Source organism: Streptomyces wedmorensis, assembly GCF_000716445.1.
Lineage (GTDB): Bacteria > Actinomycetota > Actinomycetes > Streptomycetales > Streptomycetaceae > Streptomyces > Streptomyces wedmorensis.
On sequence record NZ_JNWK01000015.1, the window covers coordinates 1 to 56,878 of the forward strand.

At 72.0% G+C, this 56,878-nt stretch carries 55 protein-coding genes and 1 riboswitch (1 of these 56 cut by a window edge); of the genes, 9 read left to right on the forward strand and 46 right to left on the reverse strand.

What is annotated here, in order from left to right; all coding sequences use genetic code 11:
* Nucleotides 1-94: 94 nt before the first annotated feature.
* From OO54_RS14160 to ribD, 10 genes are all read right to left on the reverse strand, one after another.
* On the reverse strand, nt 95-1,177 hold the full coding sequence (locus tag OO54_RS14160) for a hemolysin family protein (protein WP_033203238.1): 1,083 nt from the start codon (nt 1,175-1,177) through the stop codon (nt 95-97).
* The gene (locus OO54_RS14165; protein ID WP_033203239.1) at nt 1,174-2,550 is read right to left on the reverse strand and encodes a hemolysin family protein; all 1,377 of its coding nucleotides are present in this window, start codon (nt 2,548-2,550) and stop codon (nt 1,174-1,176) included. The genes OO54_RS14160 and OO54_RS14165 overlap by 4 nt, the downstream gene beginning before the upstream one ends.
* A gap of 274 nt (nt 2,551-2,824) precedes the next feature.
* Entirely contained in the window at nt 2,825-3,277 is a 453-nt protein-coding gene (locus OO54_RS14170) for a PH domain-containing protein (protein ID WP_033203240.1), read from the reverse strand.
* Nucleotides 3,278-3,319: 42 nt separating this feature from the next.
* On the reverse strand, nt 3,320-4,168 hold the full coding sequence (gene hisG / locus OO54_RS14175) for an ATP phosphoribosyltransferase (RefSeq protein ID WP_017242191.1): 849 nt from the start codon (nt 4,166-4,168) through the stop codon (nt 3,320-3,322).
* Between the two features lie 51 nt (nt 4,169-4,219).
* On the reverse strand, nt 4,220-4,492 hold the full coding sequence (locus OO54_RS14180) for a phosphoribosyl-ATP diphosphatase (RefSeq protein ID WP_017242192.1): 273 nt from the start codon (nt 4,490-4,492) through the stop codon (nt 4,220-4,222).
* Nucleotides 4,493-4,527: 35 nt separating this feature from the next.
* A complete protein-coding gene (gene ribH / locus OO54_RS14185; protein WP_033203241.1) occupies nt 4,528-5,013 on the reverse strand; it encodes a 6,7-dimethyl-8-ribityllumazine synthase in 486 nt (161 codons plus the stop codon).
* Nucleotides 5,014-5,042: 29 nt separating this feature from the next.
* Nucleotides 5,043-6,320, reverse strand: coding sequence for a bifunctional 3,4-dihydroxy-2-butanone-4-phosphate synthase/GTP cyclohydrolase II (locus OO54_RS14190; RefSeq protein WP_033203242.1), 1,278 nt, complete (start codon nt 6,318-6,320; stop codon nt 5,043-5,045).
* Nucleotides 6,317-6,955, reverse strand: a complete 639-nt coding sequence (locus OO54_RS14195) for a nicotinamide mononucleotide transporter family protein (protein WP_033203243.1) — start codon at nt 6,953-6,955, stop codon at nt 6,317-6,319. Before OO54_RS14195 ends, OO54_RS14190 begins: the two co-directional genes overlap by 4 nt.
* Complete coding sequence (locus tag OO54_RS14200) at nt 6,952-7,560, reverse strand: riboflavin synthase (RefSeq protein WP_033203244.1); 609 nt, start codon at nt 7,558-7,560, stop codon at nt 6,952-6,954. Before OO54_RS14200 ends, OO54_RS14195 begins: the two co-directional genes overlap by 4 nt.
* Nucleotides 7,561-7,562: 2 nt before the next feature.
* A complete protein-coding gene (gene ribD, locus OO54_RS14205; protein ID WP_033203245.1) occupies nt 7,563-8,636 on the reverse strand; it encodes a bifunctional diaminohydroxyphosphoribosylaminopyrimidine deaminase/5-amino-6-(5-phosphoribosylamino)uracil reductase RibD in 1,074 nt (357 codons plus the stop codon).
* 175 nt (nt 8,637-8,811) lie between these two features.
* Nucleotides 8,812-8,941, reverse strand: a riboswitch (FMN riboswitch).
* Nucleotides 8,942-9,184: 243 nt separating this feature from the next.
* On the opposite strand from ribD, the gene OO54_RS14210 reads away from it, so the two are divergent.
* Nucleotides 9,185-11,551: a chitinase C-terminal domain-containing protein gene (locus OO54_RS14210; RefSeq protein WP_033203246.1), complete on the forward strand. Its 2,367-nt coding sequence runs from the start codon at nt 9,185-9,187 to the stop codon at nt 11,549-11,551.
* Nucleotides 11,552-11,683: 132 nt separating this feature from the next.
* Complete coding sequence (locus OO54_RS14215) at nt 11,684-12,424, forward strand: SDR family oxidoreductase (RefSeq protein WP_033203247.1); 741 nt, start codon at nt 11,684-11,686, stop codon at nt 12,422-12,424.
* 16 nt (nt 12,425-12,440) lie between these two features.
* Here OO54_RS14215 and OO54_RS14220 read toward each other — a convergent pair whose 3' ends face one another.
* Entirely contained in the window at nt 12,441-13,562 is a 1,122-nt protein-coding gene (locus OO54_RS14220) for an ROK family transcriptional regulator (RefSeq protein WP_033203248.1), read from the reverse strand.
* 119 nt (nt 13,563-13,681) lie between these two features.
* On the opposite strand from OO54_RS14220, the gene OO54_RS14225 reads away from it, so the two are divergent.
* The 3 genes from OO54_RS14225 to OO54_RS14235 all read left to right on the forward strand — a co-directional run bounded on the left by OO54_RS14225 (nt 13,682) and on the right by OO54_RS14235 (nt 17,219).
* A complete protein-coding gene (locus tag OO54_RS14225; protein ID WP_033203249.1) occupies nt 13,682-14,902 on the forward strand; it encodes an MFS transporter in 1,221 nt (406 codons plus the stop codon).
* A gap of 132 nt (nt 14,903-15,034) precedes the next feature.
* Nucleotides 15,035-16,429: a uracil-xanthine permease family protein gene (locus tag OO54_RS14230; protein ID WP_033203250.1), complete on the forward strand. Its 1,395-nt coding sequence runs from the start codon at nt 15,035-15,037 to the stop codon at nt 16,427-16,429.
* A 73-nt stretch (nt 16,430-16,502) separates the two neighbouring features.
* On the forward strand, nt 16,503-17,219 hold the full coding sequence (locus tag OO54_RS14235) for a DUF5995 family protein (protein WP_033203251.1): 717 nt from the start codon (nt 16,503-16,505) through the stop codon (nt 17,217-17,219).
* A gap of 19 nt (nt 17,220-17,238) precedes the next feature.
* Here OO54_RS14235 and OO54_RS14240 read toward each other — a convergent pair whose 3' ends face one another.
* The gene (locus tag OO54_RS14240; RefSeq protein WP_033203252.1) at nt 17,239-18,936 is read right to left on the reverse strand and encodes a flavin monoamine oxidase family protein; all 1,698 of its coding nucleotides are present in this window, start codon (nt 18,934-18,936) and stop codon (nt 17,239-17,241) included.
* A 57-nt stretch (nt 18,937-18,993) separates the two neighbouring features.
* On the reverse strand, nt 18,994-19,800 hold the full coding sequence (locus OO54_RS14245; RefSeq protein ID WP_033203253.1) for a carbon-nitrogen hydrolase family protein: 807 nt from the start codon (nt 19,798-19,800) through the stop codon (nt 18,994-18,996).
* 275 nt (nt 19,801-20,075) lie between these two features.
* Here OO54_RS14245 and OO54_RS14250 point away from each other — a divergent pair, with 275 nt between their 5' ends.
* On the forward strand, nt 20,076-20,639 hold the full coding sequence (locus tag OO54_RS14250; RefSeq protein WP_033203254.1) for a hypothetical protein: 564 nt from the start codon (nt 20,076-20,078) through the stop codon (nt 20,637-20,639).
* A gap of 71 nt (nt 20,640-20,710) precedes the next feature.
* Here OO54_RS14250 and OO54_RS14255 read toward each other — a convergent pair whose 3' ends face one another.
* Both OO54_RS14255 and OO54_RS14260 read right to left on the reverse strand, forming a co-directional pair.
* On the reverse strand, nt 20,711-21,166 hold the full coding sequence (locus OO54_RS14255) for an Lrp/AsnC family transcriptional regulator (RefSeq protein ID WP_015032260.1): 456 nt from the start codon (nt 21,164-21,166) through the stop codon (nt 20,711-20,713).
* A 10-nt stretch (nt 21,167-21,176) separates the two neighbouring features.
* Complete coding sequence (locus OO54_RS14260; RefSeq protein WP_033203255.1) at nt 21,177-22,658, reverse strand: amino acid permease; 1,482 nt, start codon at nt 22,656-22,658, stop codon at nt 21,177-21,179.
* Between the two features lie 341 nt (nt 22,659-22,999).
* Here OO54_RS14260 and OO54_RS14265 point away from each other — a divergent pair, with 341 nt between their 5' ends.
* Complete coding sequence (locus tag OO54_RS14265) at nt 23,000-23,989, forward strand: GDSL-type esterase/lipase family protein (RefSeq protein ID WP_033203256.1); 990 nt, start codon at nt 23,000-23,002, stop codon at nt 23,987-23,989.
* Nucleotides 23,990-24,448: 459 nt separating this feature from the next.
* On the opposite strand, the gene OO54_RS14270 is transcribed toward OO54_RS14265, so the two are convergent.
* The 7 genes from OO54_RS14270 to fmt all read right to left on the reverse strand — a co-directional run bounded on the left by OO54_RS14270 (nt 24,449) and on the right by fmt (nt 31,429).
* Nucleotides 24,449-25,891 (reverse strand): GuaB1 family IMP dehydrogenase-related protein, encoded by a 1,443-nt coding sequence (locus OO54_RS14270; protein WP_026058766.1) that lies wholly within the window; start codon nt 25,889-25,891, stop codon nt 24,449-24,451.
* A gap of 65 nt (nt 25,892-25,956) precedes the next feature.
* Nucleotides 25,957-26,358 carry a barstar family protein gene (locus tag OO54_RS14275; RefSeq protein WP_324611691.1) on the reverse strand — a complete coding sequence of 134 codons (402 nt, stop codon included), beginning with the start codon at nt 26,356-26,358 and terminating at the stop codon, nt 25,957-25,959.
* Nucleotides 26,355-26,843, reverse strand: a complete 489-nt coding sequence (locus OO54_RS14280) for a guanyl-specific ribonuclease (protein WP_033203258.1) — start codon at nt 26,841-26,843, stop codon at nt 26,355-26,357. The genes OO54_RS14275 and OO54_RS14280 overlap by 4 nt, the downstream gene beginning before the upstream one ends.
* Nucleotides 26,844-26,936: 93 nt before the next feature.
* Nucleotides 26,937-27,953, reverse strand: a complete 1,017-nt coding sequence (locus tag OO54_RS14285) for a sugar-binding transcriptional regulator (RefSeq protein WP_033203259.1) — start codon at nt 27,951-27,953, stop codon at nt 26,937-26,939.
* A 167-nt stretch (nt 27,954-28,120) separates the two neighbouring features.
* Complete coding sequence (rpe, locus tag OO54_RS14290) at nt 28,121-28,804, reverse strand: ribulose-phosphate 3-epimerase (RefSeq protein WP_033203260.1); 684 nt, start codon at nt 28,802-28,804, stop codon at nt 28,121-28,123.
* Nucleotides 28,805-28,923: 119 nt separating this feature from the next.
* Nucleotides 28,924-30,336: an RsmB/NOP family class I SAM-dependent RNA methyltransferase gene (locus OO54_RS14295; protein ID WP_017242212.1), complete on the reverse strand. Its 1,413-nt coding sequence runs from the start codon at nt 30,334-30,336 to the stop codon at nt 28,924-28,926.
* 160 nt (nt 30,337-30,496) lie between these two features.
* Nucleotides 30,497-31,429, reverse strand: a complete 933-nt coding sequence (gene fmt, locus OO54_RS14300) for a methionyl-tRNA formyltransferase (RefSeq protein ID WP_033203261.1) — start codon at nt 31,427-31,429, stop codon at nt 30,497-30,499.
* A gap of 281 nt (nt 31,430-31,710) precedes the next feature.
* On the opposite strand from fmt, the gene OO54_RS14305 reads away from it, so the two are divergent.
* The gene (locus OO54_RS14305) at nt 31,711-32,229 is read left to right on the forward strand and encodes a hypothetical protein (protein ID WP_033203262.1); all 519 of its coding nucleotides are present in this window, start codon (nt 31,711-31,713) and stop codon (nt 32,227-32,229) included.
* Nucleotides 32,230-32,295: 66 nt separating this feature from the next.
* On the opposite strand, the gene OO54_RS14310 is transcribed toward OO54_RS14305, so the two are convergent.
* The 14 genes from OO54_RS14310 to pyrR all read right to left on the reverse strand — a co-directional run bounded on the left by OO54_RS14310 (nt 32,296) and on the right by pyrR (nt 48,931).
* Nucleotides 32,296-34,425 (reverse strand): primosomal protein N', encoded by a 2,130-nt coding sequence (locus OO54_RS14310; protein ID WP_033203263.1) that lies wholly within the window; start codon nt 34,423-34,425, stop codon nt 32,296-32,298.
* 92 nt (nt 34,426-34,517) lie between these two features.
* Complete coding sequence (metK, locus tag OO54_RS14315; protein WP_033203264.1) at nt 34,518-35,726, reverse strand: methionine adenosyltransferase; 1,209 nt, start codon at nt 35,724-35,726, stop codon at nt 34,518-34,520.
* 264 nt (nt 35,727-35,990) lie between these two features.
* Entirely contained in the window at nt 35,991-37,202 is a 1,212-nt protein-coding gene (gene coaBC, locus OO54_RS14320) for a bifunctional phosphopantothenoylcysteine decarboxylase/phosphopantothenate--cysteine ligase CoaBC (RefSeq protein ID WP_053194539.1), read from the reverse strand.
* Nucleotides 37,203-37,322: 120 nt separating this feature from the next.
* Nucleotides 37,323-37,595, reverse strand: coding sequence for a DNA-directed RNA polymerase subunit omega (gene rpoZ, locus OO54_RS14325; RefSeq protein WP_017242218.1), 273 nt, complete (start codon nt 37,593-37,595; stop codon nt 37,323-37,325).
* 62 nt (nt 37,596-37,657) lie between these two features.
* Nucleotides 37,658-38,245: a guanylate kinase gene (gmk, locus tag OO54_RS14330; RefSeq protein WP_033203266.1), complete on the reverse strand. Its 588-nt coding sequence runs from the start codon at nt 38,243-38,245 to the stop codon at nt 37,658-37,660.
* A gap of 49 nt (nt 38,246-38,294) precedes the next feature.
* Nucleotides 38,295-38,618, reverse strand: coding sequence for an integration host factor (locus OO54_RS14335; protein WP_017242220.1), 324 nt, complete (start codon nt 38,616-38,618; stop codon nt 38,295-38,297).
* Nucleotides 38,619-38,969: 351 nt separating this feature from the next.
* Nucleotides 38,970-39,806 (reverse strand): orotidine-5'-phosphate decarboxylase, encoded by an 837-nt coding sequence (pyrF, locus tag OO54_RS14340; protein WP_017242221.1) that lies wholly within the window; start codon nt 39,804-39,806, stop codon nt 38,970-38,972.
* Nucleotides 39,803-40,912, reverse strand: coding sequence for a quinone-dependent dihydroorotate dehydrogenase (locus OO54_RS14345; protein ID WP_033203267.1), 1,110 nt, complete (start codon nt 40,910-40,912; stop codon nt 39,803-39,805). Before OO54_RS14345 ends, pyrF begins: the two co-directional genes overlap by 4 nt.
* A gap of 74 nt (nt 40,913-40,986) precedes the next feature.
* The gene (carB, locus tag OO54_RS14350; RefSeq protein WP_033203268.1) at nt 40,987-44,295 is read right to left on the reverse strand and encodes a carbamoyl-phosphate synthase large subunit; all 3,309 of its coding nucleotides are present in this window, start codon (nt 44,293-44,295) and stop codon (nt 40,987-40,989) included.
* Entirely contained in the window at nt 44,288-45,436 is a 1,149-nt protein-coding gene (gene carA, locus OO54_RS14355) for a glutamine-hydrolyzing carbamoyl-phosphate synthase small subunit (RefSeq protein WP_017242224.1), read from the reverse strand. The genes carB and carA overlap by 8 nt, the downstream gene beginning before the upstream one ends.
* Nucleotides 45,433-46,005, reverse strand: a complete 573-nt coding sequence (locus OO54_RS14360; protein WP_026058768.1) for a PH-like domain-containing protein — start codon at nt 46,003-46,005, stop codon at nt 45,433-45,435. Before OO54_RS14360 ends, carA begins: the two co-directional genes overlap by 4 nt.
* Complete coding sequence (locus OO54_RS14365; RefSeq protein ID WP_033203269.1) at nt 46,002-47,288, reverse strand: dihydroorotase; 1,287 nt, start codon at nt 47,286-47,288, stop codon at nt 46,002-46,004. Before OO54_RS14365 ends, OO54_RS14360 begins: the two co-directional genes overlap by 4 nt.
* Nucleotides 47,289-47,290: 2 nt before the next feature.
* Nucleotides 47,291-48,280 (reverse strand): aspartate carbamoyltransferase catalytic subunit, encoded by a 990-nt coding sequence (locus OO54_RS14370; RefSeq protein WP_033203270.1) that lies wholly within the window; start codon nt 48,278-48,280, stop codon nt 47,291-47,293.
* Nucleotides 48,281-48,364: 84 nt separating this feature from the next.
* Entirely contained in the window at nt 48,365-48,931 is a 567-nt protein-coding gene (gene pyrR / locus OO54_RS14375; protein WP_033203271.1) for a bifunctional pyr operon transcriptional regulator/uracil phosphoribosyltransferase PyrR, read from the reverse strand.
* Between the two features lie 245 nt (nt 48,932-49,176).
* Between pyrR and bldD the strand changes: the two genes are divergently transcribed.
* Nucleotides 49,177-49,677 (forward strand): transcriptional regulator BldD, encoded by a 501-nt coding sequence (gene bldD, locus OO54_RS14380; protein ID WP_017242229.1) that lies wholly within the window; start codon nt 49,177-49,179, stop codon nt 49,675-49,677.
* Between the two features lie 223 nt (nt 49,678-49,900).
* Here the strand turns inward: bldD and nusB are convergent, their stop codons facing one another.
* From nusB to OO54_RS14430, 10 genes are all read right to left on the reverse strand, one after another.
* Nucleotides 49,901-50,338 carry a transcription antitermination factor NusB gene (nusB, locus tag OO54_RS14385; protein ID WP_033203272.1) on the reverse strand — a complete coding sequence of 146 codons (438 nt, stop codon included), beginning with the start codon at nt 50,336-50,338 and terminating at the stop codon, nt 49,901-49,903.
* Nucleotides 50,339-50,340: 2 nt separating this feature from the next.
* A complete protein-coding gene (gene efp, locus OO54_RS14390) occupies nt 50,341-50,907 on the reverse strand; it encodes an elongation factor P (RefSeq protein WP_017242230.1) in 567 nt (188 codons plus the stop codon).
* 49 nt (nt 50,908-50,956) lie between these two features.
* Entirely contained in the window at nt 50,957-52,069 is a 1,113-nt protein-coding gene (locus OO54_RS14395) for an aminopeptidase P family protein (RefSeq protein WP_033203273.1), read from the reverse strand.
* Between the two features lie 70 nt (nt 52,070-52,139).
* Nucleotides 52,140-52,742, reverse strand: coding sequence for an AAA family ATPase (locus OO54_RS14400; RefSeq protein WP_418953271.1), 603 nt, complete (start codon nt 52,740-52,742; stop codon nt 52,140-52,142).
* Between the two features lie 471 nt (nt 52,743-53,213).
* Complete coding sequence (gene aroQ, locus OO54_RS14405) at nt 53,214-53,660, reverse strand: type II 3-dehydroquinate dehydratase (RefSeq protein ID WP_017242233.1); 447 nt, start codon at nt 53,658-53,660, stop codon at nt 53,214-53,216.
* Nucleotides 53,657-54,751: a 3-dehydroquinate synthase gene (aroB, locus tag OO54_RS14410; protein ID WP_033203274.1), complete on the reverse strand. Its 1,095-nt coding sequence runs from the start codon at nt 54,749-54,751 to the stop codon at nt 53,657-53,659. Before aroB ends, aroQ begins: the two co-directional genes overlap by 4 nt.
* Nucleotides 54,748-55,269 carry a shikimate kinase gene (locus tag OO54_RS14415; RefSeq protein ID WP_017242235.1) on the reverse strand — a complete coding sequence of 174 codons (522 nt, stop codon included), beginning with the start codon at nt 55,267-55,269 and terminating at the stop codon, nt 54,748-54,750. Before OO54_RS14415 ends, aroB begins: the two co-directional genes overlap by 4 nt.
* Nucleotides 55,266-56,450 (reverse strand): chorismate synthase, encoded by a 1,185-nt coding sequence (gene aroC / locus OO54_RS14420; protein ID WP_017242236.1) that lies wholly within the window; start codon nt 56,448-56,450, stop codon nt 55,266-55,268. The genes OO54_RS14415 and aroC overlap by 4 nt, the downstream gene beginning before the upstream one ends.
* 114 nt (nt 56,451-56,564) lie before the next feature.
* Nucleotides 56,565-56,792, reverse strand: a complete 228-nt coding sequence (locus OO54_RS14425) for a hypothetical protein (RefSeq protein ID WP_033203275.1) — start codon at nt 56,790-56,792, stop codon at nt 56,565-56,567.
* 46 nt (nt 56,793-56,838) lie between these two features.
* Nucleotides 56,839-56,878 carry the end of a shikimate dehydrogenase gene (locus tag OO54_RS14430; RefSeq protein WP_033203276.1) on the reverse strand. It continues 788 nt past the right edge of the window, so 40 of the gene's 828 nt are visible here — the last part of the coding sequence; its start codon lies off the right edge, out of view — the gene reads right to left on this strand; it ends in the stop codon at nt 56,839-56,841.

A 56,878-nucleotide genomic window follows, 5' to 3' on the forward strand; every position in this document is an offset into this window, starting at 1 on the left:
CGTGAGGTGAGTTCCTAGACAGCTCCCACCACACCGGAGGTCTTCGCCATGTTCAAGACCAGACCAGTGTCAACAACGCTCGTGATCAATACACCTAGGCCCTGATCCCCCCTGACACGGCCTGGCGGCCGGCGGTCGCCGGGGCGGCCGGCTGTACGCGGTGGGCGGGGTCGCGGACCTCGCCGACCAGCATCTCCAGGACGTCTTCCAGGGCGACGAGGCCGAGGACCCGGCCGGAGCCGTCCGCGACCTGCGCCAGGTGGGTGGCGGCGCGGCGCATCACGGTGAGGGCGTCGTCGAGCGGCAGCTCGGCGCGGAGCGTCGCCATCGGCCGCCAGAGCCGCTGTGGCACCGCCCGCTCCCGCTCCTCTAGGTCGAGGACGTCCTTGACGTGCACGAAGCCCATGAAGGTGTGATGGGCCCCGGCGCGGACCGGGAAGCGGGAGTAGCCGGTCCGTACGGTGAGCTCCTCGATCTCGCGCGGGGTGACGGACGGCGGGACGGTGACGAGGGACGCCGGGGCGATGAGGACGTCCGTCACGGGGCGGCTGCCCAGCTCCAGGGCGTCTTCGAGGCGTTCCTGCTCGACCGGGTCGAGCAGTCCGGCCTGTCCCGCGTCCTCGACGAGCCGGCCGAGCTGGGCGCTGGTGAAGACCGCCTCCACCTCGTCCTTCGGCTCGACCTTGAACGCCCGCAGGACCAGCCGGGCGCAGGCGCCGAGCGCGGTCGTCACCGGCCTGCAGAGCCGGGCGAAACCGACCAGGCCGGGGGCGAGCCAGAGCGCGGTCCGCTCCGGCGCGGCCATCGCCAGGTTCTTCGGCACCATCTCGCCGATGACGAGGTGGAGGAAGACGACCGCGGCGAGCGCGATGACGTAGCCGAGCGGGTGGATCAGCGGCTCCGGTACCCCGACCGAGTGGAAGACGGGTTCTAGGAGGTGGGCGACGGTCGGCTCGGCGACGGCGCCGAGCGTCAGCGAGCAGACCGTGATGCCGAACTGCGCGGCCGCCATCATCTGCGGCAGGTTCTCGAGACCGTACAGGACCCGCTTGGCGCGGGCGCCGCCGAGCGGCTCGATCTGGCTGCGCCGCACGGAGACGAGCGCGAACTCGGCGCCGACGAAGAAGCCGTTGGCGAGGACAAGGAGCACGGCGAAGAGGAGTTGCAGGGTGCTCATCGGGCGCCTCCCGTGACCAGCGGGGCGGTGGCGGAGGACCCGACGGGGTCCGCGTCCGGGTCGGGTTCCGTACGGACGATCCGGACGCGCTCGGCACGGTAGCGGTCGACCTGGCGCACCGAGAGGCGCCAGCCGGGCAGTTCGGCCCGGTCGCCCGCGGCGGGGATCCGTCCGAGGAGGTCGGCGACGAGGCCGGCGACCGTCTCGTACGGCCCGTCGGGTACGTCGAGGCCTATCCGGCGCAGGGTGTGGACCCGGCAGGAGCCGTCGGCCTCCCAGGCGGCGCGGCCGTCCTCGGCGGGGGCGGCGGCCAGTTCGGGGCGGCCGTCGGCGACGGTGTCGTGCTCGTCGCGGACCTCGCCGACGAGTTCCTCGACGATGTCCTCCAGGGTGACGACGCCGGCGGTGCCGCCGTACTCGTCGACGACCACGGCGATCGGCTGTTCGCGGCGCAGCCGCTCCAGGAGGGTCTGCACGGGCAGCGTCCCGGGGACGAGGAGCGGCGGGACCGCGATCCGGCCGACGGGGGTGCGCAGCCGGGCGTGCGGGGCGACGGCCAGCGCGTCCTTGAGGTGGACCATGCCGACGACCTCGTCGATGCGGTCGCGGTAGACCGGGAAGCGCGAGAGGCCGGTGGCCCGGGTGAGGTTGAGGACGTCGGCCGCGGTGGCGCCCCACTGGAGGGCGCTCACCTTCACGCGCGGGGTCATGACCTGCTCGGCGGTGAGGCCGCCGAGGGACAGGGTCCGTACGAAGAGGTCGGCGGTGTCCTGTTCGAGCGTGCCGGCCAGCGCGGAGTGCCGGGCGAGCGAGACGAGCTCGCCGGGGGTGCGGACGGAGTCGAGCTCGTCGGTGGGCTCGACGCCCAGGAGCCGGACCAGGCGGTTGGCGACGCGGTTGAGCAGGGCGATCACCGGCCGGAAGAGGGCGGAGAAGCGGCGCTGCGGGGTGGCCACGAAGCGGGCGACCTGGAGCGGCCGGGAGACCGCCCAGTTCTTCGGTACGAGTTCGCCGACGACCATCTGGACGGCGGAGGCGAGCAGCATCCCGATCACCACCGCGATGCCGGAGACGGCCCCTGGGGGCAGTCCGGTGGCGGTGAGCGGCCCGTGCAGCAGTCCGGCGAGCGCGGGCTCGGCGAGCATGCCGACGACGAGCGAGGTGATGGTGATGCCGAGCTGGGTGCCGGACAGCTGGAAGGAGAGCTCGCGCAGCGCGCTGACGACGGTGCGGGCGCGCCGGTCACCGGCGGCCGCGGCCCGTTCGGCCTCGGCCCGCTCGACGGTCACGAGGCCGAACTCGGCGGCCACGAAGAAGCCGTTGGCGAGGATCAGGACGAAGGCCGCGCAGAGCAGCAGAAGGGAGATGATCATGCCGCCGCCTCCTGGGAGGGGGCGGCGCGGGTACTACCGGACGATCCGTCCATTGCTGGAGGGAGTCACTCCTCGGGTCGAAGGGTGGTCTCGCGGGCCGCGGCAGCGGCCCTGCACACGCGAGACGGTGGTGCCGCTCGGCACCACCGTCTCCAGAGTAGTCACGTGAACGCCCCGAGGGGCAGGGGGTCGGCCCCGGATGGGGGACGGATCGGGGTGCTTCCCTGGTGATCCGCCTGCCGGAACGCGGGTACGAGCAGGGGTCCGAGGGGGGTCAGGCCCCTTCCGCGACCGTCCCGCGGCTCTCGGCCAGGGCGCGCAGGGCGCGCGCGTCACGGATCGCCGCTTCCTTGGCGATGCCGGGCTGGATGCCGAGCGCGGGCATGCTGGTGCCGTCGCTGAGGTCGAGGAAGACCCAGGGGTCGCCGGGGCGGAGGTTGACCTTGAGGATCTCCGCCCAGGCGAGGCGCCGGGTCCTGGTGATGTTGACGACCGTGACGCCCTCGTCGTCTGCGACGACCTTGGGCCGGCTCAGCAGGACGAGGACCCCGGAGAGCAGCGCGGCGGTGAAGACGAAGCTGACGCGCTCCCCCGGTCCCAGCCGCTCCAGCATCAGCGCGACGCCGGTGACGACCACGAACATCGCCGCGCTCATGGTCAGCAGGACGGCCCGGGTGCGCCCGGGACGGAAGGTGACCGGGAGTGCGGGCGTCGTCGGCTGGGACATCGGGGGTTCCTCAGTGCCTGGTGGGATGTGCGGGCCGGACCGTCAGAGGCGGCAGGCGTGGATCGCGGTGGTGAGGATGGCGCGGGCGCCGATCTCGTACAGGTCGTCCATGATCCGCTGCGCCTCCTTGGCGGGGACCATCGCGCGGACCGCGACCCAGCCCTCGTTGTGCAGCGGGGAGACGGTCGGCGACTCCAGGCCCGGGGTGAGGGCGACGGCCTGCTCCAGGTGCTCGGCGCGGCAGTCGTAGTCCATCATCACGTACGAGCGGGCGACGAGGACGCCCTGGAGGCGGCGGAGGAACTGCTGGACCTGCGGGTGGTCGTCCGAGGCGCCGTGGCGGCGGACGACGACGGCCTCGGAGGTCAGGATCGGCTCGCCGATGACCTCGAGACCGGCGTTGCGCAGGCTGGTGCCGGTCTCCACGACGTCAGCGATGACCTGGGCGACGCCCAGCTGGATCGCGGTCTCGACGGCGCCGTCGAGGTGGACGACGGAGGCGTCGATGCCCTGGTCGGCGAGGTGCTTGGCGACGATGCCCTCGTAGGAGGTGGCGATCGTCATGCCGCCGAAGTCCTCGGGGCCGTTCGCGGTGCCCGGGCGGGTGGCGTAACGGAAGGTGGAGCGGCCGAAGTTCAGCGGGAGGATCTCCTCGGCGCTGGCGCCGGAGTCCAGGAGCAGGTCACGGCCGGTGATGCCGATGTCCAGCTTCCCGGACGCGACGTAGATCGCGATGTCCTTCGGCCGCAGGTAGAAGAACTCGACCTCGTTGTCGGGGTCGATGACCACGAGTTCCTTGGACTCTTTGCGCTGGCGGTAGCCGGCCTCATGGAGCATTGCCGACGCAGGTCCGGAGAGGGAACCCTTGTTGGGGACGGCGATGCGCAGCATGGGATGAGCTTCCTTTGCCTGGGAGTTTCGGGGACTGTGGGACGGGTGTGCTCAGAGGTGGGCGTAGACGTCGTCGAGCGAGATCCCGCGGGCGACCATCATCACCTGGACGTGGTAGAGCAGCTGCGAGATCTCCTCGGCGGCGGCTTCCTTGCCCTCGTACTCGGCTGCCATCCAGACCTCGGCGGCCTCCTCGACGACCTTCTTGCCGATGGCATGGACGCCCTTGCCCACCAGTTCCGCGGTGCGGGAGGTGGCCGGGTCGCCGGTCTCGGCCTTGAGCCTGAGCTCGGCGAAGAGCTCTTCGAAGGTTTTGTTCGCCATGATGGTCCTAAGAGTACGGGGTGAAGGTCGCGTGCCTAGCGCCAGGGCTCGCTCACTGTGCGCAGCGTGGTCGCGGTGGCGACGGCGGCGGTCACGGCCTCGTGGCCCTTGTCCTCGTTGGATCCTTCGAGGCCGGCCCGGTCCAGGGCCTGCTCCTCGGTGTCGACGGTGAGGACGCCGAATCCGACGGGTACGCCGGTGTCGATCGAGACCTGGGTGAGGCCGTGGGTGACGCCCTGGCACACGTACTCGAAGTGCGGCGTTCCGCCGCGGATCACGACGCCGAGCGCCACGATGGCATCGTAGCCCCGCCCGGCGAGCACCTTCGCCACGACGGGGAGCTCGAAGCTGCCGGGGACGCGCAGCAGCGTCGGCTCGTCGATGCCGAGCTCGCCGAGGGCGCGCAGGGCGCCGTCGACGAGGCCGTCCATGATCTTCTCGTGCCACTGGGCCGCGATGACCGCGACGCGGAGGTCGCCGCAGTTCTTCACGCTGAGGACGGGTGCGCCCTTGCCGCTCATGATTCTCCTAGCCGGTCGTACGTACGTGATTACTGGTTGCCGCAGGTGGAGGCCGGGGAGCCGTCCAGCCAGGGCAGGTCGTGGCCCATCCGGTCCCGCTTGGTGCGCAGGTAGCCGAGGTTGTGCTCGCCGGCCGTGACCGGCATGGGCTCGCGGCCCTCGACCGTGAGGCCGTGGCGGGTGAGGGCCTGGATCTTGTCGGGGTTGTTGGTCATCAGGCGCAGGCTGCGGACGCCCAGGTCGGCGAGGATCTGCGCGCCGGCCGCGTAGTCGCGGGCGTCGGCGGGCAGGCCGAGCTCCAGGTTGGCGTCGAGGGTGTCGCGGCCGCGCTCCTGAAGCTCGTACGCGCGCAGCTTCGAGAGCAGTCCGATGCCGCGGCCCTCGTGGCCCCGCAGGTAGACGACGACGCCGCGGCCGGCCTCGGTGATGCGGTCCATGGAGGCGTGCAGCTGGGGGCCGCAGTCACAGCGCTGCGACTGGAAGATGTCGCCGGTCAGGCACTCGGAGTGGACCCGGACGAGGATGTCCTCGCCGTCGCCGATCTCGCCGTGGACGAGGGCGACGTGCTCGACGCCGTCGACGGTGGAACGGTAGCCGTACGCGGTGAAGTCGCCGTGCGCGGTGGGGAGCCGGACCTCGGCCTCGCGGCGGACGGTCGGCTCGGCGGAGCGCCGGTAGGCGATCAGGTCCTCGATGGAGATGATCGTGAGGCCGTGCTTGCGGGCGAAGGGGACCAGTTCCGGGAGTCGCAGCATGACGCCGTCCTCGCCGGCGATCTCGACGATCGCGCCGGCCGGGCGGAGGCCCGCGAGGCGGGCGAGGTCGACGGCGGCCTCGGTGTGGCCGTTGCGGACGAGGACGCCGCCGGGCTTGGCGCGGAGCGGGAAGATGTGGCCGGGGCGCACGAAGTCGGACGGCTCGTGGCTGCCGCTCGCCAGCATCCGCAGGGTGGTGGCGCGGTCGGCGGCGGAGATGCCGGTGGTGACGCCGTGCGCCGGGCTCGCGTCGACGGAGACGGTGAAGGCCGTCCGCATCGACTCGGTGTTGTTCTCGACCATCTGCGGGAGGTGGAGGCGCTCCAGCTCGTCCTCCTCCATGGGTGCGCAGATCAGGCCGCGGCACTCGCTCATCATGAAGGCGACGATCTCGGGGGTCGCCTTCTCGGCGGCGATGACGAGGTCGCCCTCGTTCTCGCGGTCCTCGTCGTCGACGACGACGACGGGGCGGCCGGCCGCGATGTCCCGGATGGCCTGCTCGACGGGGTCGAGGGCGAGGTCGGTGGCGTCCCAGAGGTGATGCGCGTTCATGCGTGTGCTCCTTCCAGGACGGTGGTGCTGCGGGAGCGCAGCCACCAGTCGCGCATGCCCCACAGGACGAGCGCGCCGTAGATGACGTAGACGAAGCCGGAGAAGGCGTAGCCGTTGGCGAAGTTCAGCGGGACGCCGACCAGGTCGACGAGCAGCCAGGCGAACCAGAACTCGACCATGCCGCGCGACTGGGCGTACATGGCGACGATGGTGCCGACGAAGATGTACGCGTCGGGCCACGGGTCCCAGGACAGCTTCGGGAAGGCGGTGAAGAGCATCGCGACGGCGACGGTGCCGAGGGCGGCGCCGCCGACCAGGAGGCCGCGCTCACGCCAGGTGGCGAAGCGGACGGCGATGGAGCCGTCCTGGGCGCCCTGGCGGCCGCGGTTCCACTGCATCCAGCCCCAGGCGGCGACGAGCATGACGACGACCTGCTTGCCGGCGCTGCCGGAGAGGTGTCCGGCGGCGAAGGCGACGAAGAGGATGACGCCCGAGAGGAACTGGGCGGGCCAGGTCCATATGGACCGGCGCCAGCCGAGCGCGAGGGCGATCAGACCGATCGTGTTGCCGATCATGTCGGACCACAGGATGTGCTGGTCGAGGACGGTGAACGCCTCGGAGTTGAGCCAGTTCACTTCCCGTTCTCCTTGGCGTCGGTGCCGAGCAGCCGCTCGACGTACTTGGCGATGACGTCCACTTCGAGGTTGACCGGGTCGCCGGAGCGCTTGATGCCGAGCGTGGTCAGGTCGAGCGTGGTGGGGATGAGGCTGATGGTGAACCAGTCGTCGGCGACCTCGACGACGGTGAGGCTGACGCCGTCGACCGTGATCGAGCCCTTCTCGACGACGTACCGGGAGAGGTGGGCGGGCAGGCCGACCTTGACGAGCTCCCAGTGCTCGGAGGGGGTGCGGTCGAGGATGGTGCCGGTGCCGTCGACGTGGCCCTGGACGATGTGGCCGCCGAGGCGGCCGCCGACGGCCATGGGGCGCTCCAGGTTCACCCGGGAGCCGACGTCGAGGGCGCCGAGGCTGGACCGCTTCAGGGTCTCGGCCATGACGTCGGCGGTGAACTCGCCGTCGCCGAACTCGACGACCGTGAGACAGACACCGTTGACGGCGATGGAGTCGCCGTGCTGGGCGCCTTCCGTGACCAGGGGGCCGCGCAGTCGGAAGCGGGAGGCGTCCTCCAGCTGCTCGACGGCGACGACCTCTCCCAGTTCTTCGACGATTCCGGTGAACACGGTCAGGCTCCCTTGAAGGTGGCGGTGATGCGGAGGTCGGGGCCGATGCGGACGGTCTCGGTGATGTCGAGCCGCAACGCTTCGGTGATGGTGCTGATTCCTGCGTCGGCGAGTGCCTGGGGTCCTGCGCCGAGGAGGACGGGGGCGAGGTAGCCGACGACCTGGTCGACGGCGCCCGCCGCGACGAAGGCGCCCGCGAGGGTGGGGCCGCCTTCGAGGAGGACGGAGCGGACGCCGCGCGCGTGCAGGGCGTCCAGGAGGGCGGGGACGGAGAGGCCGCGCGCCGCCCTGGGGAGGCGTACGACCTCGGTGAGCGTGGTCTCGGCGTCCTCGGCGATCGCGATGAGGGTGGGTGCGGCGTCGTCGAGGATCCGGGCGCCGGGCTTCACGGCGGTCGCCTCGGTGTCGACGACGACCCGCAGCGGCTGTACGGCCTCGTCGATGCCGCGTACCGCCAGATGGGGGTCGTCGGCGCGGGCGGTGCCGGAGCCGACCACGACGGCGTCGGCCTCGGCGCGCAGCCGGTGGACGTCGGCGCGGGACTCGGCGGAGGTGATCCAGCGGGAGGTGCCGTCGGCGGCGGCGATGCGGCCGTCGAGGGTGGCGGCGTACTTCCAGCGGACGAAGGGGCGGCCGCGGCGCACCGAGGTGAGCCAGGCGGTGTTGACGGCGTCCGCCTCGTCCTCCAGGAGGCCCTGCTCGACGGTGACGCCGGCCTCGCGCAGGGTGTCGGCGCCGCCGGTGGCCTGCGGGTTCGGGTCGCCGACCGCGTAGACGACGCGGCTGACGCCGGCCTCGATGAGGGCCTGGGCGCAGGGGCCGGTGCGGCCGGTGTGGTTGCAGGGTTCGAGGGTGACGTACGCGGTGCCGCCGCGGGCCAGGACGCCGGCCTCGCGCAGGGCGTGGACCTCGGCGTGCGGGCCGCCGGCGCGCTGGTGCCAGCCTTCGCCGACCTGGTGGCCGGAGGCGTCGGTGATGACGCAGCCTACGACGGGGTTGGGGCTGGTCGCGCCGAGACCGCGTGCGGCGAGCTCGACGGCGCGTCGCATGGCGGTGATGTCGGCCTGCTGGGCCACCGGGTCCTCCTGCCTCTTCGGGCACGGACTCCGGGGCCTGTCGATGACGACAGAGAGCGGGTGGGACGCCTCGCGCAGGGTGCGCCGGAGGCCGTGTCCTCGCGGGTACGCCGATCTGTTGCGATACGGCGACCAGCGGACATACGGCCGGCACACCCCTGAGAGGGGTCACCCGCCGCGCACTGCCTCCCATCCGGACTTTCACCGTCGGTCCAGGAATCTCACCTGGTCAACCGGCCGCTGGCTGCGGACGGGTCGCGGACTATACCGCCGGTTCGGAATTACACCGACCCCGGAGTGCGCTGCTGCTGATACAGGGCCAGTGTGCCACGGACGCCGCGAGGCATGTGGTCGAGTCCCTGTGGGCTGGCTCACAGCATCCCATGAACACCTTCCATGGTCCAGACCTATTGACGCACTGGTCTAGTCCTCTTAATCTCCGTGTCACCTCAGAGGTAACGGTCCGCCGGCGTGCGCACTCCACGGGCCCAACACGACCCACCCCCTTGTTCGTTGTGTTTGCTCAACCTCCCCAGGAGGAACCGATCGTGTTGTCCCCCACCACGAAGAGAGCGTCGCTGCTCGCTTCCGGCGCGGCCGTCGCCGGACTGCTGCTCAGCTCGCTGGCCGGCGGCGTCTCGTACGCGGCCGACAACGAGTCCTGTCGCCCCGACGGGCTCTACAAGACCCCGGGCGTCGACGTCCCCTACTGCTCGGTCTACGACACCGAGGGCCGCGAGAAGATGGGCGCCGACCACCAGCGCCGCGTCATCGGCTACTTCACCGGCTGGCGGACCGGCAAGAACGGCCAGCCCGCGTACCTGGCCAAGGACATCCCGTGGGAGAAGATCACCCACGTCAACTACGCCTTCGGCCACATCGGCGGCGACAACAAACTGTCCGTCGGCACCGACGGCCCGGACAACGCCGCCACCGGGATGACCTGGCCCGGTGTCGCGGGCGCCGAGATGGACCCGGCGTACGCCTACAAGGGCCACTTCAACCTGCTCAACAAGTTCAAGAAGCAGCACCCGAACGTCAAGACGCTGATCTCGGTCGGCGGTTGGGCGGAGACCGGCGGCTACTTCGCGGACAACGGCGACCGGGTCAACTCCGGTGGCTTCTACTCGATGGCCACCAACGCCGACGGTTCGGTCAACCAGGCCGGGATCGACACCTTCGCCACCTCGGCCGTCGACTTCATCCGGAAGTACGGCTTCAACGGCGTCGACATCGACTACGAGTACCCGACGACCATGAAGGACGCCGGAAACCCGCTCGACTGGCAGCTCGCCAACGCCCGCCGCGCCGGACTCGTGCAGGGCTACGCGGCCCTCATGAAGTCCCTGCGCGAGAAGCTGGACACGGCCGGCGCCACCGACGGCAAGCACTACATGCTCACCGTCGCCGCCCCCTCCTCCGGCTACCTGCTGCGCGGCATGGAGACCTTCCAGATGCAGAGGTATCTGGACTACGTCAACATCATGTCGTACGACCTCCACGGCGCCTGGAACGAGTACGTCGGCCCCAACGCCTCGCTCTTCGACGACGGCAAGGACGGCGAGCTCGCCGCCGCCAACGTCTACGGCTCCTCCCAGTACGGCGGCATCGGCTACCTCAACACCGACTGGGCGTACCACTACTTCCGCGGCTCGATGCCGGCCGGCCGCATCAACATCGGCCTGCCGTACTACACCCGCGGCCACAAGAACGTGCAGGGCGGCACCGACGGTCTGTGGGGCAAGGCCTCCGCGACCACCTGCCCCGCCGGCGCCGGTCTGACCAAGTGCGGTGACGGCGCCACGGGCATCGACAACCTGTGGCACGACAAGGACACCAACGGCGTCGAGTCGCCGGCCGGCTCCAACCCGATGTGGCACGCCAAGAACCTCGAGAAGGGGATCGTCGGCGACTACGTCACCCAGTACGGTTTCCCGGCGAACACCGCCCTGACCGGCACCTACGCCCGCAAGTACGACTCGACTCTGGTCGCGCCGTGGCTGTGGAACGCGCAGAAGAAGGTCTTCCTCTCCACCGAGGACGAGCAGTCGGTGGCCGCCAAGGCCGACTACGTGGTCAGCAAGGGCATCGGCGGCACGATGGTCTGGGAGATGGCCGGCGACTACGGCTGGAACGCGACCAAGGGCCAGTACGAGATGGGCTCCACGCTCACCTCGCTGATGTACGACAAGTTCAAGGCGGCCGCCCCGTACGGCGCGAAGAAGTCCAACGCGACGCTGCCGACCCAGGCCGTGAAGATCGACGCCCAGTTCACCGAGTTCAAGCTGGGCGACTCGAACTACCCGATCACGCCGAAGATCAAGATCACCAACAACACGGCGGCGACGCTGCCCGGCGGCACCGAGTTCCAGTTCGACTACGGCACCTCGGCCCCGGCCAACGCCTCCGACCAGTCCGGCTTCGGCACCAAGGTCATCAGCAGCGACCACACGGGCAACAACGTCGGCGGACTGAAGGGCGACTTCCACCGCGTCTCCCTGAAGCTCCCCGCCTGGCAGTCGCTGGCCCCGGGCGCGACCGTCGACCTGGCGTTCAACTACTACCTGCCGGTGTCCACCCCCTCCAACTGGACGGTGAACATCAACGGCACCACGTACGCCCTCGCCGGCGACCTGGCGCGCGGTACGACGGTCGTGGAGCCGGGCACCACCACCCCGCCCACCACGCCGCCGACGACCCCGCCCACCACCCCGCCGACGACTCCCCCCACCACGCCTCCGACGACGCCGCCCACGGGCTGCACCGCTCCGGCGTACGTGGCGGGCACCATCTACAACGCCGGCAACGAGGTCTCCCACAACGGCCGCAAGTACAAGGCCCAGTGGTGGACCCAGAACGAGACGCCGGGCACCACCGGCGACTGGGGTGTCTGGAAGGACCTCGGCGCCTGCTGATCCCCACCCCCTGAATCCCCCCGGCGGCGGCGCTCACGGCCCTTGCCCGCCGCCGGGCCCCACCGCGCCGCGCCCCCCTGTCCGGGGCGCGGCGCGGTCGCGTTCCCGCTCCCGAGCGGTCAGGCTGAAGCCATGAGCACGATCCTGGTGACCGGCGGCACGGGAACCCTCGGCCGGCCCGTCTGCGAGCGACTGCGCGCGGACGGCCACGAGGTCCGGGTGCTCAGCCGGCACTCGCCGCCCTACGCCGTCGACCTGCGGCAGGGCGGACCACTGCTCGACCGGGCGGTCGACGGGGTGGACGCGGTCGTCCACTGCAGCAACATCCTCCGCGGCGACAAGGACGCGGCCCGCGTCCTGATCGACGCCGCGCGGCGGGCCCGGGTGCCGCACCTGGTGTACATCTCGATCGTCGGCGTCGACCGGGTTCCCCTCGGCTACTACCGGACCAAATACGCCGTGGAGCGCATGATCCGCTCCTCCGGCATCCCGTGGACCCTGCTGCGCGCCACCCAGTTCCACGACCTGATCCTGCAGTTGCTCCAGGGCCTCGCGAAGCCGCCCGTGATGCTGCTCCCCAAGGATGTCCGGGACCAGCCACTGGAGGTCACGGAGGCGGCCGCACGCCTCGCCGAGCTGGCCGTGCGGCCACCGGCGGGCCGGGTGGAGGACATGGGCGGTCCGGCGATCCTCACCTTCACGGAACTGGCCCACGCCTATCTGCGGGCGACCGGGCGCCGGCGCCGCCTGGTGGAGGTGCCACTGCCGGGCCGCGTGTACCAGGGGCTGCGCCACGGTCTCCATCTGGCACCGGAACGGGCGGTGGGCCGAACGACCTTCGAGGAGTTCCTCGCGCGCCGCCTCAACCCCTGATCCCGCCGGACAAGCCCTAGGGGAACAGCTCCTCCTGGACCGCGTCCCGCGCTCGGAGCAGGGCGCCCCGGAGGACCGCCGCGTCACCGAGGGCCGTGGCGCGGACCTCCGTGCGCAGGGGGGAGAGTGCCGCGAGGTCGGCCTCCACGCGCGCGGCGAGGCCGGGGCCGCCCTGGTGGCCGGTCTCCCCGGCCAGGACCACACAGCCCGGGTCGAGGACGGAGACGACTGCGGCCGCGCCGACGGCGAGGCGGCGGGCGAGGGCGTCGAGGAAGGGGCCGTGGCCGGAGGTGAGCGCGTCGGCCGGGTCGAGGCCGTGGGCGGCGGCGAGGGAGGCGACGGCGGCGGCGCAGGCCAGCTCGTGGAAGCCGCCGTCGCAGCCGGTGGCGGAGGGGAGGCCGGAGGTGCCCGGCACGGGGAGGAAGCCGATCTCGCCGGCGCCGCCGGAGGCTCCGCGGCGCAGCCGTCCGTCGAGGACGACGGCGGCGCCGACGCCCTGGCCGAGCCAGAGCAGGACGAAGTCGTCGCGGTCGCGGGCCGCGCCCTCGCGGAGTTCGGCGACGGCGGCGAGGTTGGTCTCGTTCTCGACGAGGACGTGGGCGGGCAGCCGTTCCTGGAGCACGCCGACGAGCCGGCGGTGCCAGGCGGGGAGCCCCGAGGAGTCGCGCAGTTCGCCGGTGGCGGGGTCGATGAGACCGGGGGCGCCGACGGCGACGCTGTGGAGCCGGTCGGCGCCGGCCTCCGCGACGGTCCGCTCCAGGAGGGCGACCGCCTTCTCGACGGCGGAGCCCGTCCCGTCGTCGCCGACGGGCGCGGTGGCCTCGGCGAGCGTGGTGCCGAGGAGGTCGGCGACGGTGACGGAGACCGAGCGGGTCCGGACGTCCAGGGCGGCGAGGTGGGCGCGGTCGGCGACGATCCCGTACAGCTTGGCGTTGGGGCCGCGGCGCTCCGCTCCGGCCTCCCCCACGACGTGGACGAGGCCGGATCCCTGGAGCCGCTCGACGAGGTCGGCGACGGTCGGGCGGGAGAGTCCGGTGAGCGTCTTGAGCTGAGTGGCCGTCAACGGACCTTCGTCCTGGAGCAGGCGCAGGGCGGACCGGTCGTTGATGGCCCGTGCGGTGCTCGGGGATGCGGCCATGGGGCGATCCTCTCAGACTCGTCCCCGGGCTCGATCCGGCCCGGAAGCACCCCGCGCACTATTTATCAGGCAGGGTTCCTGATAGTTTACGCGACACACCACGACACGGGGAGGGGCCCATGGCGGCAGAGACCGTCACCAGCACCGAACGCCTGCGGCGGGCGCGCTTCGCCGTCGCCGCCGTCTTCTGCGTCCACGGCTCGGTCACCGGCAGCTTCGCGACCCGGATCCCCTGGATCCAGGAGCACGCGGGCGTGAGCGCCGGTCAGCTCGGGCTCGCGCTCGCCTTCCCCGCGCTCGGCGCCTCCCTCGCGATGCCGCTGGCCGGGGCCGTCTCCCACCGCTTCGGCGCCCGCACGGCGCTGCGCGGCCTGCTCACCCTCTGGACGCTCGCGCTGATCCTGCCGTCGCTCGCCCCGAACGTCTGGGGGCTGTGCGGCGCGCTCTTCGTGTACGGGGCGACCGCGGGCATGTCCGACGTGGCGATGAACGCGCTCGGCGTCGAGACCGAGACCCGGCTCGGCAAGTCCATCATGTCGAGCCTGCACGGCATGTGGAGCGTGGGCGCCCTGCTCGGGTCGGCCGCCGGCACCGTTGCGGCCCACCTCGGCGGCGACGCCCGGATCCACCACCTGATCGCCGCCCTCGTCCTCACCGCGCTCGGCCTGGTCTTCTGCCAGGGCGTCCTGGACGTGCGCAGCACCCCGGACGAGGAGCCGCCACCGCGCTTCTCGCTGCCGCCGAAGTCGGCACTGATCATCGGCGCCGTCGGCTTCTGCGGGGTGTTCGCCGAGGGCGCCAGCCTGGACTGGTCGGCGGTCTACCTGCGGGACGAGCTGGGCAGCTCGGCCGGGCTCGCGGCCGCCTCCACCACCGCCTTCGCCCTGACGATGGCCGTGGCGCGGCTGGTCGGCGACCGGGTGGTGGACCGGTTCGGCGCGGTCCGTACGGTACGGGTCGGGGGCGCCGTCGCCACCCTCGGCGGGCTCATGGTGGTCCTCGCTCCGCACGCCGCCGTCGCGATGGCCGGCTTCGGCCTCATCGGGCTCGGGATCGCGGTCGTCGTCCCGCTCGCCTTCGCCGCGGCCGGACGCAGCGGCCCGAACCCCAGCCAGGCCATCGCCGGCGTCGCCACCATCACGTACACCTCGGGGCTCATCGCGCCCTCGGCGATCGGCGGCATCGCCGACGCGACCTCGCTGGTGTTCTCCTTCGGTCTGGTCACGCTGCTCGCCTTCGGCCTCGTGCTCGGCGCGGGCGTGCTCAGGACCGGCGGGCGGGAGACGGCGTCGGCGACGCCCGCGGCCGCGCCCGCGAAGAGCTCCGGGCCGGTGGGATAGGGCCCTGCCGTGCGCGCGTACGACCGCTCCCGGGCAGCGGTCGAACGACTCCGCCGGGTGTGGCGCATAGCATGTGGCTGATCTTTTGCGGCCACGACACGGCCGCCTGAACCGGAGAACGGGAGCGACCTCATGAACCTCGGCGTGCGCTGGACCCTGCACGGCGACGGGAGAACACCCGCTCCGGGAGCCGTCGTCCGGCCGGACGAACGGCTCTCCTGGCCCCGTACGGTCGGGCTCGGCGCCCAGCACGTCGTGGCGATGTTCGGGGCGTCGTTCGTGGCTCCGGTCCTGATGGGCCTCGACCCGAACCTCGCGATCATGATGTCCGGTGTCGCGACCGCGATCTTCCTCCTGGCGACCCGCGGCACCGTCCCGTCGTACCTGGGCTGCTCGCTCTCCTTCGTCGGCGTCGCCGCCGCGATCCGCGCCTCCGGCGGCACCAGCGCCACCGTGACCGGGGCGGTCCTGGTCGTCGGCGCGGTGCTCTTCCTGGCGGGTCTGGCGGTGCGGAAGTTCGGCGCGCGGATCATCCACGCGGCGATGCCGCCGATCGTGACCGGCGCCGTCGTGATGCTGATCGGCTTCAACCTGGCCCCGGTCACCGCCTCCACCTACTGGCCGCAGGACCAGTGGACGGCGCTGCTGGTGATGCTGTTCACCGGTCTCGCCGTGGTCTGCCTGCGCGGCTTCTGGTCCCGGATCGCGATCTTCCTCGGCCTGGTCTTCGGCTACGCCATATCCTGGATCCTCGACCTGGTCTTCGGCAAGATCCACTCGATGTCACCGTCCGGCCAGGTCACCGACCACTGGCGGCTCGACCTCTCCGGCGTCTCCGAGGCCGACTGGATCGGCCTGCCGTCCTTCCACGGACCGAGCTTCGAGTGGTCCGCGATCCTGGTCGCGCTGCCGGTGGTCATCGCGCTGATCGCGGAGAACGCCGGCCACGTCAAGGCCGTCGGCGAGATGACCGGCGACAACCTGGACGACAAGCTCGGCACCGCGATCGCCGCCGACGGAGCCGCCTCGATGCTGTCGACCGCCGTGGGCGGCCCGCCGAACACCACGTACTCCGAGAACATCGGCGTCATGGCCGCCACCCGGGTCTACTCGACCGCCGCCTACTGGGCCGCGGCCGGCTTCGCGCTCCTCTTCGGCCTCTGCCCCAAGTTCGGCGCCGTCGTCGCCGCCATCCCCGGCGGTGTCCTCGGCGGCATCACCGTGATCCTGTACGGCATGATCGGCCTGCTCGGCGCCCAGATCTGGATCAACGCCAAGGTCGACCTGCGCAACCCGCTCAACCTGGTCCCGGCCGCCGCCGGCATCATCATCGGCGTCGGCGGCGTGAAGCTGACCTTCACCGACAGCTTCGAGCTGGGCGGCATCGCGCTCGGCACGATCGTCGTCATCACCGGCTACCACGTGCTGCGGGCCTTCGCCCCGGCCCATCTGAAGGAGCAGGAGCCGCTCCTGGACTCCGGCACCAGCTCGTACGAGACGAGCGCGGACGGCACGTCGAAGAACTGAGTGATTCGCCCGTTCTGGGTAAGCCGGGCCCGGGAGGTTCCCTCCCGGGCCCGGCGCCTGGGAGCCTGCCCCCATGGCGCAGACCCAGCAGATCGGACAGCGGAGCGAGCGACTCGGGCCGTTCCTCGCGGTCGACCCCGTGGTGGACCGGATGCGGTCACTCCGCTCGGCCTGGCATCCGGCCGACGGGGTCGCCGTCTTCAACCGGGTCTATCTGACCGTCACCGAGGAGATCGGCCACGCCATCGAGGCCGGCACCTTCGCCGACCGGCGGGCGGCCGCCACGCTCGACGTGCGGTTCGCCGAGCGGTACCTTGCCGCGGTCGACGCGGTCGCCACCGGCATCCCCGCGCCCGCCTGCTGGCGGCCGCTCTTCCACTACCGGCGCCATCCCGGCGTACGGCCGCTGCAGTTCGCGCTGGCCGGGATCAACGCGCACATCGGCCACGACCTGGCCCTCGCGGTGGTCGACGCCTGCCGGATCCTGGACTGCGCGCCCACCGACCTGGAGGACGAGTTCGACCGGGTCGGCGACATCCTGGTCCTCCTGGAGGAGCGCATCCGGGAAGAACTGATGCCGGGCCCGGACCTCCTGGAGATCGCGGACCCGCTGACGCATCTGCTCGGCTGCTGGAGCCTGGACCGGGCCCGGGACGGAGCCTGGCTCGCCGCCCGTTCGCTCTGGCAGCTGCGCGGGCTGCCCGAGCTCGCGGCGGAGTTCACGGAGCGCCTCGACCGGTCGGTGGGCCTGGTGGGGCGGATGCTGCTGACGCCCCTCACCAGGCCCTGACCTCGCTCCGTACGCCGGATCAGTCCTCCGGCAGCTCGACCGGGGCGATCTCGTCGTACACGTCGCCCGGACCGGGGTTGGTGGCGTCGGTGGAGCCGCCGAAGTGGTGCATCACGCCCCACACCGCGTTGAGCGCCGTCTGCACCGCGCCCTCGGCCCAGCCGGCCGTCCAGGAGATGTCGTCGCCCGCGAGGAAGATGCCCCGCTTGTCCTCGGGCAGCCGGTCCTGCATGAAGTGCGTGAACAGGCGCCGCTGGTAGCGGTAGTGGCCGGGCAGGTTGGCCTTGAAGGCGCCCATGAAGTAGGGCTCGTTCTCCCAGGAGACCGTCACCGGGTTGCCGATGATGTGCTTCCGGATGTCGACCTTCGGGTAGATCTCGCCGAGCGACTTCAGCATGACCTCCATCCGCTCGTTCGCGGAGAGCGGCAGCCACTTCAGGCTGTCGTCGCACCAGGTGTACGAGAGGCAGATGGTGGCCGGCTTGTCCGGGCCGTCGTCGAGCAGGTACGTGCCGCGGGTCATCCGGTCGGTCAGCGTCATCGACATGACGTCGCGGCCGGTCTCCTCGTCCTTGTCCAGCCAGAACGGCCGGTCCACGGGCACGAAGAGCTTCGACGACTCCATGTAGTGGGTGCGCTCGATCGCCGTCCAGTGGTCGATCGGGAAGAGCGAGTCGTCGCAGGCGATCTTGGAGAGCAGCATCCAGGACTGGGCGGTGAAGATCGCCGCCTGGTAGGTGCGGATGTCGCCGGAGGCGTCGGTGACCGTGATGCGGTTGCCGGCGGTCCGGTTCAGCCGGGTCACGGCCGGCTTCGGGGCGCCCTCGTGCAGGGAGCTGAGCGAGGTGCCCTGCTCCCAGTGGATGATCTTCCCCGGCTCGCGCTCCCACAGGCGCAGCGGCAGCTGCTGCGAGCCGCCGACGATGCCGCGGTGGTGGTCGTCGGCCTCGGTGTAGACGACGCGGAGGATCTCCAGGATGGAGTTCGGGAAGTCGGTGTCCCAGCCGCCGGTGCCGAAGCCGACCTGGCCGAAGATCTCGCGGTGGCGGAAGGACTTGAAGGCCTCCGACTCGCAGAGGAAGCCGTAGAAGGTCTGGTTGTCGAGCTTCTCGACGAGCTTCGACCAGATCTCGCGGATGCGCGGGACGTCGCGCTCGCGCATGGCCTGGTTCATGTCGGAGAAGTCGGCGCCCTCGTCGAGACAGGCGTTCCACGCGTTCATCACGTCGCGGTAGACCTGCGGCAGGTCGTCGACGGTGGTGGCGTAGTGCGACTCGCCCTTGAGGTCGACGACGGTCGACGGGGTCGACTCGGCCAGCGGGTTCGGGAAGGGCGTGGTCTCCAGACCGACCAGGTCGATGTAGTGCTGGAGCGCGGTCGAGGAGGGCGGGAAGCGCATGGCGCCCATCTCGGCGGTCAGGCCCTCGGTGGCGGTGCCCTCGAAGCCCACGGTGCGCAGTCGGCCGCCGATCTGGTCGGCCTCGTAGACGACGGGCTTGAGGCCCATCTTCATCAGCTCGTACGCGGCGATGATGCCGGAGAGACCGCCTCCGATGACCGCGACCTCGGTGCCGTGCTCGGTCGCCGGTATCTGGCCGAGTCCGGCCGGGTGGGCCAGGAAGTCGTCGTAGGCGTACGGGAAGTCCGGACCGAACATGGTGATCGGCGGCTGGCCGTCGCTGTGGGGGACGGCGGTCGTGGGCACCGTGGACGTCATGGGGTACGGACTCCTTGCACGGAAAAAAGAGATGAGGCGGGAAGCTGTGGGGGCGGCTCAGACGAGGGAGCCGTAGAGGCCCGGGCGCCGGTCGCGGAGGTAGGGGTTCTCCTTGCGGGAGGCCGCGAGGAAGGCCGGGTCGACGTCGCCGAGGACGAGGTCCTCGCCGCGCCCGGCACGGGCGCGGGCGGTGCCGTCGGGGCCGGCCAGCGTCGAGAGGCCGACGAACTCGAAGTCCCCCTCGGGGCCGGTCCGGTTGGCGTACGCGATGTACAGCTGGTTCTCGAAGGCGCGGACCGGCACCACGGACAGGGGCACGACCTCGGCGGGGTGCATGAGCGCGGTCGGCACGAGGAGGAGGTCCGTGCCGGCCAGCGCCTGCGCCCGCACGTTCTCCGGGAACTCGACGTCGTAGCAGATCATCAGGCCGACGGTGAGTCCGCCGAGCTCGGCCTGGACGACGGCCTGGTCACCGGGGGTGAACCAGGTCGCCTCGAAGTCGCCGAAGAGGTGCGTCTTGCGGTAGTTCGCGAGCGGGGCCCCGTCGGCTCCGATCAGCTGGGCCGCGTTGTACAGGACCCCGTGCCGCTCGGTGTCCCGCTCCGGGTAGCCGTAGCCCACGGCCAGTCCGTGGCGTACGGCGACGGCGGCGACGGCCCGGGAGGAGGGCCCGTCGACCGGCTCGGCCAGGCGCGCCATGTCGGCGCCGATCGCGTACCCGGTGAGGAAGAGCTCGGGGGCGAGCAGCAGGTCCGCTCCGGCGGCCGCGGCACGGGCGGCCGCCTCGTCGAGGATCTTGATGTTGGCGGCCACGTCACCGAGCTCACCGGAGCTCTGGAGCAGGGCGGTGCGCAGCGCGGGCATCAGCGATCCTCGGGGGTCGGAGTACAAGGGGAAGACGTCAAAAACGGTACGGTTTCGGGCTCCGTCCGGACAAGGCGGGAGCGTTGCGGACCGACCGTCGAAGCGTTGCGCGATTGCGCGGGTCGGCGGCGATTCGTTGCGCGGGGTTCCGCCCCCGGGCGTACGCCTTCCCCGCCGCGCGGCGGAGACGCGAACCCTCCCCCGGCCCGACGTCCGGCGGCGAGCCGGCCGGAAGAGTGGTGGTCGTCCGGTTGACCTGCCGAAAGGACCCCATCATGAACCGCCGTACGAAGATCGCCGCCGTGGGCTTCGCCCTGCTGCTGACCGTGGGGGCGGGCGGCTCGGCCGTCGCCATGGCCGACTTCGCCGCGCCCGGCGCGGACGGGCGGCCGGTGGTCCGCGAGGCCGCCGCGCTGACCGGCACCGCCAAGCTGTACCGGCCGGCCGGGGACGACATCACGTTCTCCTTCGACGCGCACCTGGCGGCGAAGGACAACACGGATCCGCAGGCCGCGACCGGCACCTTCCGGGTCAGCCACTACAAGGACGGCAAGGGCGGCTACGCGGTGGCGAAGGTCGACTGCCTCACCACGGGCGGCAAGGTCGCCGTGGTGACGGGCAAGGTGATCGAGACCGACCTGGACGCCTTCCGGAACAAGCGCGTCGGGGTCTCGGTGCACGACGACGGCAAGCGCGACCGCCTGGGCTACAGCTGGGTCGGGCGGGACACGGACCTCGAGGTTCCGCCGTGCCTGAGCTCCGCCCCCTTCGAGAAGGTCCTGCCCGGCACCGGCGACTTCAAGGTGCTGCCCTGGCAGCTCGACTACCCGACCGAGTAGTCACCCGCGACGGCCGCGGGGACGGTACGGGAACCACGGCTTGCACCGCCCCCGCGGCTCATCGACAGGACCTAGGCGGGCGAGCCCGAGGAGAAGCGGCGCAGCAGCGGCGACAGCACCAGGACCGACTTGGTGCGCTCCACGAACGGCTCGCCCGCGATGCGCTCCAGGACCCGCTCGAAGTGGCGCATGTCCGAGGCGAAGACCTGTACGACGGCGTCCGCGTCACCGGTGACGGTCGACGCGGACACCACCTCGGGATACCGCTCCAGACCCCGCCGGATGTCGTCCGGCGAGGTGTTGTGGCGGCAGTAGATCTCGACGAACCCCTCGGTCTCCCAGCCGAGCGCCGCCGGGTCCACCCGTACGGTGAAGCCGGTGATGGCGCCCTCCGCCCGGAGCCGGTCCACGCGCCGCTTCACGGCGGGCGCGGAGAGACCTACGAGCGAGCCGATGTCGGCGTAGCTGCGGCGGGCGTCCTCCGCGAGGGCGTGGACGATGCGTTCGTCGAGGTCGTTGAGTCGCACTACGGGTGGATCACTTCTCTGCTGATGCTGCTGACGCTGCGGTGGCCAGTCGGGAGCGGCGCATGCCGTACAGGAAGTAGAACACGAGCCCGGCGGCCATCCAGCAACCGAAGACCACCCAGGTGGTGGTGCCGAGGCTGAACATGTTGTAGACGCAGAAGCCGAAGCCGAGGATGGGGAAGGTCCAGCCCAGCGGCACCTTGAAGGTGCGGTCCATGGTCGGGCGGGTCTTGCGGAGGATGATCACCGCGATGTTGACCAGGGCGAAGGCGAAGAGCGTGCCGATGCTGGTCGCGTCGACGAGCTCGCCGAGCGGGATGCAGGCGGCGAGGATGCCGCAGAAGAGCGAGACGATGACCGTGTTGACGCGGGGGGTGCCGGTCTTGGTGCTGACCTTGCCGAAGACCTTCGGGACGAGACCGTCGCGGGACATCGCGAAGAGCACACGGGTCTGGCCGTAGAGGACGGTCAGGACGACGCTCGCGATGGAGATGACGGCGCCGGCGGCGAGCAGGGTGCCCCAGAAGGTCTGGCCGCTGACGTCGTTCATGATCGCCGCGAGGGAGGCCTCGGAGCCCTCGAACTTCTTCCAGTTCCACGCGCCGACGGCCACTGCGGCGACGAGGACGTAGAGGGCGGTGACGATGATCAGCGAGAGCATGATCGCCCGCGGCAGGTCGCGCTGCGGGTTCTTCGCCTCCTCACCGGCGGTGGAGGCGGCGTCGAAGCCGATGTACGAGAAGAAGAGGCTGGCACCGGCGGCGCTCACGCCGGCCATGCCGAGCGGCATGAAGTCGGCGTAGTTGCCGGACTTGAAGCCCATGAAGCCGATCGTGCAGAAGAGCACGAGCGCGGCGATCTTCACCACGACCATGATCGTGTTGGCGCGGGCGGACTCCTTGGCGCCGCCGAGCAGGAAGACCATCGCGAGCAGGACCACGATCAGGGCCGGCAGGTTGACGATGCCGCCCTCGCCGGGCGCGGAGGAGAGCGCGTCGGGGATCGTGACGCCGATGGTTCCGTCGAGGAGCTCGTTGACGTACTCGCCCCAGCCGACGGCCACGGCGGCCACCGAGACGCCGTACTCCAGGACCAGGCACCAGCCGCAGACCCAGGCGACGAGTTCGCCCATCGTTGCGTACGCGTACGAGTACGAGGATCCGGCGACCGGGATGGTGCCGGCCAGCTCGGCGTACGAGAGGGCCGAGAAGAGCGCGGTCAGGCCGGCTATGACGAAGGCCACGGTGACCGCGGGACCGGCCTGCGGAACGGCGTCGCCCAGGACGACGAAGATGCCGGTGCCGAGCGTGGCACCAATGCTGATCATGGTCAGCTGCCACATGGAAAGCGAGCGGCGGAGGCTGCCGCCCTCACCCTGCCCACCCTCCGCGACCAGGCGTTCCACCGGCTTGCGCCGGACGAGTGCGCCGAGAGCGGAGGTCTTCGGGGTGGCCGTGTCGACGACCGGCGGGGCTGCGCCTTGATCCAGCACTGCGGAGGCTCCTTATCGCTGCCTGTGGGGCGGAGCGGGGACCGCGGCGGTGCGAGGGCATGACTGAGCAAGCCCACGGGGGACGGAACCGCCGAGCAGGCGGTCGCCGCCACTCCTGGTACGGGGCACGAGCCTAAGGGGCAGAGGTTCGCACTCGTAATGCAGGGTTGTTGCGCAGTGCCGGATGATCATTGCGCGCTTCGGGCACAGACGGGCAAACATTGCGCTCCCCCGCATGAATCGACACATCAGGTGTGAACCGGCACTCGCACGCGTATGGACTCCTCAGGGCCGATGACCGACCCTGCGAGCTCCTGACGACCGCACGATCGGAGGCCCCGGTGGGCTGGCTCGACCCGGCACCGTTCCTGCGCGGCACGGCCTGGCTGGACGGACGGCGACCCGTGCGCGCGGACCCGGACGACCTCGAACGACTGCCCTGGGACATCGCCGCGCGGGCCGCGCTGCCCATCGGCGTACGCATCGAGTTCACGGCCGCGCCCGGCACGCGCGCGGTGCGACTGCGCTACCGGGCGGACGTCCCGCGACCGGACGACCCCCTGGCCGCGCTGCGCCACTGCTTCTCCCTCTGGCAGGGCACCCGGCTCGTCCGCGAGGCCTACGCCGCCCCGGCCGCCGAGGCCACCGTCACGCTGCCGCTGCCCGCCCACGGCGGCGACTTCGCCGTCCACCTGCCCGAGGGCCAGGCTCCCGTGCCGCTCGCCCTGCGCGCCGTGGGCGGCGCCCTGTCGCCCGCCCCTGCCCGCCCGCGCTGGCTCGTGCACGGCGACTCCATCACCGAAGGCTGGTGGTCGACCCGCCCCGCCCACTCCTGGCCCGCCACGGCCGGCCGCCTCCTCGGCCTCGACCCGGTCAACCTCGGATACGCCGGCGGCGCGCGCGGCGAGCTCCCCCTCGCCGAGCACCTGGCACGGCTTCCCGGCGAGGCCATCACGCTCGCCTTCGGCACGAACTGCTGGTCCAAGGCGCCCGCCACGGCCGACTGGCTCTACGCCACCGTCCGCGCCTTCGTCGGGCTCGTCCGCCGGGGCCATCCGGCCACCCCGCTCCTCATCCTCTCCCCCGTCCTCCGCCCCGAGGCCGAGCACACCCCCAACGCGCTCGGCACCACGCTCACCCAGCTGCGGCGTGCCATGGAGCGGGCGGGCCACGATCTCGCCGCGGAGGGCGACGCGCATCTCCACGTCCTCTCCGGCCGCTCGCTGCTCCGCCCCGAGCACCTCGCCGACGGGCTTCACCCCGACGATCGCGGCCACGCCCTCATCGCCTCCGCCGTCACCCAGGCCCTCCACCCCCACACCCCCCACTGACCCCCGCGCCCTGCGCCCGCGCCCCGCCGTGTGGGCCGGCACCCATGCGGGCCGTACCCGTCGCCCACCCCCGTGTGGGCCTGCGCCCATGCGGGCCGTACCCTTCGCCCCCCGTGTGGGCAATCGTCCCGCTGGGGCGGGACGGATGGGCACACGGGACGGCGCCCTCGGCGGCGCCTCCGCCCCTTGTGCCTGGACCCGCACTCGTTGCGCACCGCACTGTTGGTGCGGGTTCGGGCGCGGAAGCCTGGGCCCGGCAAGGGGCGCCGTCCGTTGTGCCCACCCGTTCCGCCCCAGCGGAACGACTGCCCACAACGAGGCGGGGCCGGGGGGCGGAGCCCACAACGGGGCGGCGGCGCGGGGGTGGGCACCGCCCCGGCGGAAGGGCTGCCACGCGGGCGGGCGGATGCCGAAGGGCCCCCGGGAGTGGTGTCCCGGGGGCCCTGGGGCGTGGAGCGACTAGCTCCAGCTGGCGTGGAGGGGCTTGCCTTCGGCGTAGCCGGCGGCGGACTGGATGCCGATGGTGGCCTTGTCCTCGAACTCGGCCAGCGAGTTGGCGCCGGCGTAGGTGCAGGAGGAGCGGACGCCGGCGATGATCGAGTCGATCAGGTCCTCGACGCCCGGACGCTGCGGGTCGAGGAACATGCGCGAGGTGGAGATGCCCTCCTCGAACAGACCCTTGCGAGCGCGGTCGTAGGCGGACTCGTCCGAGGTCCGGTTCCGGACGGCGCGGGCCGAGGCCATGCCGAAGGACTCCTTGTACGCACGCCCCTGGGCGTCGTGCTGGAGGTCACCCGGGGACTCGTACGTCCCGGCGAACCAGGAGCCGATCATGACGTTGGACGCGCCGGCGGCGAGCGCCATGGCGACGTCGCGCGGGTGGCGGACACCGCCGTCGGCCCAGACGTGCTTGCCGTACTTCTTGGCCTCGGCGGCGCACTCCAGGACGGCCGAGAACTGCGGGCGGCCGACGCCGGTCATCATGCGGGTGGTGCACATGGCGCCGGGGCCGACGCCGACCTTGATGATGTCCGCGCCCGCCTCGATGAGGTCCTTGACGCCCTCGGCGGCGACGATGTTGCCCGCGACGATCGGGACCTGCGGGTCGAGCGCCCGCACGGTACGGATCGCGCTGATCATCGACTCCTGGTGGCCGTGCGCGGTGTCGATGACGAGCGTGTCGACGCCCGCGTCGAGGAGCTGCTTGGCCTTGCCCGCCACGTCGCCGTTGATGCCGACGGCGGCGGCGATGCGCAGCTTGCCGGCCTTGTCGACGGCGGGCTTGTACAGCGTCGCGCGCAGCGCGCCCTTGCGGGTGAGGATGCCGACGAGCTTGCCGTCCGCGTCCACGGCCGGGGCGTACCGGCGGTTGGCGGCGTCGAGCGTGTTGAAGGCCTCGCGCGGGTCGATGTCGGCGTCCAGGAGCAGCAGGTCCCTGGACATGACCTCGGAGAGCTGGGTGAAGCGGTCGACGCCGGAGAGGTCGGCGTCGGTGACGACGCCCACCGGGCGGCGGTTCTCGTCGACGACGACACCGGCGTCGTGGGCCCGCTTGGGGAGCAGCGAGAGCGCGTCGGCGACGGTCTGGTGGGGCTCCAGGACGATCGGGGTGTCCAGGACGTGGTGGCGGCTCTTGACCCATGTGATGACGTCGGTGACGACCTCGATGGGGATGTCCTGGGGGATGACGACGAGTCCGCCGCGGCGGGCCACCGTCTCGGCCATCCGGCGGCCGGCGATCGCGGTCATGTTGGCGACGACCAGCGGGATCGTCGTGCCGGTTCCGTCCGGCGAGGAGAGGTCCACCGCCTGGCGGGAACCGACGGCCGAGCGGCTCGGCACCATGAAGACATCGTCGTACGTCAGGTCGTAGGGCGGCTTGACGTCATTGAGGAAACGCACGTGCTGACATCCCAGTCGTTCGGATCGGCCCCTAGGCATTTCAGCCAGGGGAAAAAGCACGTAGTTCATTGTCCCACGTCAGGTGCGTGGGGCGATGCGGGCGGATCGTCCGAGCCTTGCGGGAGCGTGCCTGTCGGTTCCTCCAAACCGCCGAGCGAGAGGAGGACTGCGAGGCCGTGGACGCTGACGCGCGCCGCCGCGGAGAACACTTCCTCGGCGGTCGCCCATTCGTCCGGGCTGGCCTCCTCGTAAGCCTGCCAGCCGGTCACCACGATCGCCATGGGTTCGCGCATATCGGCGAGGCAGTCGGCGAGGGCGTCCCAGTTGCGCCCGAACCACACCGGCAGCGGCAGGGCCCGCACGCAGCGGTTCATGAAGGCGGTCTTGTCGGTGACTCCGTGCAGGTCCAGTACGACGGGGCGGGAGAGGTCGGGGGCCTCGTGGCCCGTGCGGTGGGTCGCGTTCACGGTGCGACCACCTCCCGGAAGCTCTGGTAGTGGTCGTCGGTGTAGTACGTCTCCCCGCCCCGCCCGGTGACGATGCGCCGGGCGCCGCGATCACGCTCGCCGGGCGTCCGGACCGTGTACTCGTGGTAGTAGCCGCGTGCGCGCCGCGGCAGGACCCGCTCGAAGTTGCCGAAGACGGCCCCGTCCTTGGCGTACGGGAAGGGCCCGCCCTGTTCGATGAGCCTCAGCGTCTCCCGCGCCTCGGGCGGCAGGTCCGCGACGCGTACCACCGGCAGCGTGGACGCCCGGGACGGGGTGGCGGCGGAGGCGGGCGCCCGGGACGGGGTGGGAGCCTCCGGCGGCGTGGCCGCCGCGCTCGCGGGTGCGGACGACACGGCCGTCCCGGCTCGCGGGGCCTGGGCGGCCTCGCCGCCCGAGCAGCCGGTGAGGAGCAGCGAGACACCCGCGAACAGCGCGAGCACGGCCCGCGCGCACCTGAGGATCACGGTCCCGATGCTGCCACCGCGCCCCAGCTCCCGCGTCGCGGGCGCGCCGCGGGCCTACGGCCCCGGCCGCGGGCCCGCCGGGCGTCGGTCCGTTCAGCCGCCGTCGGGGTCCTTGCGGTCGAGGGCCGGGTGGGTGCCAGGGCTGGACTCGGTGAGGAGGTAGTCGGCGGCGGCGCGGTCCGTGACGAGGCTGGTGACGAGGCCGGAGCGGAGCACCGCGCCGATCGCCGCCGCCTTGCGCTGGCCGCCGGCGATCGCGACGACCTCGGGGATGCGGCGCAGCCGGTCCGCCTCGACGGTGATGCAGCGCTCGCCGAGGTCGCGGCCGACCCGCCGGCCCTCGGTGTCGAAGAGGTGGGCCGACATCTCGGCGGCGACGCCCAGGGAGGCGTAGTGGGCCCGCTCGGCGTCGGAGAGCATGTCGTGGACGGTCGAGATGCCCGGCTCCCAGGAGCCGATGGAGACGCAGGCGACGGTCACCTTGTCGAAGTACTCGAAGGCGCGCGCGATGCCGGTCTGGCTGCGCAGGGCGGCCGCGGTCGCCGGGTCGGGGAGCAGCATGGGCGCGTAGATGGGGTGGGCCTCGCCGCCGGAGACCTGGGCGGCGCGCCGGACGGCCTCGACGGAGCCGCGCTCGGCGGTGCCGGCGTCGTACACGCCGGTGAGCTGGACGACGGTGCAGGGCGGCAGCCGGTCGAGGGCCGCGGCCATGTGGATGGTGGAGCGGCCCCAGGCCAGGCCGAGGACGTCGCCCTCGGTGACCAGTTCGCCGAGGAGGTCGGCCGCGACCTCGCCGAGGTTCTCCGGGTCGGGCGACTCGTCGTCGCCCTCCGCCGGGGACTCGACGACGACGGCGTGGCGGAGCCCGTAGCGGGCGCGCAGCGCGTCGGAGCGCTCGGCGTCCAGCTCGGCCGGTACGCGGATCTCGATCCGTACGAGGTCGCGCTCCAGGGCGGTCTCCAGGACCCGGGCCACCTTGAAGCGGCTCACGCCGAACTCCTCGGCGATCTGGATCTTGGACTTGCCCTCGAGGTAGAAGCGGCGGGCCATGGCCGCCGCCTGCACCAGCTCCGCGGGGCCCATCCGCAGGGCTGACCGTCCCGCCGACATTCCCGCCACCGCGATCTCCTCACTGCTGTTCACGTACCGCTGTTCACGTACGGAAGTCACGTACCGATGCCGTTCACACTCTGGACTCGCCGTTCATCCTGTCAGATCCGGCGGCCCTTGATCAGTCCTGTCGGCGGCCCGATGGACCCCGTTCATCCGCCGGAGGCTCAGTGGCCACACGCCCACGGGGCGGAGGCCGTCGCGGCCTCCGCGCGGGCCCGCAGCGAAGCGACGGCGGCGGCCGGGTCGGCCGCGCCGTACACCGCGGAACCCGCGACGAAGACGTCGGCGCCGGCCTCGGCGCACCGCTCGATGGTGGACTCGGCGACCCCGCCGTCGACCTGGAGCCACAGCTCCAGACCGTGCTTGGAGATCAGCTCCCGAGTACGGCGGATCTTGGGCAGCATGATGTCGAGGAACGCCTGGCCGCCGAAGCCGGGCTCGACGGTCATGATCAGCAGCATGTCGAGCTCGGGGAGCAGGTCCTCGTACGGCTCGATGGGCGTGGCCGGCTTGAGTGCCATCGAGGCGCGCGCGCCCTTGGCCCGGATCTCCCGCGCGAGTCGCACCGGAGCGGCGGCCGCCTCGACGTGGAAGGTCACCGACCCGGCGCCCGCCTCCACGTACTGCGGGGCCCAGCGGTCCGGGTCCTCGATCATCAGGTGGCAGTCGAGCGGCGTGTCCGTCGCCCTGGCCAGGGACTCCACGATCGGCACGCCCAGCGTCAGGTTGGGCACGAAGTGGTTGTCCATCACGTCGACGTGCAGCCAGTCGGCACCGCCGACGGCCTTCGCCTCATCGGCGAGCCGGGCGAAGTCCGCGGACAGGATGCTGGGGTTGATCTGCGCCATGTGCCAAGCCTCCCACGTTCTTGGGTACTTCTTTGCCGCTGAGCGGTTTCGGTTCCGGTCCAGACCAATTTCGGTACGAAACGACGAGCCACGGACCGGGACGGACCGGGAGATTGCGGTCAGGCGGTACGGCGCAGCAGTGCCAGGTACATGGCGTCCGTACCGTGCAGATGCGGCCACAGCTGTACGTCCGGGCCGTCACCGAGGGCCGGGACGCCGGGCAGCAGCGGGCGGGCGTCGATCAGTTCGGCGCCGCCGACCTTCTTCAGGACGTCGTCGACGACCACCCGGGTCTCCGCCAGATGCGGCGAGCAGGTCGCGTACCCCACCACTCCCCCGACGCGCACGGCGCTCAGCGCCTCGGTCAGCAGCGCGCGCTGGAGCGGGGCGAAGCCGTCCAGGTCCTCGGGGCGGCGGCGCCAGCGGGCCTCCGGGCGGCGGCGCAGGGCACCGAGGCCCGAGCAGGGCACGTCCATCAGGACCCGGTCGAAGGACCCGGGGCGCCACGGCGGCCGGGTGCCGTCCGCCGCGATCACCTGGTACGGCCCCGGGTTGCCGGCGAGCGCGCGCTCGACGAGCCGGGCGCGGTGCGGCTGCTTCTCGGAGGCGAGCAGCGCGGCGCCGCGCTCGGAGGCCAGCGCGGCCAGCAGCGCGGCCTTGCCGCCGGGTCCCGCGCAGCCGTCGAGCCAGCGGGTGTCGGAGCCTTCCAGGGGCGCGTTCGCCAGGGCGATCGCGACGAGCTGGCTGCCCTCGTCCTGGACGCCGGCGCGGCCCTCCTTCACCGCCTCGATGGCGCCGGGCTCGCCGCCCTCGGCCATCCGGAGGGCGTACGGGGACCAGCGGCCCGGCAGCGTCTCGGTGGCCGCCGCGAGCTCGTCGGCCGTGGCGCGGCCGGGGCGGGCGACGAGGGTGACCTCGGGACGCTCGTTGTCGGCCTCCAGGAGGTCCTCGATGCCGGCGCGGCCGCCGCCGAGGGAGTCCCAGAGCGCCGAGACGACCCAGCGGGGGTGCGAGTGGACGACGGCGAGGTGGTCCTCGGGGTCCTGGTCGTACGGCGGGGCGACCTGCGCCACCCAGGCGTCGAGGTCCTGCTGCGAGATCTTCCGCAGCACGGCGTTCACGAACTTGGCCCGGCCGTCGCCGAGCACCACGCGGGCCAGCTCGACGCTCGCGGAGACGGCGGCGTGCGTCGGGATCCGGGTGCCCAGGAGCTGGTGGGCGCCGAGCGCGAGGACGTCGAGGACGGGCGGGTCGACCTCCCGCAGCGGCCGGTCGATGCACGCCGAGATGATCGCGTCGTACGTGCCCTGGCGCCGCAGCGTCCCGTATACGAGCTCGGTCGCCAGCGCCGCGTCCCGGCCGTCGAAGTCGCCCTTCTCCCGGGCCTTCCTCAGCAGCGGCGGCAGCACCAGGTTCGCGTAGGCGTCCCGCTCGTCCACCGCCCTCAGCGCCTCGAAGGCCAGCATCCGGACCGGGTCCTTCTGGGGCCTCCGGTAGGGCTTGTGGGGACGGCGACGTGCCTGCTCGCTCAAAGGTGCTCCGCGTGACGAAATGACGAGGTCGAACATGCCGGCCCTGAAGCGGCCGGTCCCACCAAGCCTACGTCCGCCGTCTCCCCGGCCGCGCCACAGGCCTGGGGGCCTGCCCGGTCGGGCCGGGCGTCGCGCGCCCGGCCCGACCGGTGGGACGCCGTCACGCGCCCAGGCGCTCGCCCGCGGCGATGCGGACGCCTCGGGCCCAGTCCGCGGCCTTCATCGGCTTCTTGCCCTGGGGCTGGACCCAGAGCAGTTCGACGGCGTGGGAGCCGGTGCCGGCGTAGACGTTGTTCTTGCCGACGGAGAGCTCGCCGGGGGCGAGGTCGGTGCGGTCCGGGAGGGGGGCGACCTGGATGAGCTTGAGGCGCTCGCCGCGGAAGACGGTCCAGGCACCGGGTGCGGGGGTGCAGCCGCGGACCACCCGGTCCACCCGCATGGCGGGGACGGCGAAGTCGACGTGGGCGTCCTCGACCTGGATCTTGGGGGCGAGGGTGATGCCCTCGACGGGCTGCGGGACGGCGTGCAGGGCGCCGTCCTCGATGCCGTCCATGGTCGCGGCGAGGAGTCCGGCGCCCGCGAAGGCGAGCCGGGTCAGCAGGTCGCCGCTGGTGTCGGTGGGACGGATGTCCTCGGTGACGACGCCGTAGACCGGGCCCGAGTCGAGGCCCTCCTCGATCAGGAAGGTGGACGCTCCGGTCACCTCGTCGCCGGACATCAGGGAGTGCTGCACGGGGGCGGCGCCGCGCCACGCGGGCAGCAGCGAGAAGTGCAGGTTGACCCAGCCCCGGGCGGGGATGTCGAGGGCGACCTTGGGCAGCAGCGCGCCGTAGGCGACGACCGGGCAGCAGTCCGGCGCGATCTCCCGCAGCCGGGCGAGGAACTCCTCGTCGCGGGGCCTGGCCGGCTTCAGGACCTCGATCCCGGCCTCCTCCGCCCGCTGGGCCACCGGGCTGGCGACGAGCCGCCGGCCGCGTCCCGCCGGGGCGTCCGGCCGGGTGAGCACGGCCGCCACCTCGTGCCGGCCGGAGGCGAGCAGGGCGTCCAGTGCGGGTACGGCGACCTCGGGGGTGCCTGCGAAGACGAGCTTCATGAGTGGCGACTGCCTGTCTCTCCGGGGGCTTTACGAGCAGCGCACCAGTCTAGGGGGTGTCCTGTCGGTCGGCCCGGGCTCACGGCCTGACCGACGGGACACCCCCCGGCCTCCCGTGACGAAGGGGGCGTACGTGAGCACGAGCGCCCCGCGCATATGCGTGTACGCCCCCGCAGCGTGACCCAACTCCGGGTGGCGCGTTGGTCAAGAGAGATTGACCGAATCGGGTCGCCGTTCCCCCCGCGACCCGCCCCTTACACGCCGGTTCGAGAGGCTTTCACATGGCCGACCACGCAACCCACGACGCCCAAGCCCGGGCGAGTCTGCACCTGTTGGTGCGGGACATCGAGCGGGTCCGGCGGCAGGTGGACGCACTGCGCACGCTCACGGCCCAGCTGGGCAATGTCTACCGCCCTCGCCGCTCCGGCCCGTCGACGGGCTTCGTCGTCTACGGGCGCGCGCCCGCCCCCACCGTACGGCTCGCCCAGGAGCTGCGGGACAGCGTCGAGACCCTGGTGACCGCGGCGGTCGACTTCGACCGCTCGCTCGGGTTCTCGTGGGACGCGGTCGGTTCCGCGCTCGGAGTCACCAAGCAGGCCGTCCACCGCCGCTACGGCGCCCGGCGCGCACCCCAGCAGGGCGTCGCCGTCGACCAGGACCACGCCGTGGAGCCGGGCGTGACCCGCACGCTCCCCGCGGTACCGGCCGCACGCTCGATGCCCCCGCAGCCCACCTCGGGCAGCGCCACGCTCCGCGAGGACCCCCGCCCGCCCGCCTTCCCCGGCCTCCGCAACGGCTGACCTGTCCGATCCCGACGGCCGCCCGCCCCGCACAGGGGGCGGGCGCCGTCGCCGTCCGGGCGCCGTTCAGCCGATGTCCGGCGGGTCGACGCGGATCCGGACCGGCTCCCCGCCGCCGCGCGCCATGCGGGCGGCCCTCGCCTGCTTGAGCGCGGCCGCCAGGGCCGCGCCGCTCCCCGGCGGGACCCGGACCAGGGCCCTGTCCCACTGCTCGCCCGGCGGCGGGTCACCCGGCCTGCGGGGCCCGCCGGGACGGACGACGGGCAGCGGCACCGGGCCGAGGATCTCGGCGTCCGCGGGAAGCCCGGCCGCGGCCAGGAACCCTTCGACGGCCTCGGGCGGGCCGCTCACCGCGGCCATCCGGGAGACCGGCGGGAAGCCCAGCTCCGCCCGCTCTGCCAGCTCGCGCTGCGCGTGCCCGACCGGGTCCCAGCGGACCAGCGCCTGGACGGGCCGGAGCGTCGGCTCGGCGACCACCACGACCGTGCCGCCCTCCGCCTGGCCCCGCACCAGCGAGGCCGCGTCGATCCAGCGGCGCAGCGCCTCCTCCCCGGCCCGCAGGTCGGGGCGGCCGAGCATGGCCCAGCCGTCGAGGAGCAGCGCCGCCGCGTAGCCGCCGTCGGCGACCGGTTCGGCGCCGGGGGTCGAGACGACGAGGGCGGGACGCCCGGGCACGCTGTCCAGGACGTGGTCGCGTCCGGAGGTCCGTACGGGAACGGCCGGGAACGCCCGGCCCAGCTCCTCCGCCGTCCGCCGCGCGCCCACGATCCGGGCCCGCAGCCGGTTCGACCCGCACGCCACGCAGTGCCAGTCGGGCGCGCCCCGGCCGCACCAGCCGCACCGGAGCTCCTGCTGCTCGGGTGCCTCCAGGGGCCCTGCGCAGTGGCGGCAGCGGGCGGGCGTCCGGCACCGCTCGCAGGCGAGCTTCGGCACGTATCCCCGCCGGGGCACCTGGACGAGCACCGGGCCGGTCTTGAGTCCTTCCCGCACGGCCTGCCAGGCGAGCGAGGGCAGCCGGGCCGCGCGCGCGGCCTCGTCGCGAGCGAGGTCGCCGTCGCCGACGGTCCGGATCAGCGGGGCGGCCTTGCGGACCTGTTCGCGGCCGGCGGTCAGCGCCTTGGCCCAGCCGGACTCGACGAGCTGGGCAGCCTCGACGGTGCAGCTGGTGCCGCCGAGCAGGAAGGCGCACCGGTCGTGACCGGCGCGCAGGACGAGGACCTCGCGCGCGTGGGGCTGGGGGGCGTGCGGTTCGCTGTGGCTGCCGTCGCCGTCGTCCCAGATGACGACGAGCCCGAGGTCCCGGACGGGGGCGAACATGGCGGCCCGGGTGCCGACGACCGCCCGCACCGCTCCGCGCCGCACGGCCAGCCACTGGGCGTACCGCTTCTCCGGTCCGGCCTCGGCGGTCAGCAGCGCGTGCCGCCCCTCCCCCAGGACGTCGCTCAGCGCCGCGTCGACCCTCGCCGCGGCCCGGCCGTCGGGGACGACGACGAGCGCGCCCCGGCCCGAGGCCAGGGTCGCGGCGACGGCCCGGGCGATCTCATCCGCCCAGTACGGCCCCGGGAGCGCGTTCCACACGGCCCGGGGCGCCCCGCCGCGGGCCAGCGAGTCGAGGAACGCGGTCCCCCGCTCGTACCGCGTCCAGCTCCCCGGCTCCGGCGGCCCCGGTGGCGGGAGCGGCGCCGGGGAGGGGCGGCCTTCGGCGCGGGCGCTGCGGGGCGGCACGGCGAGCTGGAGCACGTCCGCGAGGCTTCCCGCGTACCGGTCGGCGACGGCGCGGGCGAGGCCGAGCTGCTCGGGGCCGAGGACCGGTTCGGGCGAGACGACGTCGGCGAGCGCGGCCAGCGGTCCCGAGTAGTCCGAGGTGGCCCGGCGCTCGACGAGGAAGCCGTCGATCAGCCGGCCGCCCTCCCGTCGACCGTTCTTGACCTGGTGCGCCCCGGCCCCGAAACGCACCCGCACCCGGACCCCGGGCCGTGCCGCCTCGTCCAGTTCCTCGGGCACGGCGTAGTCGAAGAACTGGTCGAGGTGGAGCGCCCCCTTGTTCACCACGACCCTGGCGACGGGCAGCTCCTTCGCCAGCGCGGCCCCGCGCCAGGTCCGCGGCTTGGCCCGCGGCACCTTCGCCGTCCGGACGGTCTCCCGAATGAGCGCGAGCTGCTCGGGTTCGTCGGACTTCTCGTTCTCGCTGCTCACAGCCCCATACCTACCAGACGCCACCGACAGCCGGGCATGGCCGAAGCCCGGCACCCCTTCGGGGGTACCGGGCTTCGGTCGCGTACGCGCGATTACAGGCCGGCGGCCTTCTTCAGCGCGTCCACGCGGTCCGTGCGCTCCCAGGTGAAGTCCGGCAGCTCGCGGCCGAAGTGGCCGTAGGCGGCGGTCTGGGAGTAGATCGGGCGGAGCAGGTCGAGGTCGCGGATGATCGCGGCCGGGCGGAGGTCGAAGACCTCGGCGATGGCGTTCTCGATCTTCTCGTTCTCGATGGTGTTGGTGCCGAAGGTCTCGACGAAGAGACCGACGGGCTCGGCCTTGCCGATCGCGTAGGCGACCTGGACCTCGCAGCGCGCGGCGAGGCCCGCGGCGACGACGTTCTTGGCGACCCAGCGCATGGCGTAGGCGGCCGAGCGGTCGACCTTGGACGGGTCCTTGCCGGAGAAGGCGCCGCCACCGTGGCGGGCCATGCCGCCGTAGGTGTCGATGATGATCTTGCGGCCGGTGAGGCCGGCGTCGCCCATCGGGCCGCCGATCTCGAAGCGGCCGGTCGGGTTCACCAGGAGGCGGTAGCCGTCGGTGTCGAGCTTGATGCCGTCCTCGACGAGCTGCTTGAGCACGTGCTCGACGACGAACTCGCGGATGTCGGGCGCGAGCAGCGACTCCAGGTCGATGTCGGAGGCGTGCTGCGAGGAGACGACGACCGTGTCGAGGCGGACGGCCTTGTCGCCGTCGTACTCGATGGTGACCTGGGTCTTGCCGTCGGGGCGCAGGTACGGGATGGTGCCGTTCTTGCGGACCTCGGTGAGGCGGCGGGACAGCCGGTGCGCGATGTGGATCGGCAGCGGCATCAGCTCGGGGGTCTCGTCCGAGGCGTAGCCGAACATCAGGCCCTGGTCGCCGGCGCCCTGCTTGTCGAGCTCGTCCTCGTCACCCTCGACCCGCTTCTCGTACGCGGTGTCGACACCCTGGGCGATGTCCGGGGACTGGGATCCGATGGACACCGACACGCCGCAGGAGGCGCCGTCGAAGCCCTTCTTGGAGGAGTCGTAACCGATCTCCAGGATCTTGTTCCGGACGAGGGTCGGGATGTCAGCCCACGCCTTGGTGGTCACCTCACCGGCGACGTGCACGAGGCCGGTCGTGATCAGCGTCTCGACGGCGACGCGAGAGGTGGGGTCCTCCCGCAGCAGTGCGTCGAGGATGGTGTCGCTGATCTGGTCAGCGATCTTGTCGGGGTGACCCTCGGTGACGGACTCCGAGGTGAACAGACGACGGGACACAACGCTCCCTGGGGTTGCAGCGGCTGCTGGCTACTCGTGACGCGGACCGGCAGGGGGCTGCGCCCCGCGACGTTCCACGAACAGTCTATCGGTCGTGGTCGGGCTATGGACCAGGTGTCTCGACAGACGAATGGCACAGGAGCCGTGGAACCGGCCTCCTGCGAGGCGAAGATCACCCTTTCGGTGGGACGTAGATCACTCGCGACCCGGCGTTTCTCGCCTCCGGTGCGTCACCCACGGCCCGCCGAGGGACGGCAAAGCCTGTCAGGTCACAGCCCGGAGTCGCGGCAGGACGAGGTCCCAGACCGTCTCGGCGAGCGCTTCCTTCGGCCCGTACGGCACGGGGGTCTCGGCGCCGTCCGCGGCGAGGACGACCGCCTCGTTCTCCTCGGACCCGAACGTCTTGCGCTCCCCCACCTCGTTGACCACGAGCAGGTCGCAGCCCTTACGGCGGAGCTTCGCGCGTCCGTTGGCGAGGACGTCGTCGGTCTCCGCGGCGAAGCCGACGACCACCTGGCCGGGCAGCGCGCGGTCGGCGGACAGCTCGGCGAGGATGTCGGGGTTGCGGACGAGCTCCACGGTGGGGGCGCCGCCGTCGTCCTTCTTCTTGATCTTCCCGGCGGCGTAGACGGCCGGGCGGAAGTCGGCCACGGCCGCGGCCATCACCACGGCGTCGGCGTCCGCTGCGGCCTTCAGCACGGCCTCGCGGAGCTGGACGGCGGTGCCGACGTGGACCACGTCGACGCCGGCCGGGTCCGGGATGCCGGTGTTGGCCTCGACCAGGGTCACCCGGGCGCCACGGGCCACGGCCGCCTTGGCGAGCGCGTAGCCCTGCTTGCCGGAGGAGCGGTTGCCCAGGTAGCGCACGGGGTCGAGGGGCTCACGGGTGCCGCCCGCGCTGACCACGACGTGCCGGCCGGCCAGGTCGGGGGCGGTGACGCCGCGCGCGAGGATCCGCCGGCAGACCTCGAAGATCTCCGCGGGGTCGGGCAGCCGGCCCTTGCCGGTGTCGACGCCGGTGAGGCGGCCGACCGCGGGCTCGATGACGACGGCGCCGCGGCGGCGGAGGGTGGCCACGTTCTCCTGGGTCGCCGGGTGCTCCCACATCTCGGTGTGCATGGCGGGGGCGAAGACGACCGGACAGCGCGCGGTGAGCAGCGTGTTGGTGAGGAGGTCGTCGGCGAGGCCGTGGGCCGCCTTGGCCAGCATGTCGGCGGTGGCGGGGGCGACGACGACGAGGTCGGCGGCCTGGCCGATCCGGACGTGCGGCACCTCGTGGACGGACTCCCACACCTCGCTCGAGACCGGGTTGCCGGAGAGCGCGGACCAGGTGGCCGCCCCGACGAAGTGCAGCGCGGAGTCGGTCGGCACGACCCTGACGTCGTGGCCCGATTCGGTGAGCCGACGCAGCAGCTCGCACGCCTTGTAGGCGGCGATGCCGCCGCTGACCCCCAGAACGACCTTCGGCTCGGCCACGACTTCCACGACTCCCCGCACTCGGACGCGCACTCGGATGCGTACGACTCCATGAGACACCACAGGCCCGGCGGATGTTCCGCCGGGCCTGTGGTGACAAGCGTTACAAGCGATACGTGCTTACTGCGCCGGACCCTCGATGGCCTCGGACGTCAGCAGACCCGCGTTGATCTCCCGCAGGGCGATCGAGAGCGGCTTCTCGTGGACGTGGGTGTCGACGAGCGGACCCACGTACTCCAGCAGGCCCTCGCCGAGCTGGGAGTAGTACGCGTTGATCTGACGCGCGCGCTTGGCCGCGTAGATCACGAGGCTGTACTTCGAGTCCGTGGCCTCGAGCAGCTCGTCGATCGGCGGGTTGATGATGCCCTCGGGCGCAGTCATGGAAGAGGACACGCTCTACCTTCCGAAGATGGAGAAAAAATCAGACATGCTGTGGCGTTCGGGGACCTCTGGCGTCAGCCGTTGTGGTCCTGGTCCCCAGATGACAGCTGCATCAACGTTAGCAGCTCACGTGCGACGTCCTCGACGGAGGTGTTGACGAGCGTGGTGTCGAACTCCGACTCGGCGGCCAGTTCGACCTTCGCGGCCTGCAGCCGGCGCTCGATGACCTCGGGCGACTCGGTGCCCCGGCCGGTGAGCCGGCGGACCAGCTCCTCCCAGCTCGGCGGGGCCAGGAAGACCAGCTGGGACTCCGGCATGGAGTCCTTGACCTGGCGGGCGCCCTGGAGGTCGATCTCCAGGAGGACGGGCTCCCCGGAGTCCAGGCGCTCGAGGACCGCGCCGCGCGGGGTGCCGTAGCGGTTGCCCGCGAACTCGGCCCATTCGAGGAGCTCACCATTGGCGATCAGCTTGTCGAACTCGTCGTCCGCCACGAAGAAGTAGTGGACGCCGTGCTTCTCGCCGGGGCGGGGCTTCCGTGTCGTCGCCGACACCGAGAGCCAGACCTCGGGGTGGACCTTGCGCATATGAGCGACGACCGTGCTCTTGCCGACCCCTGAGGGGCCGGAGAGCACGGTCAGCCGCGGACGTACCTCTGCTGCCATGCAGCGATTATTCCAGCTTTACCGGTGTGCCCGGGACGCGCGTCCCGGATCAGGCGCCGGTGCTGCCGAACTCCCGCTCCAGGGAGGCGATCTGGTTGGAGCCGAGACCACGGACGCGGCGGCTCTCGGAGATCCCGAGGCGCTCCATGATCTGCTTGGCGCGGACCTTGCCCACGCCCGGCAGGGACTCGAGGAGCGCGGAGACCTTCATCTTGCCGATGACGTCGTTCTCCTGGCCGGTCTTGATGACCTCGTGGAGGGAGGCGCCGGAGTGCTTGAGTCGATTCTTGATCTCGGCCCGCTCCCGGCGAGCCGCGGCGGCCTTCTCGAGCGCGGCTGCGCGCTGTTCAGGGGTAAGGGGCGGAAGAGCCACGCCTACGTCACCTCGGATGTCGATCTGTCGGATACGGACCGGTGAGGACCAGCGCCCCACACCAGTGGAGCAACGCCCAACGGAGTAATCGCTGAACGCCTGCTCTGCCCCGGAGACTAGCGTCCGAGGCCGCTCCCGTCAGCGAGAACAGCGGAAAAGTCCTGGTCAGCATCGACCGACCAGGACTTTTCCGGCAAAACGACCCGGTTTTGAGCCAAGTTTTCGTCAAGTAGTGGGACGGCCCGGCGAGACGGGTCGTCCCACCGGGCCGAAACGGCTCCCACCTGCGGCTTGACCGGAGACCCCGAAGAGGATCACCCGGAAGCCCGTGCGGGATCGTCCGCGGACCCGCTAGGCGCCGACCGCCGCGCGGACCTCGTCCGCGTACCGGTGAGCCGAGTCCCGCAGAGCGGCCGCGTCCGGACCGTGCTTCAGGACCCCGCGGCTGACGTTCGGGACGACGTTGCGCACCGCCGCGCCGAAGACGGCGGGGAGGTCGGCCGCGGTCGCGCCCTGGGCACCGATGCCGGGGGCGAGCAGCGGCCCGTTGATGTCCAGGTCGAACGAGGACAGGTCGCCCAGGGTGGCGCCGACGACCGCGCCGAAGGAGCCCATGGGGGTCTCCCCCGCGTTCTCCGCCGCCAGGTGGGCCAGCATGGTCGCGCCGATGGTCCGGCCGTCCTCGCGGACCGCCCGCTGGACCTCGGCGCCCTCCGGGTTGGAGGTGAGGGCCAGCACGAAGAGCCCTGCGCCGGACTCGCGGGCCAGCTCGACGGCCGGCGCGAGGGAGCCGTAGCCGAGGTACGGGGAGACCGTGAGGGCGTCGGAGAAGAGCGGGGAGTCCTTGCGCAGGAAGGTCTCGGCGTACGCGGCCATGGTGGAGCCGATGTCACCGCGCTTGGCGTCCATCACGACCAGGCCGCCCGCGGCGCGCAGATCGGCGACGGCGCGCTCCAGGACGGCGATGCCGCGCGAGCCGAAGCGCTCGAAGAAGGCGGACTGCGGCTTGAAGACGGCCACGGTCTCGGCGAGCGCCTCGACCACGGTGAAGGTGAAGCGCTCGAGACCGGCGATGTCGTCGGTCAGGCCCCAGGAGTCGAGCAGGGCGGCGTGCGGGTCGATGCCGACGCAGAGCGGGCCGCGCTCGTCCATGGCGGAGCGCAGGCGGGTGCCGAAGGAGAGAGTCACTGAGCGGCCTTTCGGTTGTCGGCGCCGACGGCCTCGGCGAGGGTGGCGTACGGGGAGGCGGCGAGGCGCGCGGCGAGGCCCTTGTGGATCGCGCGGGCGTAGAACGGGCCCTCGTAGATGAAGGCGCTGTAGCCCTGGATCAGGGTGGCGCCGGCGAGGATGCGCTGCCAGGCGTCCTCGGCGTTCTCGATGCCGCCGACGCCCACGAGGACCAGGCGGTCGCCCACGCGCGCGTGGAGGCGGCGCAGGACGGCGAGCGAGCGCTCCTTGACGGGCGCGCCGGACAGGCCGCCGGTCTCCTCGACCAGGGCGGGGTCGGACTTCAGTCCGAGGCCCTCGCGGGCGATGGTGGTGTTGGTGGCGATGATGCCGTCGAGGCCGAGCTCGAGGGCGAGGTCCGCGACCGCGTCGACGTCCTCGTCGGCCAGGTCGGGGGCGATCTTGACCAGGAGCGGGACGCGGCGGCCGGTGACCGAGCGGTCGGCGGCTTCGCGCACGGCCGTGAGCAGCGGGCGCAGGGACTCGGTGGCCTGGAGGTTGCGCAGCCCGGGGGTGTTCGGCGAGGAGACGTTCACCACGAGGTAGTCGGCGTGGGCGGCGAGGCGCTCGGTGGACTTCACGTAGTCGGCGGCGGCCTCGGCCTCCGGGACGACCTTGGTCTTGCCGATGTTCACGCCGACGACGGTCTTGAAGACCGGCACGCGCGCGTGGAGACGCTCGGCGACGGCGGCGGAACCCTCGTTGTTGAAGCCCATGCGGTTGATCAGGGCGCGGTCCTGGACCAGCCGGAAGAGGCGCTTCTTGGGGTTGCCCGGCTGGGCCTCGCCGGTGACCGTGCCGATCTCGATGTGGTCGAAGCCGAGCATCGACATGCCGTCGATGGCCACGGCGTTCTTGTCGAAGCCGGCGGCGAGGCCGAAGGGGCCGTGCATGCGGAGGCCCAGGGCCTCGGTGCGCAGCTCCTCGTACCGGGGCGCGAGGACGGCGGCGACGAAGGTGCGGAGCACGGGGACGCGGGCGGCGAGGCGGATCCAGCGGAAGGCCAGGTAGTGGGCCTTCTCGGGGTCCATGCGCTTGAAGACGAGGGCGAAGAAGAACTTGTACATGCGGGGAGTCCAGGTGTGCTCATGAAGAGGGGGACACCGCGGTGTTCCGGTGTCCCCCTCATTCGTACGGGCTGCTAGTCGCGGGCCGCGGTCAGATGCTCCGCGTGTTCCTGGAGCGAGCGGACGCCGACGTCGCCGCGGTTGAGCGCGTCGATGCCCTGGACGGCGGCGGCGAGCGCCTGGACCGTGGTGAGGCACGGGACGCTGCGCGCCACCGCGGCCGTACGGATCTCGTAGCCGTCGAGGCGGCCGCCGGTGCCGTACGGGGTGTTGACGATCAGGTCGACCTGGCCGTCGTGGATCAGCTGGACGATGGTCTTCTCGCCGTTCGGGCCCTCGCCCTCGCTGAGCTTGCGCACGACGGTGGCGTTGATGCCGTTGCGCTTGAGGACCTCGGCGGTGCCGGAGGTGGCGAGCAGCTCGAAGCCGTGGGCGACGAGCTCGCGCGCCGGGAAGATCATCGAGCGCTTGTCGCGGTTGGCGACGGAGATGAACGCGCGGCCCTTGGTGGGCAGCGGGCCGTAGGCGCCGGCCTGCGACTTGGCGTAGGCCGTGCCGAAGACCGCGTCGATGCCCATGACCTCGCCGGTGGAGCGCATCTCCGGGCCGAGGACGGTGTCGACGCCGCGGCCGTGGATGTCGCGGAAGCGCGACCACGGCATGACGGCCTCCTTGACGGAGATCGGCGCGTCGATCGGCAGGGTGCCGCCGTCGCCGTTCTTCGGCAGCAGGCCCTCCTCGCGCAGCTCGGCGATGGTGGCGCCGAGCGAGATGCGGGCGGCGGCCTTCGCGAGCGGGACGGCGGTCGCCTTCGAGGTGAAGGGGACGGTCCGGGAGGCGCGCGGGTTGGCCTCCAGGACGTAGAGGATGTCGCCGGCCATGGCGAACTGGATGTTGATCAGGCCGCGGACGCCGACGCCCTTGGCGATCGCCTCGGTGGAGATGCGCAGGCGCTTGATGTCGAAGCCGCCGAGGGTGATCGGGGGCAGGGCGCAGGCCGAGTCGCCGGAGTGGATGCCGGCCTCCTCGATGTGCTCCATGACGCCGCCGAGGTAGAGCTCGTGGCCGTCGTAGAGGGCGTCGACGTCGATCTCGATGGCGTCGTCGAGGAAGCGGTCGACCAGGACCGGCCGGGTGGGGCTGATCTCGGTGGACTCCGCGATGTACGACTCCAGGCGGGTCTCGTCGTAGACGATCTCCATGCCGCGGCCGCCGAGCACGTACGACGGGCGTACGAGGACGGGGTAGCCGATCTCGTCGGCGATGGCCTTCGCCTCGGAGAACGTGGTCGCGGTGCCGTGCTTCGGGGCCGGGAGGCCGGCCTCGGCGAGGACGCGGCCGAAGGCGCCGCGGTCCTCGGCGGCGTGGATGGCCTCCGGGGAGGTGCCGACGACCGGCACGCCGTTGTCCTTGAGCGCCTGCGAGAGGCCCAGCGGGGTCTGGCCGCCGAGCTGGACGACGACACCGGCGACGGGGCCGGCCAGCGTCTCGGCGTGGACGATCTCCAGCACGTCCTCGAGCGTCAGCGGCTCGAAGTACAGGCGGTCGGAGGTGTCGTAGTCGGTGGAGACGGTCTCCGGGTTGCAGTTGACCATCACGGTCTCGTAGCCGGCGTCGCTGAGGGCGAAGGAGGCGTGGACGCAGGAGTAGTCGAACTCGATGCCCTGGCCGATGCGGTTCGGGCCGGAGCCGAGGATGATCACGGCGGGCTTCTCGCGCGGCGCGACCTCGCTCTCCTCGTCGTAGGACGAGTAGAAGTACGGGGTCTTGGCGGCGAACTCGGCGGCGCAGGTGTCGACCGTCTTGTAGACCGGGCGCACGCCGAGGGCGTGCCGCACCTCGCGGACGACGTCCTCGCGCAGGCCGCGGATCTCGGCGATCTGGGCGTCGGAGAAGCCGTGGCGCTTGGCCTCGGCGAGGAGCTCGGGCTCGAGCTTCTCGGCGGCGGCCAGCTCGTCGGCGATCTCCTTGATCAGGAAGAGCTGGTCGACGAACCACGGGTCGATCTTCGTGGCGTCGAAGACCTCCTGCGGGGTGGCACCGGCGCGGATGGCCTGCATGACCGTGTTGATGCGGCCGTCGGTCGGGCGGACCGCGTCGCGCAGCAGCTCGGCCTTGTCGCCGGGCTCGCCGACGAAGGTGAACTGCGAGCCCTTCTTCTCCAGGGAGCGCAGGGCCTTCTGCAGGGCCTCGGTGAAGTTGCGGCCGATCGCCATGGCCTCACCGACCGACTTCATGGTCGTGGTGAGGGTGGAGTCGGCCTGCGGGAACTTCTCGAAGGCGAAGCGCGGGGCCTTGACGACGACGTAGTCGAGCGTGGGCTCGAAGGACGCCGGGGTCTTCTCCGTGATGTCGTTCGGGATCTCGTCCAGCGTGTAGCCGACGGCGAGGCGGGCCGCGATCTTGGCGATCGGGAAGCCGGTCGCCTTGGAGGCGAGCGCCGAGGAGCGGGAGACGCGCGGGTTCATCTCGATGACGATGATCCGGCCGTCGACCGGGTCGATCGCGAACTGGATGTTGCAGCCGCCGGTGTCGACGCCGACCTCGCGGATGATCGCGATGCCGATGTCGCGGAGGCGCTGGTACTCGCGGTCGGTGAGGGTCATCGCCGGGGCGACGGTGATGGAGTCACCGGTGTGGACGCCCATCGGGTCGAAGTTCTCGATGGAGCAGACGACCACGACGTTGTCGTTCTTGTCGCGCATCAGCTCCAGCTCGTACTCCTTCCAGCCGAGGATGGACTCCTCCAGGAGCACCTCGGTGGTGGGGGAGAGCGTGAGGCCCTGGCCGGCGATGCGGCGCAGCTCGTCCTCGTCGTGGGCGAAGCCGGAGCCGGCGCCGCCCATGGTGAAGGAGGGGCGGACGACGACGGGGTAGCCGCCGAGCGTCTCGACGCCCTTGAGGACGTCGTCCATGGAGTGGCAGATGACCGAGCGGGCGGACTCGCCGTAGCCGATCTTGGCCTTGACGGCCTCGACGACGCCCTTGAAGAGGTCGCGGTCCTCGCCCTTGTTGATGGCCTCGACGTTGGCGCCGATGAGCTCGACGCCGTACTTCTCCAGGACGCCCTGCTCGTGCATGGAGATCGCGGTGTTGAGCGCGGTCTGGCCGCCGAGGGTGGGCAGGAGGGCGTCGGGGCGCTCCTTGGCGATGATCTTCTCGACGAACTCGGGGGTGATCGGCTCGACGTAGGTGGCGTCGGCGATCTCCGGGTCGGTCATGATCGTGGCCGGGTTGGAGTTGACCAGGATCACCCGCAGGCCCTCGGCCTTGAGGATGCGGCACGCCTGGGTGCCGGAGTAGTCGAACTCGGCGGCCTGGCCGATGACGATCGGGCCGGAGCCGATGACCAGGACGGACTGGATATCGGTGCGCTTAGGCACGCTCGGCCTCCATCAGGGATACGAAGCGGTCGAAGAGGTACGCGGCGTCGTGCGGGCCCGCGGCCGCCTCGGGGTGGTACTGGACGGAGAAGGCCGGCTGGTCGAGCAGCTGGAGGCCTTCCACCACGTCGTCGTTCAGGCAGACGTGGGAGACCTCGGCGCGCCCGAAGGGGGTGTCGGAGATCTTGTCGAGGGGCGCGTCGACGGCGAAGCCGTGGTTGTGCGCGGTGACCTCGACCTTGCCGGTGGTGCGGTCCTGGACCGGCTGGTTGATGCCGCGGTGGCCGTACTTCAGCTTGTACGTGCCGAAGCCGAGGGCGCGGCCGAGGATCTGGTTGCCGAAGCAGATGCCGAAGAGCGGCGTCTTGCGCTCCAGGACGGCGCGCATGACGGCGACGGGGCCGTCGGCGGTGGCCGGGTCGCCCGGGCCGTTGGAGAAGAACACGCCGTCGGGGTTGACGGCGTAGATGTCCTCGGCGGTGGCGGTGGCGGGCAGCACGTGGACCTCGATGCCGCGCTCGGCCATCCGGTGCGGGGTCATGCCCTTGATGCCGAGGTCGACGGCGGCGACGGTGAACTTCTTCGTGCCGATCGCGGGGACGACGTAGGTCTCCTTGGTGGCGACCTCGGCGGAGAGGTTCGCGCCCTTCATCTGGGGCTGCTCCTGCACCTTGGCGAGGAGGGCCTCGTCGCGGACGCCGGTCCAGGCGTCGCCGGAGAAGATGCCGACGCGCATGGCGCCGCGCTCGCGCAGGTGGCGGGTGAGGGCGCGGGTGTCGATGCCGGAGATGCCGACGACGCCCTGGCGCTCCAGCTCCTCGTCCAGGGAGCGCTGGGCGCGCCAGTTGGAGGAGACGCGGGCGGGGTCGCGGACGACGTAGCCGGAGACCCAGATGCGGCCGGACTCGGGGTCCTCGTCGTTGACGCCGGTGTTGCCGACGTGAGGGGCGGTCATGACCACGACCTGGCGGTGGTACGACGGGTCGGTGAGGGTCTCCTGGTAGCCGGTCATGCCGGTGGAGAACACGGCCTCGCCGAAGGTCTCCCCCACGGCCCCGTAGGCGCGGCCGCGGAAGATGCGGCCGTCCTCCAGGACGAGTACGGCGGGAGTCTTGGCGGCTCCCCTGGTGGAGGTCGTCATCGTGCGATGCCTTCCGTCGTGTTGATCATGGAATTGATGGCTTCGACCCAGGCGGTGTGCTCGGCCGCCCGGTCGGAGCGGAAGCCGGAGTCGAGCAGCTTCTCGCCGTGGGCCCAGGTGACGATCAGCAGGCCGCCCTCGGCGAGGACCTTGCCCGCGATGCCCTTGTCGAGGCGGGCCTCGCGCAGGGCGTCGGCCGGGACGAAGAAGTCGTTCGCCCCGGGGCGTACGACCTCGATCCCGGCGTCGGTGAGGGTGAGCTCGACCCGGCTGCGGGTGCCGAGGCCGTGGGCGACGATCCGGTCGAGCCACTGCCCGGCGGTCGTGGACCCGTGGTAGCGCCCGCTGAGAGTCAGTGTCGCCGCACCGGGCTCCTGCGGCGCGGTGGGCAGCTCGGGCAGGTCCGACTGGAGGCTGCCGCGCCATTTCCACCCCTGGCGCATCAGCCAGTAGACGAAGACGACGAAGAGCAGCAGTCCGGCGACCCAGCCGATCCTGCCGGCCCAGTCGGTCACCTCCGCCGACTTCTGATCGGCTGCCTGTGCGGCGATTGTGATGAGTGGTGTCACGCCAGCTTCCCGTCCACGACCGTTGCCCGGCCCCGCAGGAAGGTGTGGGTGACGCGTCCCGGCAGCTCACGACCCTCGTAGGGGGTGTTGCGGCTGCGGGAGGCGAAGTCCGCGGGGTCCACGACACCACGGTAAGCCGGATCGACCAGCGTCAGGTTCGCGGGCTCACCAGCCGAGACGGGGCGTCCGTGGCCGCTCGCCCGTCCGATGCGCGCGGGGGCGAAGGACATCCGGTCGGCGACGCCGGCCCAGTCGAGGAGGCCGGTCTCGACCATCGTCTGCTGGACGACGGAGAGCGCGGTCTCCAGGCCGACCATGCCCATGGCGGCGGCGGCCCACTCGCAGTCCTTGTCCTCGTGCGGGTGCGGGGCGTGGTCGGTGGCGACGATGTCGATCGTGCCGTCGGCCAGCGCCTCGCGCAGGGCGAGGACGTCCTTCTCGGTGCGCAGCGGCGGGTTGACCTTGTAGACCGGGTTGTACGAGCGGACCAGCTCGTCCGTGAGGAGGAGGTGGTGCGGGGTGACCTCGGCGGTGACGTCGATGCCGCGGGACTTGGCCCAGCGGACGATCTCGACGGAGCCGGCGGTGGAGAGGTGGCAGATGTGGACGCGGGAGCCGACGTGCTCGGCGAGGAGGACGTCGCGGGCGATGATCGACTCCTCGGCGACGGCCGGCCAGCCGCCGAGACCGAGTTCGGCGGAGACGACGCCCTCGTTCATCTGGGCGCCCTCGGTGAGGCGGGGCTCCTGGGCGTGCTGGGCGACGACGCCGTCGAAGGCCTTCACGTACTCCAGGGCGCGGCGCATGATCACGGCGTCGTCGACGCACTTGCCGTCGTCGGAGAAGACGGTGACGCCGGCGGCGGAGTCGTGCATGGCGCCGAGCTCGGCGAGCTTCTTGCCCTCCAGGCCGACGGTGACGGCGCCGATGGGCTGCACGTCGCAGTAGCCGGACTCCTTGCCGAGGCGGTAGACCTGCTCGACGACGCCTGCGGTGTCGGCGACCGGGTGGGTGTTGGCCATGGCGAAGACGGCGGTGTAGCCGCCGGAGGCGGCGGCGCGGGTGCCGGTGAGGACGGTCTCGGAGTCCTCGCGGCCGGGCTCGCGCAGGTGGGTGTGGAGGTCGACCAGGCCGGGCAGGAGGATGCGGCCCTCGGCGTCGACGACGGTGGCGCCCTCGGCGGAGAGCCCGGTACCGACCTCGGCGATGGTCTCGCCGTCGATCAGGACGTCCTGGACGTCGCCGCCGAGGACCTTCGCACCGCGGATAAGGATCTTGCTCATGGTTACTTGTTCTCCTCGGTGCGGGTGGTGCCGGTGGCGGGGGTGGCGGACTCGTTGCCGCCGAGCAGCAGGTAGAGGACGGCCATCCGGACGGAGACGCCGTTGGCGACCTGCTCGACGACCGTGCAGCGGTCGGAGTCGGCGACCTCGGCGGTGATCTCCATGCCGCGGACCATGGGGCCGGGGTGCATGACGATGGCGTGCTCGGGCATCTTCGCCATCCGGTCGCCGTCCAGCCCGTACCGGCGCGAGTACTCGCGCTCAGTGGGGAAGAAGGCGGCGTTCATCCGCTCGCGCTGCACACGCAGCATCATCACCGCGTCGGACTTCGGCAGCACCCTGTCGAGGTCGTACGAGATCTCGCAGGGCCAGGTCTCGACGCCGACGGGGACCAGGGTGGGCGGGGCCACCAGGGTGACCTCGGCGCCGAGGGTGTGCAGCAGGTCGACGTTGGAGCGGGCGACGCGGCTGTGCAGGACGTCGCCGACGATCGTGATGCGCCGGCCGGCCAGGTCCTTGCCGAGGCCCTCGTCGCGGCCGACCAGGCGGCGGCGCATGGTGAAGGCGTCCAGGAGGGCCTGGGTGGGGTGCTGGTGGGTGCCGTCGCCGGCGTTGACGACGGGGGCGTCGATCCAGCCGGAGGTGGCGAGGCGGTACGGGGCGCCGGAGGCGCCGTGCCGGATGACGACCGCGTCGACGCCCATGGCCTCCAGGGTCTGCGCGGTGTCCTTGAGGGACTCGCCCTTGGAGACGCTGGAGCCCTTGGCCGCGAAGTTGATCACGTCGGCGGAGAGGCGCTTCTCGGCGGCCTCGAAGGAGATCCGGGTGCGGGTGGAGTCCTCGAAGAACAGGTTGCAGATGGTCCGGCCGCGCAGGGTCGGCAGCTTCTTGATGGGCCGGTCGGCCACCCGGGCCATCTCCTCGGCCGTGTCGAGGATCTGGACGGCGTCGTCGCGGGTGAGGTCGGCGGCCGAGATGAGGTGACGCATCATCGGGGTGTCTCTCCGTGGTGGGGAGGTGTGAGGACATGCGGGAGCGCAGGGGTGTGCCCCGGCCCCGCGGGGAAGCCGGTCCGGCTAGGAGGCGGTCCTGGTGCCGAGCAGCACGGTGTCGCGACCGTCCTCCTCGGCGAGCTGGACCTTGACCGTCTCCCGCAGCGACGTGGGGAGGTTCTTGCCGACGTAGTCGGCGCGGATCGGAAGTTCGCGGTGGCCGCGGTCGACGAGGACCGCGAGCTGGACGGCGCGCGGGCGGCCGATGTCGCCGAGGGCGTCGAGGGCGGCGCGGATGGTGCGGCCGGAGAAGAGCACGTCGTCGACGAGGACGACCAGACGGCCGTCGACGCCGTCACCGGGGATCTCGGTGCGGCCGATGGCGCGGGCGGGCTTCAGCCGGAGGTCGTCCCGGTACATGGTGATGTCGAGGGAACCGACCGGGATCTTGGCGCCGGTGATCGATTCGAGCTTCTCGGCGAGCCGGCGGGCGAGGAAGACACCGCGGGTGGGAATGCCGAGGAGGACCACGTCGTCGGCGCCCTTGGCGCGCTCGACGATCTCGTGGGCGATGCGGGTCAGGACCCGCGCGATGTCGGGGGCCTCGAGGACGGGCCGGGCGTCATCGCCGTCGTACTGCTGAGTGTCCATGAAAAACGGACCTCCTTCTCCGCCTCACGGGACGGTTCTTAAAGGACGTCGGAATTGCGCCATTCACTTTACCAGGGGCGGACGGCGGAGCCGCTCGCACCCCGGTCGCCACTTCGGGCGCCGTCCCCCGGGAGGGGGCGGTACGGACCATTCGGCTTGACGGGAAAGAGTAACGCTGCGTAACCTCACAGTGAGTTACCAGCCGCGCGGCGCAGCCGCATGTCGTCACAGCGTCCGGGAGCGTTATGTCCAGCGAATACGCAAAGCAGCTCGGGGCCAAACTCCGCGCCATCCGCACCCAGCAGGGTCTGTCGCTCCACGGGGTGGAAGAGAAGTCCCAGGGCCGCTGGAAGGCCGTCGTGGTCGGCTCGTACGAGCGTGGTGACCGTGCGGTGACCGTGCAGCGCCTTGCCGAGCTGGCCGATTTCTACGGAGTGCCGGTGCAGGAGCTCCTGCCGGGCACGACCCCGGGCGGGGCCGCCGAGCCGCCGCCGAAGCTGGTCCTGGACCTGGAGCGCCTGGCGCACGTCCCCCAGGAGAAGGCCGGCCCGCTCCAGCGCTACGCGGCGACGATCCAGTCGCAGCGCGGCGACTACAACGGCAAGGTGCTGTCGATCCGCCAGGACGACCTGCGCACGCTCGCCGTCATCTACGACCAGTCCCCCTCGGTCCTCACCGAGCAGCTGATCAGCTGGGGCGTCCTTGACGCGGACGCGCGCCGCGCGGTCGCCCACGAGGACAACTGACCCCTTACGAGGGCACAGCAGAAACGTACCGCCACAGGGCCCGTGGACGTCACCGACGTCCACGGGCCCTGTGCCGTACCCCCGAGCTCTCCGCGGGCCGTACGAGAGCCGAGAAGGCCCCCCACGGCCCCGTGAGAGAGGGGCCGGTCCCGGGGAAACGCCGAAGGGGCCCGCAGCACGTGCGCTGCGGGCCCCTTCGGCTGCCGGTGGCGGCTGCGGGGACTCAGTCCTCCGCGTCGCGGCGCAGACGCGGCTTCAGGTCCTTGAAGCGCGCCAGCAGACCGTTGACGAAGGTCGGCGACTCGTCGGTGGAGAACTCCTTGGCGAGCTGCACCGCCTCGTCGATCGCGACCGCGTCCGGCGTGCCGTCCTCCCAGATCACCTCGTACGCGCCGAGGCGCACGATGTTCCGGTCGGCGACAGGCATCCGGTCGAGGTCCCAGTCCACCGCGTAGGTCGCGATGAGCTCGTCGATCCGCGCCACGTGTGCCGCGTACCCCTCGACCAGCTGCATGGTGAAGTCGCTGACCGGCGGCTGGCGGTCGTCCGACCGCGCGTGCCTGACCTGGTCCGCGAGGACCTCCTGGACGGAGGCGCCACGCTGGTCGGCCTCGAAGAGGATCTGGAAGGCGCGCTTGCGGGCCTTGCTCCGAGCGGCCACGGTTAGTCGTTCACCCGGCCGAGGTAGTCGCTGGTGCGGGTGTCGACCTTGACCTTCTCACCGGTGGTGATGAAGAGCGGGACCTGGATCTCGTGGCCGGTCTCCAGCTTGGCGGGCTTGGTGCCACCGGTGGAGCGGTCGCCCTGGACGCCCGGGTCGGTGTGCTCGATCGTCAGCACGACGGCGGCCGGCAGCTCGACGTAGAGCACCGAACCCTCGTGCTGCGCGACCGAGGCGGTGAAGCCCTCGATGAGGAAGTTGGCCGTGTCGCCGACCGACTTGCGGTCGACGTGCAGCTGGTCGTAGGTCTCCATGTCCATGAAGACGAAGTAGTCGCCGTCCATGTAGGAGAACTGCATGTCGCGGCGGTCGATGGTGGCCGTCTCGACCTTCACACCGGCGTTGAACGTCTTGTCGACGACCTTGCCGGACATGACGTTCTTGAGCTTGGTGCGCACGAAGGCCGGGCCCTTGCCGGGCTTGACGTGCTGGAACTCGACGACGGACCAGAGCTGGCCGCCTTCGAGCTTGAGCACCATGCCGTTCTTGAGGTCGTTCGTGGAAGCCACGGTTGCGGAATCTCCTGGACTGACGTGGGACCTGGGAGGCGTACGCGCCTTACAGCGCGAGCAGCTCCTTGGTCGTGATGGTGAGTAGCTCGGGTCCGCCGTCCGCCTCCTGGCGCACGACGAGCGTGTCATCGATCCGGACCCCGCCCCGGCCCGGGAGGTGGACCCCCGGTTCGACGGTGACCGGCACACAAGCGTCCAGTTTACCCATGGCGGAGGGTGAGAGCTGCGGGTCCTCGTCGATTTCGAGCCCCACCCCGTGCCCGGTGAGCGGCACGGCGGCCTCCGCGTGGCCCGCCGCGTCCAGGATCTGCCGGGCCGCGCGGTCCACGTCCCGGTACCCGGCGCCCGGCGCGAGGGACTCCCGTCCGGCGCGCTGAGCGGCGAAGACGAGCTCGTACAGCTCGATCTGCCAGTCGGCGGGGGTGGTGCCGATGACGAAGGTGCGGCCGATCTCGCACCGGTAGCCGCGGTAGTCGGCGCCGAGGCAGACCGAGAGGAAATCTCCCTCCTCGACACGGCGGTCGGTCGGCCGGTGTCCACGGCGCCCGGAGTGCGGGCCGGTCGCCACGGAGGTGGGGAACGCGGCCCCGTCGGCGCCGTGGTCGACGAGCCGGCGCTCCAGCTCCAGGGCGAGGTGGCGCTCGGTGCGGCCCACGAGGATCGACTCCAGAAGCTCGCCGAGGGCCTGGTCGGCGATCTCGGCGGCGATCCGGAGGCAGGCGATCTCGTCCTCGTCCTTGACGATCCTGAGCTGCTCGACGGCGCAGGCGAGGTCGGCGAGGTGGAGTCCGGGCGCGGCGGATCCCATGGCCCGGTGCCGGGCCACCGTCAGGTCGTGCTCCTCGACGGCGAGCGCGTCCGCGCCAGCCCGGCGGGCCAGGTCGACGGCCGTGACCGCCGGATCGCCTCCTCCTGGGGGCAGGACCTGCTGTCTCAGCAGTTCGTCGAGCCGTCCGTCGGCCGGTTCGACGCCCGGAGCGACGGGACAGAGCAGTACGTCCGCGTCGGGCTCGGAGCCGACGAGCAGTACGGCGCCCGGCGGCGAACCGCCTGCGAGATAGCGGACGTTGGCGGGGCGGGAGACCAGGGCCGCCGGGCTGCCCGCGGCCGCGCAGCGGTCGCGCAGCCGCACACGGCGGTCCGCATACACCTCTGACATGCTCCGAGCGTACGAGCAGAGCGCCGCGGCGGCCTGTTCTGGGCGGCCGACCGGGCGCCGGACGCCGGGGTCACCAGGTGGGCGGGCTCGCGATCGCGCGGGCCAGGACGTCGTCGAGGACGCGGGCGGTGGTCTCGACGTCGTACGTGGAGTTGTCGATGATCGGCAGCCCCGAGCCGTACCAGCCGGCCATCCGGCCGTGGATGGCCGCGACCTCCTCGTCCGAGAGGCGCCGGTTGCCGCTCCGCTCCGCGTTGCGCTCCAGGACGACCTCGAGACCGGGCAGCAGGACCACCGGGAGCAGGCCGGGCCCGACGTGCCGCTTCCAGCCGCCGAGCCCGACGACGGGCCGGTCGGGGAAGACGGCGTCGTCGACGATGCAGGAGATCCCGTTGGCGAGGAAGTTGCGCGCGGCGAAGCCGCAGGTCCGGCGGGCGAGCCGGTACTGCGCCTCGGAGTGCTCGTTCCACCCCGACTGCGGGTCGGCGAACCCGGAGCAGACCCACTCGCGGACGTCGTCGAGGCTGATGTGCGCCGTGGGCACCCGCCGGCGCTGCGCCCAGTGGCGCGCGACGGTCGTCTTGCCGGCCCCCGCGGGCCCGATCAGCAGGACGGCGAGCGTGGCCGTGCCGGTCCCCCCGCCGTGCTCCGCGGGCGCCGGTGGCGCGCCCACGGGCGGCAGCGGTACGTGCCCGGTCAGGTCCGCACGCTGCGGCGGCGCGGCCGGGTACGGCGCCGCGGCCTGCCGCTGCGGTACGGCCCCGGACCCGCCCCACCCCGGTCCTCCCGGGCCGGCCGGCGGCGCTCCGGGCGCCGGGTGCGGAGGCGGTGCCTGCGGATGGCGCGGGGCGCCCCCCTGGACCGTCGGGTGCACTCCCGGTCGCGTACGGGGTCCCCTGCGGCGGGGTCGGGGGGACGGGGGGCGCGGTACGGGCGCCTCCGTCCGCCGCCGGTCCCGGCGCGGGGCCGGGGTCGGGTGCCTGCCCCGGCCGTTCGGGCGGTGGCAGCGGACCCCCCACTGCGTGCTGCATCCGGTGCCACTCCGTCTCGTACGTCTGTCGGCCTCTGGAATCCGTGGACGCCGGAACGTTACCGTCCCCGACCCCCACAAGGGCAACGGCCGGGGACGTCCCCTGGTGCCCCGTCAGCCGGTGAGTTCCTCGGCGAGCGCCCGCAGCGCCAGCCGGTAGGAGCCGATCCCGAAGCCGGCCACGGTCCCGGTCGCCACGGCCGCGACGACCGAGGTGTGCCGGAACTCCTCCCGGGCGTACGGGTTCGAGATGTGCACCTCGATCAGCGGCGCGGTCCGCTGGGCGGCCGCGTCCCGCATCCCGTACGAGTAGTGGGTGAAGGCGCCGGGGTTGATGACCACCGGGATCGAGCCGTCCGCGGCCTCGTGGAGCCAGCGGATCATCTCGCCCTCGTCGTTGGTCTCGCGCACGTCGACGTCGAAGCCGAGCTCCGCGCCGAGCGTCCGGCAGGACTCGACGAGACCCTTGTACGAGGTGGCGCCGTAGATGTCGGGCTCGCGGGAGCCGAGACGGCCCAGGTTGGGGCCGTTGAGCACCAGGACCGGACGCGCCTCGGTCACGCGGACACCTCGCCGTACGCCGCGATCAGCACGGCCGGGTCCGGGCCCTCCAGGACGGTCGGCTTGCCGATGCCGTCGAGCACGATGAAACGGAGCAGGTCGCCGCGGGACTTCTTGTCGACCCGCATCGTCTCCAGGAGCTTGGGCCACTGGTCGCCGCGGTAGGTGAGCGGCAGGCCGACGGACTCCAGGATCGCGCGGTGCCGGTCGGCGGTGGCGTCGTCGAGGCGCCCGGCCAGCCGGCCGAGCTCGGCGGCGAAGACCATGCCGACGGAGACGGCGGCGCCGTGGCGCCACTTGTACCGCTCGTTCTTCTCGATGGCGTGCGCGAGGGTGTGGCCGTAGTTGAGGATCTCCCGGCGGCCGGCCTCCTTGAGGTCGCCGGAGACGACCTCGGCCTTGACCTTGATCGCGCGGATGAGCAGCTCGGCGGTGTGCGGTCCGGCCGGGGTGCGGGCCGCCTGCGGGTCCTCCTCGATGAGGTCGAGGATCGCCGGGTCGACGATGAAGCCGGCCTTGATGATCTCCGCGAGACCGCTGACGTAGTCGTGCACCGGCAGCGACTCCAGCGCGGCCAGGTCGCAGAGGACCCCGGCCGGCGGGTGGAAGGCGCCGACGAGGTTCTTGCCCTCGGCGGTGTTGATGCCCGTCTTGCCGCCGACGGCCGCGTCGACCATCGCGAGGACGGTGGTCGGTACGGCGATCCAGCGCACGCCCCGCAGCCAGGTCGCGGCCACGAAGCCGGCCAGGTCGGTGGTGGAGCCGCCGCCGACGCCGACGACGACGTCGCTGCGGGTGAAGCCGGTCTGGCCGAGCGCCTTCCAGCAGTAGGCGGCGACCTCTGCGGTCTTCGCCTCCTCGGCGTTCGGCACCTGGATGGCGACCGCCTCGTAGCCCTGCTCGGCGAGGTCGGCGCGGAGCGCCTCACCGGTGTCGGCGAGCGCCTCCGGGTGGATGACGGCGACCCGCTTGGCCTGGGTGCCGATCAGGGCGGGAAGCTCGTCGAGCAGCTGTCGGCCGACCAGCACCTCGTACGGATCCGTGCCCGCGCTGCCCGCGACGTGGATACGGGTCGTTTCCTGGTCCGTCATGCGTCCTTCTTCAGATCCAGTGCCGAGAGGACCGCGTCGGCGACCTCTTCGGGGGTGCGGTCGTCCGTGGCGACGACGGCCCGGGCGACTTCGGTGTACAGGTGGCGGCGCGCGTCCATCAGCTCGCGCCACTGGCGGCGCGGGTTGACGGCCAGCAGCGGCCGCGCGGTGTTGAGGCCGACCCGGCGGACCGCTTCCTCGACGTCCATCGAGAGGTACGCGACGGGCAGCCCGGCCAGCAGGGCGCGGGTCCCGTCGTCGAGGACCGCGCCGCCGCCGAGGGCGAGGACGCCCTCGTGCTCGGCGACGGCCGTGGCGACCGCGGCCCGTTCGAGGGCCCGGAAGTGCTCCTCGCCGTCCTCGACGAAGATGTCGGAGATCTCGCGTCCCTCGGCGGCGACGATGTCGGCGTCGGTGTCCCGGTAGGGCGCGCCCAGCTTCGCGGCCAGGAGCGCGCCCACCGTGGACTTGCCGGACCCCATGGGCCCGACGAGGACGACCAGTGGGCCGCCGGTCACCGGATGTGCAGGTTGTCGAGGTAGGACTGGACGTTGCGTCGGGTCTCGGGGACGCTGTCGCCGCCGAACTTCTCGACGACCGCGTCGGCGAGGACGAGCGCGACCATGGCCTCGGCGACGATGCCGGCGGCGGGGACGGCGCAGACGTCGGAGCGCTGGTGGTGGGCGGCGGTCGCCTCACCGGTGACCACGTCGATGGTGGCCAGGGCGCGCGGGACGGTCGCGATCGGCTTCATCGCGGCGCGGACGCGCAGCAGCTCGCCGGTGGTCAGACCGCCCTCGGTGCCGCCGGAGCGGCCGGAGGTGCGCTTGATGCCGTCCTCGGTGCGGACGATCTCGTCGTGCGCCTTCGAGCCGGGCACGCGGGCGAGGTCGAAGCCGTCGCCGACCTCGACGCCCTTGATGGCCTGGATGCCCATGAGGGCGGCGGCGAGCCGGGCGTCGAGACGCCGGTCCCAGTGGACGTGCGAGCCGAGGCCGACGGGCACCCCGTACGCGAGGACCTCGACGACGCCGCCGAGGGTGTCGCCGTCCTTGTGGGCCTGGTCGATCTCGGCGACCATCGCCTTCGACGCGTCGGCGTCGAGGCAGCGGACCGGGTCGGCGTCGAGCTTCTCGACGTCGCCGGGGGTCGGGTAGACGCCGTACGGCGCCTTGGCGGCGGCCAGCTCGACGACGTGCGAGACGATCTCGATGCCGGCGGCCTCCTTGATGAAGGACCGGGCGACGGCGCCGAGGGCGACGCGGGCGGCGGTCTCCCGGGCGCTGGCGCGCTCCAGGATCGGCCGGGCCTCGTCGAAGCCGTACTTCTGCATGCCGGCGAGGTCGGCGTGGCCGGGCCGGGGCCGGGTCAGGGGCGCGTTGCGGCCCGTCTCCTTGAGCTCCGACGGGTCGACCGGGTCGGCCGACATGACCTTCTCCCACTTGGGCCACTCGGTGTTGCCGACCATGACGGCGATCGGGGAGCCGAGGGAGAGCCCGTGGCGGACACCGCCGAGGAAGGTGATCTCGTCCTGCTCGAACTTCATCCGGGCGCCACGCCCATAGCCGAGGCGTCGCCGCGCGAGGTGGTCCGCCACCAGCTCAGTGGTGACCGGGACGCCGGCGGGAAGACCCTCCAGTGTCGCGACCAGCGCGGGTCCGTGGGATTCCCCAGCGGTCAGCCAACGCAACCTGCTCAACGATGCTCCTCATGCTCGCGCCTGGGCACTGCGACGGCACGGCCGGGTGCGCGGCCCTGGCCCGCCGCCCCCGATCCTTTCACGTCCCGGGGACGAACCCGGCCTCCGGTCCATCTATCGGACGCGGACGTCGAGTTCCTGGACAGGCTCGTCCTCGTCCGGGGACCCGCCGAAGCGGGTGCGCAGCCACCCGAGGCCCACGTGCACGAGGCCGGCGAGACCGGCGGCGAGGAGCGGATGGCGCAGCCACTCGGGCAGGTGGCCGAAGATCACCATCCTGAAGAAGAGCGCGATGTCGATCGCCGTGTCCCATTTGGACGCGAGCGTCAGTCCCTCACCCATGTCGCCGTGTTCCCCCGTGTTCCGCCGCTCGGCATGGCGGTTCAGCCTAGCGGGAGGCCAGCGCCTGTTCTCCCGCCGCCCGCATG

Excerpts from the sequence above, each read along its gene's own strand:
- OO54_RS14160 (WP_033203238.1), bottom strand. The coding sequence starts at position 1,177 with ATGAGCACCCTGCAACTCCTCTTCGCCGTGCTCCTTGTCCTCGCCAAC.
- OO54_RS14165 (WP_033203239.1), bottom strand. The coding sequence starts at position 2,550 with ATGATCATCTCCCTTCTGCTGCTCTGCGCGGCCTTCGTCCTGATCCTC.
- OO54_RS14170 (WP_033203240.1), bottom strand. The coding sequence starts at position 3,277 with ATGTCCCAGCCGACGACGCCCGCACTCCCGGTCACCTTCCGTCCCGGG.
- hisG (WP_017242191.1), bottom strand. The coding sequence starts at position 4,168 with ATGCTGCGCATCGCCGTCCCCAACAAGGGTTCCCTCTCCGGACCTGCG.
- OO54_RS14180 (WP_017242192.1), bottom strand. The coding sequence starts at position 4,492 with ATGGCGAACAAAACCTTCGAAGAGCTCTTCGCCGAGCTCAGGCTCAAG.
- ribH (WP_033203241.1), bottom strand. The coding sequence starts at position 5,013 with ATGAGCGGCAAGGGCGCACCCGTCCTCAGCGTGAAGAACTGCGGCGAC.
- OO54_RS14190 (WP_033203242.1), bottom strand. The coding sequence starts at position 6,320 with ATGAACGCGCATCACCTCTGGGACGCCACCGACCTCGCCCTCGACCCC.
- OO54_RS14215 (WP_033203247.1), top strand. The coding sequence starts at position 11,684 with ATGAGCACGATCCTGGTGACCGGCGGCACGGGAACCCTCGGCCGGCCC.
- OO54_RS14220 (WP_033203248.1), bottom strand. The coding sequence starts at position 13,562 with ATGGCCGCATCCCCGAGCACCGCACGGGCCATCAACGACCGGTCCGCC.
- OO54_RS14225 (WP_033203249.1), top strand. The coding sequence starts at position 13,682 with ATGGCGGCAGAGACCGTCACCAGCACCGAACGCCTGCGGCGGGCGCGC.
- OO54_RS14230 (WP_033203250.1), top strand. The coding sequence starts at position 15,035 with ATGAACCTCGGCGTGCGCTGGACCCTGCACGGCGACGGGAGAACACCC.
- OO54_RS14235 (WP_033203251.1), top strand. The coding sequence starts at position 16,503 with ATGGCGCAGACCCAGCAGATCGGACAGCGGAGCGAGCGACTCGGGCCG.
- OO54_RS14240 (WP_033203252.1), bottom strand. The coding sequence starts at position 18,936 with ATGACGTCCACGGTGCCCACGACCGCCGTCCCCCACAGCGACGGCCAG.
- OO54_RS14245 (WP_033203253.1), bottom strand. The coding sequence starts at position 19,800 with ATGCCCGCGCTGCGCACCGCCCTGCTCCAGAGCTCCGGTGAGCTCGGT.
- OO54_RS14250 (WP_033203254.1), top strand. The coding sequence starts at position 20,076 with ATGAACCGCCGTACGAAGATCGCCGCCGTGGGCTTCGCCCTGCTGCTG.
- OO54_RS14285 (WP_033203259.1), bottom strand. The coding sequence starts at position 27,953 with ATGTCGGCGGGACGGTCAGCCCTGCGGATGGGCCCCGCGGAGCTGGTG.
- rpe (WP_033203260.1), bottom strand. The coding sequence starts at position 28,804 with ATGGCGCAGATCAACCCCAGCATCCTGTCCGCGGACTTCGCCCGGCTC.
- fmt (WP_033203261.1), bottom strand. The coding sequence starts at position 31,429 with ATGAAGCTCGTCTTCGCAGGCACCCCCGAGGTCGCCGTACCCGCACTG.
- OO54_RS14305 (WP_033203262.1), top strand. The coding sequence starts at position 31,711 with ATGGCCGACCACGCAACCCACGACGCCCAAGCCCGGGCGAGTCTGCAC.
- gmk (WP_033203266.1), bottom strand. The coding sequence starts at position 38,245 with ATGGCAGCAGAGGTACGTCCGCGGCTGACCGTGCTCTCCGGCCCCTCA.
- OO54_RS14345 (WP_033203267.1), bottom strand. The coding sequence starts at position 40,912 with ATGTACAAGTTCTTCTTCGCCCTCGTCTTCAAGCGCATGGACCCCGAG.
- carA (WP_017242224.1), bottom strand. The coding sequence starts at position 45,436 with ATGACGACCTCCACCAGGGGAGCCGCCAAGACTCCCGCCGTACTCGTC.
- OO54_RS14365 (WP_033203269.1), bottom strand. The coding sequence starts at position 47,288 with ATGAGCAAGATCCTTATCCGCGGTGCGAAGGTCCTCGGCGGCGACGTC.
- OO54_RS14370 (WP_033203270.1), bottom strand. The coding sequence starts at position 48,280 with ATGATGCGTCACCTCATCTCGGCCGCCGACCTCACCCGCGACGACGCC.
- pyrR (WP_033203271.1), bottom strand. The coding sequence starts at position 48,931 with ATGGACACTCAGCAGTACGACGGCGATGACGCCCGGCCCGTCCTCGAG.
- bldD (WP_017242229.1), top strand. The coding sequence starts at position 49,177 with ATGTCCAGCGAATACGCAAAGCAGCTCGGGGCCAAACTCCGCGCCATC.
- OO54_RS14395 (WP_033203273.1), bottom strand. The coding sequence starts at position 52,069 with ATGTCAGAGGTGTATGCGGACCGCCGTGTGCGGCTGCGCGACCGCTGC.
- aroB (WP_033203274.1), bottom strand. The coding sequence starts at position 54,751 with ATGACGGACCAGGAAACGACCCGTATCCACGTCGCGGGCAGCGCGGGC.
- OO54_RS14425 (WP_033203275.1), bottom strand. The coding sequence starts at position 56,792 with ATGGGTGAGGGACTGACGCTCGCGTCCAAATGGGACACGGCGATCGAC.